This is a genomic window from Paenibacillus sp. JT31N17 (assembly GCF_056269255.1).
In genome coordinates this window covers 1-40,387 of sequence record NZ_JBWDNP010000028.1, presented here as the reverse complement: position 1 = coordinate 40,387, position 40,387 = coordinate 1, and the positions used below count along the sequence as shown (strand labels likewise).

Below are 40,387 nucleotides of genomic sequence, written 5' to 3'. Positions count from 1 at the left end.
ATAACGAAGAACGGATTCAATTAAAACTAAACAAACTGACGCCGGTTGAGTACCGACGCCAGCTCATAGCCTAGGGCTTTTTTCATTGTCTACAAATTTGGGGCTTGACCAATATCTTCAGGCAGGCTTTAATCTATCTCTTTTATCGGCTGATCTGATAGTCTCCCCGATCCAGCCATTCCTGCCGGATCGTTACTCCCCAGCCAGGGCCTTCCGGAACCTGCACTTGACCTCCGTCCACCTCCAGAGACGTCTCAAGCAGACCTTTCGTCCATTCATCCTGCTCGATTGTATATTCCATGAAGGCACCGGCATTCGGGATCGCAGCGGCCATATGCAGCGTGAATATCGTGACCATGGACAGGTTGGCGGCATGCGGCATGCAGACCATACCGGCCGACTCCGCCATCTTCGCCGCTTCAAGCGCACGGCTCAGGCCGCCGACATAACAGATATCAGGCTGGACGATATCAACCGCCCGCATCCCGATCATCCGCCGGAACTGGGCCAGGTCCGTATCCTGCTCGCCGCCGGTAACCGGTATATCAAGCGCATCCGCTACCTGCTTCGTCCATTCCAGCTCTGTATAGGGACAAGGCTCCTCAAAGTGGGACACTTCGTACTGCTCCAGCATACGGCCCGTCTCGATCGCTTTGCCCGGCGTCAAGCCGCTGTTCGCATCGACAAACAGCAGCGTGTCGTCGCCGACAGCCTCCCTTACCGCACGAACAACTTGCTCCGAACGGCCGGGATAGACGTCCACATCATTGCCGAAATTATTGGCGATGCGGATTTTGAAGGCGCGGATTCCGCTCGTTTCCTGCAGCCGCTTGATCCGTTCCGCTTCGTCCGCCGGCGATATATTGCGCTTCATGCTGGAGCCGTAAATAGCCAGTCTACGCGGCTGCCCGCCCAGAAGCTCGCATACGCTCTTCCCGGCACGCTTCCCCTTCAAATCCCATAATGCCGTATCCAATCCGCCCAACGCCCGGCAAATATATGAGCCGGGAAATTTATGCTCTTCCCGGATAATAAGCTCGGCTAACGCTCCCGGCTCATTCGAATCTGCGCCCAATGCGCGGGGCGCGACCTGCTGGTGAAGTACGAGCGCCGATATATTGGCATGATAGGGAGCAATCTGACCGTAGCCTTGCAGTCCGTCCTCCGAGGTGACGCGGACGATCGACAGCTGGCGGGTCGTAAAGGTCTCGATGCTTGTTATTTTCATTCTTGGCCTCCTGCAGAAGTCTGGTGTAAATCTGGCTGAGCATGCGGAAACGTCTTCCGCCTTCTCCACCTGTTAATCATCAGACTTCTAGTATTATTAACTGTAAGCCATTTTGCTCAGGATCGCGCTCTCGTCCAGCTCAATTCCGAGACCCGGCTGATCGGGCAGCGGCAGAAAACCGTCAACCGGTACGAGTTTATTGATATGAAAATGATTCTGCTGCCGCTGATACCGGATTAAATATTCCAGATAAGGACAGACGGAAGGCGGCAGCGACGCAATGACATGAAGGTTCGCCATTACCGTACAGCCGTGGGGAATGAACTTGACGTCAAAGGTTTCCGCAAGAATGGCGATTTTGCGCAGCTCCGTAATGCCTCCGGTCCAGTCGGGATCCGGCTGCGCGTAATCCAGCAGTCCCCGGTCCAGGAACGGCTTGAATTCCTTGCGCGTATACAGATGCTCGCCGGCCGCAAGCGGTATCCCTCCCCGGTCCTGAAGCACCCCGTAGCCGTCCAATTGATTGGGCTGCAGCGGCTCCTCCAGCCAGAGCGGCCGCAATTCGCGCAGCTGCTCCATCATATCGAGCGCATAGGGCACATCCCAGCCCATCCAGCAATCCAGCATGAAGTCGCTCCCGCCGCCAAGCGCATCCCGGATCTCCTGCGCCATCCGCAGGTTGATCGCCTTGCCCTCCCTGCCGCCCGAGGGACCGTGGCGGAAAAACCATTTTTGCGCGGTGAATCCCTCCCCGGCCAAAGCCTTCGCCTGCTTCCCGGCTGCTCCGGCCTCAATGGGAAAGCCGAGCGTACTGGCATATACGGGAATCTGTGTGCGTGTCGGCCCTCCAAGCAGCCGGTAAACCGGCGTGTTGTAATATTTGCCGCGCAAATCCCAGAGCGCGCAGTCAATCGCGCTGAGCGCCATCATGAAATAACCGGAACGTCCATGCCGGTCAACTCTCATTTGATCCCACAGCCGTTCGATATCAAGCGGATTCTGGCCGATCAGGAACGATTTGATCCTTTTAACGATAATATCCGCCTGCTCCTCGTACACAATCGGCCCGTATAGACCGTCAATTCCCTCGTCTGTATGAATGATCACATAATGGCGGACCACGGGAAGCCTGCCATCCGCGAGACTGACCGGCTGGCTGCGCTGCGCGTAGTCGGAATAACTGTCCAGCGGCGCTGCGGAGCGTTCGTCATGCGCCCACACGGGATCGATCGCTCCGGTCAATTTCCAGACTTCAACATCGGTAATCTTCATTCGTTTCCTCCTCTCTTAACCGGGCCGTGAATGACAGTTACAGGTTGAAAGAGACCTTGGTGACGAACGGCGAATAATACGGTTTGGCCGAAATGATTCCCTTCGTGTGCCTGCCCCATATTCGGATACGCTTCTCTTCACCCGGAAGCAGATCGAAGTAATTGTCCTCGAACAGCCAGCCGAACTCATCCCCCTCATCGCTGCCGCCAAGCTCAATGCTTCTGGCGAACCGGTCCGTAGTCAGCAACAAATCATTTCCGTTTATTTCCATGTTAAGCCTGGCTTCGGGAAATTTCAAATGTTTTTCAATATCCACAAAATCATTCGTCCTGGCTACGACTTTGCCTGTGCCGTCTACGAGACAGGCGTAGAGGATATACTCTCTCGAAAACTGGTTGAACTCATTCAGATTGGCAATGAGGGTCGATTCACCCGGAGCGACGAGAGCCTTCCTCGTCATCTCACCTGCAAAAGCGTTGGCGGAAGGGTTGAACAGCCTGATAAACAAGGTTCCCTCCACATCCTCAGGGCTGTCATTGACCACCCATAGATGAATGAAATTGTTCACGTCGAAGGAGAGCAGAACCGGTTCGTACGCTCTTTTGACAGCATAATAGGGAATATAGGGTTCAAAATAATAGTCGATCATCGAGCCGTAGATGACCGGCCAGGGATCATTCCATCTGCAGACGAAATGCCCTTTGGTAATCCGCTCGCCCCCCGGACTTGCGGACGGTTTTCCTCTGCGGTTGTTCTCAATAATTTTCCTCAAGTAGAGTCCATGGGCCGCTCCGAATTTATAGACCGCCGATTCGAGATCATCCGAATCGTAGAACTGTTCGATCGGCGGGATTTTTCTCCACCCGAATGTAGTCGTGCGCTCCGTCCACGTATCCGGCCAGGGGTATTGGTCCTTCCTGGTGATCATTCCCGAGTACCCTGCGGGCCACGCTCTTTCTTCTCCCATATACCGGACGAAGCTCTTCACCGCTGGCGGCGACGTCCGGATTTCCTCCGCGATGAAGACCGGATAATCGGCTCCCGGCACATACCAGGTATTGGTATAGCTGTGCGTGTCCCCCTCCAGAGGATCATTGGAATAGCTGCCTCCCGAAGGAGAATTTATATGATAATACCGGTCCGGATCGAGCGTTCCGCAGACGTTTCTGTAATCCTCGAGAAATATTTCGCCGCCAATATAAGACTCGCCGGGCAGCTCGAATTCCGCCCCCATAAAGCATTCGTTCCCGCCGCACCACAGCAGGATGGAAGGGTGATGCTTCAGCCGCTTGACCTGATATTCGGCTTCCTTCCTGCATAATTCGCGGTACTCCGGCGTATCGGGAAACATGCCGTAATCATGAAAAAATTCCTGCCAGACGAGGATGCCCCTCTTGTCCGCTTCCCGGTAGAATGCGTCGTCGTACCGGTCGCATCCGCCCCATACCCGCTGCGCGTTCATATTGCAATTCTCCAGCATATCCAGCAGCAAATTGGATTTCTCATTGTCCCAGCAATGCGTAATGCCCTGAATCGGAGCAGACAAGGCTCCCCATAATTTGACGGGCCGCCCGTTGATGACAAAGTCCAGCGGCTTCGCCATGACAACATCCCTGAACCCGATCTGTTTCACTTCACGGTCCTTGACCTCGCCGTTTACCAGCACCTCCACGGCAACCTCGTACAGCGGCTGCCCTCCGTAGCCGCGCGGCCACCATAACCGGGGGCTGTCGATGGTCAATTCGCAGGAATGCCCCCATCGGCCTTTATGATTGCGGTCTGCCCTGCCGCTGTACTGCGCAACAAGGCGCCGGTCCGGATCTCTGACTTCAACCTTCAGCCCGCATTCTCCCACGCTGCCCCAACCATCGGCTGTTACCTTGATCGTCCCTTGTCCGTAGCCGTCCAGCAGCCTGACCCGAAGATCCGTCCCGATAATTTCCGCCTCGTCTATCACTTCCAGCAGTACCTTATCGTAAATGCCCACGCGGGTAAGATAAGGCTTGGCGCCCAGATACATGGTGAAATCATGCTCGTTTTTCCGCAATAACCGGCTCGGTCTGATTTTGCCGATCCATTCCCCCGGCAGCTCCAGATGCTTGATATATTCATGCACGGAGTGAAAATGGATCATCAGGGTGTTATTCGGCTCCAGCCGGCCGGTCACATCCACCCTGAGCGGCAGATACATATCGTTATGGCTGGCCAGATGCTTTCCGTTCAAGTAAATATCCGCCAGCGTATCCAGACCTTTGAAATGCAGAAAGGCTTTCCCCCCGGATGCAGCAGGCTCTCCGCAGGCGAATTCACATTGATAAATCCAGTCCTGCTCGGCCACCCACAGGCACGCTTCGGTTTTCCCCCACAGCGCAGGGTCCTCGATAATGCCTTCCCGCAGCAATATCTCATGTACCTGCGCCGGCACAGACGTCTTGATCCAGTTCTCCGCCGTCTCCCATTTCTTGTCATCGGCGTTTATTTTATCGAACGGCTCGAAGCTCTTGAGCTCCCAGTCCCCGTTCAGCTCCACAATCTGTTTCATCATCGCACTCCTTATCTATCCCTTGATGCTCCCGCCTACGAGTCCCCGGATAAGATGCTTGGACCCGAAGCCGAATATGACGAGAATCGGCAGCGTCGCAATGGCAAGAGCCAGAATTCTGGCGGAATAATCCGTCCGGTATTCGCTCCCCAATGTGGATATGGCAAGCGGTATCGTATATAACGATTCCTTGTTAATGAGAACCAGCGGCGTCAGATAATTGTTCCAGGACCATAAGAAGAATAGCAGGAAAAGCGTAATCATGGCCGGCCGGATGACGGGCAGCACAATCCTGGCGAAAATACCGAGGTCGCTGCAGCCGTCCAGCCTTCCGCTCTCAATAATTTCATTGGGAACGGAGCTTGCGATATACTGCGTCATCCAGAAAACGCCGAAAGCGTTGGCCAGGCCGCCGATAATGAGCGGATACAGCGTATTGGCAAGTCCGAGCGTCCGCATCTCCACCACGAAACCGATCAAACCAAGCTGCGAAGGGATCATCAGCGTGCCCAGAATAAAATAATAAAGCGACTTCTTCGCCTTGAAATTGTATTTGGCAAAAGCAAAGCCCGTCAGGGCGCTGATCAGCACGGCTCCGACCGTGTTCAGCACCGAGACATAGACGCTGTTCAGATAAAATTTAAAAAAATTCTGTTCCATAATCGATTTGAAATTCTCGATGAAATAATTGCCCGGCAGCAGCTTTAGACCCGTGTACAGATCCTCGCTGACATAGGTGCCCATTACAATCATCATGTAGAAAGGGATCAGAGCAAGCAGGGACAAGACCGCCACAAAGAAATACACCGGCCATTTTGCGATTGATATACTCAAGTGTCAGGTCTCCTCCCCGCGGTTCATAATCTTCAAGGTCAAAAAGGAAAAAATCGAAATGATGATAAACAGGCTGTAGGCAATCGCCGAGCCGTAGCCGAATTGAAAATCCTTGAACGCCACTTCGTAATAGCGCATCACGACGGTCATTGCGGCATGATCGGGACCGCCGATCGGCTGTGAGGCCGACTGGAACAGAAGCTGGGGCTCATCGAACAGCTTGAACCCGTTAATAATGCTCGTAATGACTACGAACAGCATGATCGGCTTCAGCATCGGAAGCGTAATATAGTAGAAGGAGTTGATCCATTTCGCGCCGTCGATTTTGGCCGATTCATAGAGCTCCTCGGGAATCGTCGACAAGCCCGAGAGAAACAGCACCATTTTATAGCCGTATCCGACCCAGCCTACAATTATCATGACCACTATTCTCGCAGGCGTGGAGGTACCGAGCCAGTTGACGGAGTCCACTCCGATTTTCTCCAGAAGAATGTTCACCGTGCCGGTCTTCCAGTCGAACATGATCTGGAAGATAATCCCGATCGCGACGGGCGTCGTAATATACGGGAAAAAATTGATTAACTGGAACGTCGTCCGGGATCTGCTGAAGAAATCCTTGAGGAATACCGCAAGCGCCAGCCCCAGCACAATCTCCACCGGAATGGTGACCACGACGATCAGCAGCGTGTTGAAAATGGATTTGTAGAACAGCGGATCGTCCGTAAAGATACGGATATAATTCTTCAGCCCGACAAACGTCTTGGCGGAAATCCCGTCCCAGCTTGTAAAGCTGAGAACAAGCGAGTACACAATCGGGAAGAGACTAAACAGCGCATACAGCAGAAAATACGGAGTAATGAGAAAATAGGGAACCAGCTTTCTTCCATTCCATTGCAAATCCTTCACCCTCTACCGAATGGAGTTAAAACATTTGACTGCGTATGAAGGGGGCTGGGCGTTAACCCGAACCCCGCTTCTTCAACGGAACTATGCCTTGATATCCGGCTGCTTGGTCATGATGTCGTCCTGCATTTTCTGGACCAGCTCGTCGACGGACACACTGCCGCCCTCTGACGCGTTGATCGTCTGCATCGCAACATTCATCGCATCATCGATATCCTGATCATATTTGCTCGGCAGACGCACCGATTTGATTTTGGGGAAAATATCCGTATCGAACACGGCCATGACATCCTGCCCCGCAAAATGCTCATCCTTATGGGAATAGAAATTCGGAATATCATAGACAGGCTTGTAAGGGGAGAAATTCCCTTTCTGGTCACGCATAATTTCCGAGCCCTTCTCGGTCATGAAGAAGAACTTGATCAGTTCCGCTGCACCCACCTTGTTCTTGGCCTTCGCCGGAACCCCCTGAACCGTTCCGCCGAAAGGGAAAGGGCCGCCCGGCGGGATCATGAAGCCCCAGCGGCCAATCCCGTCCTTGTCATTGGCCTTGATCGTGAAGTCGACGGACCAGTTGGCGCACGGGTAGAAGATATGAATCTCGTCCGTGTATGACGTGCCTTCGGCCGGCGATGAAACATCCAGCGTATCGACGATTCCCGCCTGCTTCATTTCCACAAGCTTCTGCAGAATCGGCTTGACGCCCTGATCGAAATTAAGCGTATCGCCCTGGATGAACGGCGTGCTCGATTGGCCCTTCAGGAACGCATAGGCATCGCCCAGACTGGCAAACATGAATACGCTTCCATTTGATTTCTGTTTAACTTCCTTCCCCTTTTCGATAAATACATCCCAGTCGGTAAAAATTTTCTCCAGCTCCGCAGGATCATCGGTGCCGAAGTATTCCTTGGCCAAAGCCCGCTTGTACGCCATGCCGGCTACGGAAGGAGCCTCTGGCCCGACATATACACCGGAATCTGTCGTTTCCAGGGGAATCAGGTAGTCCAGCAGCTGGGAGGTGTCGAGACTGTAAGGCTCCTTGGAAAGATCCTCCCAAATGTCCAGCGACAGCAGCTTGCCGCGGAACGTCTGTTCAAGCCAGGCGATATCGGGCAGATCGGCTCCCGAGGCAAGCGCAGTTTGCAGCTTTTGCGCCATATCCTTGGCCAGAACCGAGGTCAGCACGATATTGTACTGCGGATTCAGCTTGGTAAATTCCTCATACAGTTTCTTGCGGCTGTCCGAGACATCCCATGTCCAGATGTTGATGTCTGTCTTTTTTTCCGCCGTCTTCCCGCCTGTGTCTGAGCTCTGCTGTGATTCTTCATTATTCGCGGCCGTCTGGTTGTTACCGCCGCCGCTGCTGCATGACACAAGCAGCGTACCTATAAGGATGCTGACAAGAAATAACGGTATACCCCTCCAAATGCGTGATTTCATTCAACTGCCTCCTCCTGTTTATCTTTTTCCTTCAACTTGAATTTATCATCTGCGGGAATCGCAAAATATAGCTCAAAATTATGATCTGTTATACATTTTTAGGGTCGTGCGTCAGGAAAATAAGCGGCAGCGAAAACCAGATCAGCGTACCTTCGTTTTCCGTGCTTTCAATATTCAGAATACTGGTTTGGCCGAACAGCAGCTTCAGACGGTTGTTTACATTAAGCAGCCCGATGTGATCCAGATCCTCCTCCAGCGAAGGAGAGGCCATCTGCCCCCGGAGCTTGTCCAGAATGCCTGGGCTGATTCCGACTCCGTTGTCCTCTACGCTGACCTTCAGCACATTGGAGTCGGATGAAACGCGGATCCGTATCCAGCCCTTCCTCAAGGCAGGCAGAATCCCGTGAAAGATACTGTTCTCGACAAGCGGATACAGGATCATTTTCGGAATTTTATATGCCTTGCACGACTCGTCAACCTGCCAGATGACTTCCACCGCATCGTTGTACCTGTATTTGAGGATCATATTGTAGTCGTCGATATAGTTCATCTCGTCCCCGATGCTGGAGAGCATCTTGGGGTGATTCCTGATCGTTGTCTGCAGGAAGGAGATGAACGCCTTCGTCAGCGTGACAATATCCGGGGCGTTCGCCTTGCGCGCCAGGTAAATAATGGCGTTCAGGGTGTTGGAGATAAAATGCGGATTGATCTGCAGCATGAACATTTTGAGCTCCAGTTCTCTTTCCTTTTTCTCCATGAGGACAGACTCGTCCAATAATTTCTTGATATCCTTGACCATGCGGTTGAACACTCTGGCCGCTTCCTCGATCTCGTCTCCGCTTGTCACCACGATATTGGTGTGGAATTCGCCCTTCGCCACCTGCCTCATGCCTCGAACCAGCTTGAGCAGGGGCTTTGCCACATTGGCGGCTACCGGATAAATGATGATCCACATGAACAGCAGGCAGATCAAAAAAATATACACAATCGCGTAATTGAAATATTTCATATTCGCGTTTATTTTGCTTTTGGATATCGTTCCGGTAATCGTCCAGTTGCTGGATGGAATCGAATCAAAGATATAATACTGGCCTGCCCTGAACAAGACGTTCTGCGTCTGTGACGGCCCTTTCAGCAATTCATCGGGAATGGCGGCGGAAGATGGGTCGGGGGAGTAAATCGTATGCTCCGACTTGTCGAAAGCGATAATCTTGATCCCGAGAGAGGGGTCAACGAGCATCGGCTTTACCAGGGCGGCATAGTTCAGGTTGATCAGCAGCTTGCCCAAATAAACGCTCTGGGAGGGGTTTTGTTTATCATAGATATTGGTCACATACGTCACCACATTCAAACGGGATGTATTCGACGGTGCGACCACGATATGGGGACTGGAGACCCCGTTATATGTATGGCTGTTTCTGAAATCGTCGTACCAGCCCCCGCTCAGGTCGCTGTAGTAAATGCCGCTCAGCTCGAGCGCCTTGCCATGCGTATCGACGATGCTCATATCCACGATAATATTGTCCCGAAGGAAATTGTACTCCTTGAGCAGCGTATTGATTTTCCAGACCGTCGAGAAATAGTCGTAACCGTCCGTTACCATCGTTTTCTTCAATAAAGCCTGCAGCTGGTCGTTGACGATAATGCCCTTGGCGTAGGTCACCGTATCCTCCAGCGTGTACGAGACCTGCTGCGTTATTTTCCCGACGATGGTCTGGTTGTCTCTGATCGTCTGTCTGCTGAGAATGGGATTGACGTATATGTACATGGAAACGCCCATTAGTCCGACGGAAAGCAATATAGCGAGAAAAGTCAGCGTGACGATTTTTGTCTTGATTCTCATATGCTGCACCGACTTGTCATAAGATTCCTCTCCCTGCCTAACGTTAACGGCTGCCGGGATTTCTTCCCGTTATCCGTTTATAGGTTTTGCAAAAATACTGCACCGTTTGATAGCCGACCATGGAGCCCACCTCATAGATTTTATAATTCCCTGTCTCCAGAAGCTCCTGGGCGCGTTCGATCCGGTACCTGGCGAGATAGACGACGAATGAAATGCCTACCTCCTTCTTGAACAGCTGACTGGTATAAATCAGACTTAGCCCCAGCCTGTCGGCAATCTCATTCAACGAAATATCCTTCTGATAATTGGCATGAATATACTGAAGCACATCCCTGATCTTCCTGCTGTGCTTCGATTTGGACTCCTCCGAGATCTGCCCGACAATACGCTCAAACCATTCGGATATTTGAAATACATTGTCTAGATTCTGAATTTCCGCAAGCTTTTCAATAGGGTCGATAATGGGAGCCCCCTGCTGCGGCGATTTCTGGTGATTGATGATCCGAACCAGCTCAAACATGCATTTGCGCAGCAAGCCCGTATCCTGCAGCAGCACCAGCTGGCGTGTAAACAGATCTCTGATCTTCCCGCTCACGTCAGCATACCGACTCAAGCTGAGGTCATCCTGAATATCCTTCAGCTCCTGCTCTATCGCGGGATATGGAATATCCTGATTCGGCGCCTTCCCGGCACCGGTCAGGATGCAGCTGCTTTTATTGAAAATTTTGAGTGCGTAGATTTCCCTTGTTTTCTTCAAGGATTCCTTCATGACGCGAGGATTCTCGAAAATCGGCCCGATGGCGATGGACACGGTATGGCTGCTGGCCCGGGCAATTTGATGCTGAAGATGCCGGGCGAACGCCCAGTTGAACTCGTACATTTTACTCTCGCTGAACGGCTGGGGAATCCGGACAAAAACCGCATATTCGCGGTTGGACAAATCGGCCGCCTCGGCTTCGAATCCTTTAAACAGCCGGGTATACAGAAGATCGATAAACTCGCCCTGCTCTATCCCTTCATCCACAGGCTGCAGCGGTTCCCGCTCCAGCGGCTTGCGGTCAAGCCCCACGATGAATATTCCCGTCCTGCCCTGCCAGGGGAATGGACTCGCGAGACCTGCCGTCTCCGCTTCACCCGTTTGCGATGCCGCGCGCTTGAGGAACATCCGCAGATGCTCTTTTCTGGCCAGGTAGCCCGCGCTCTCTTCCTGTTCGATCTGCTGCTTCGCTTTATTGAGCTCTTCCACTAATATTTCGCTGTCCAGCTCATGCTTCAGCACATAGGAATGAATGCCCAGCTTGATCGCTTCACGCGCAAAATCGAAATCTCCGAAGGCGGTCAGCAGGATAATTTTCTTGTTTTTCTGCCTGCCGAGAATGCCCGCCGTCATTTCCAGGCCGCCGAGCACGGGCATCTTGATATCCGAGATGATGATGTCAGGATTCTGCTCCTCGAATAGCCGCAAGCCCTCGCGGCCGTTCCTCGCTTCGGCGATGAGCGCGAAGCCGTGATATTCCCAATCGATCAGATGCTTGATTTCATCTCTGACGATATCCTCATCCTCTACGATCATGACCTTCAGCATGCTCTATCGCCTCTTTTCCGCTTGCAAATGCGATATCCGCCGCAATTTGCGGCCGGAACAAATCCCACCTGAACGGCGTTTCCCCCAGGTGCATCAGAGGCTGCTCGCGGTAATGGGCATTCGTCACCGCAATCAGCGCCTCCCAGTGGCTGGCGGCATGCGGCGGACTCAGCCATTCCACAGCGTTCTGCCGCTCCGCTTCTTCGCCGGTTCTCTCAAACAGTGCAGCATGCACCCCCGCCCGCAGCTTGGCGGCAAAATAAAGACCGAGATACGCCCACGCCTCAATATCCGCCTTCTCGCAGTCAAGTGCCGGATGCTCCGTGCGGATCGTTCCGAGCAAAGCCAAGCCGCGGCTGGCGTCCGCTTCCAGCGTATCCGCGAGCTGGAGGGGCGTTGTGCGCCCTTCCATGGAGCCGCCGCCCAGCAGCCGGTCCGCATAATCCCTCAGCGACAAATATTCGGGATCGAACGGCGTGCTTTCCAGCAAATCCCGCAATGAAATGAAGGCATCGCCCGGTGAGTCGCATTTGGTATTGTCGCTTGCGATGAAGCCTTCCGCATATAAGGTAAAGTCCCATGTGAACGAAAAGTACGAGGCCAGCGCCATTGGCATTTTGCAGACGGCGGAATAGGCGCTCAATAACGGACTCCCTGCGGATTTGCCGAAGCGCCGGCCGATTGCCTCCTCGAAGACGGAGTCAGGCGTCCCGGAATCGTACAGCAGCCGGCCCCACAGCATGTAATACAGCCACATTTTCTCGAAAGCATAGGTCCAGTCCATATGCGGATGTCCTGCGTCATGAGAGTAATCGTCGGCAGGGATAAAGCACTCGGAGCCGATATAATATCCGCCGACATAATCATGAGCATTGGCCGAGATATGCGTCCGGATGAAATCCGGCTGCGCCCAGCGGAGCGTGAAGAAATCCTCATTGCGCACCATCCAGGTGATTTTGTAATTGGCCGGCGGCCGATCCCAATACCCCTCCATTCCTGCCGAACCGCCATGCGTGAGCAGAAGTCTTGGGGAGGAATAGGCATGGGACCAGTTGAACTTCACTTCGACCCAGACCGGCTCGGGCAGAAGCCCGTTGTTCTCAATGGAGTCTCTCGTAATTTGCGGATCGACGGAAAACGGCGCCCGGTGAATGAATTTGACAGGCCGGCTTGCCCGCTTCATTCCTTCATAATAGACATCCTCGATCCATGTCTGCCTGTCCTGCGGAGTCATATCATGCATTCTTTCGCCCAGTGATGTGCCAAGGCCGGTCAAATCGGGGTATTCGTCGATCAGCTGCGTCACGCACTCCCGGGTATACTGCCTGATCTGCTCCGTGGAGTAGGAATCGCCGTAATAATGATCCAGATCGCTGACAGCATTTCCGTCATAGTTCGCCTTGAAAGCCTCCGATACAAAAATATTCCAGTTCACCATATAAGTCTCGATTCCCCGGTCCTTCGCCATCTGGAACAGCGAGGTCCAATACTGCCTCCACTCCGATAATTCCTGCTCTGTGAAGGGGCAGGCTTCCGGAAAATTCACCGGCCTGATCATATAGGGAAAGGGATGAAGATTCCAGAGTGTCAGCGTATTATAGCGGTTCCTGGCCATCATATCGAGAAACTGAACCCAGAAGTCCAGATCGCGGACGGCGTCGTGCTGAAGGTCGAAGCATTCATTCGTCCTGTAGCTGGACCAGGGCAAATTAAACTTCAGCGCGCGGAAGGGAAATTTGGCGTTCATCACGCACTCCGGGACATCCAGCAGCTTACCCTTCGACTGCAGCCGCTCGGCAAGCTCGAATATGCCGTACATCCCTCCCGTTTCCTCGGCAGCCAGCACGTATACCGTCTGCCTGCCCTTATAAATGCCTTGGCGGATTTCAAAGCCCTCGCTTCGAACGCCGGCATCCATGTTCAGCCCGTACGAGGCTGCTTCCTCTACGCTTGCCGTTATCATAATAGTTGTGGACGCCGGACTGTCCGGCGCTCCGCAGCTCCAGGGTTCCCCGATCTCTTCGAGCGCTTCGGTCAAGTGATCAAGCGCCAGCTTCAATCTGGGAGAATCATCCCGAACCGTTATCGCCACTGTCATGGAGCAGCCCTTCTTTCCAGAGAATTCAGACCGTTGTTTCAAAAATTCCGCAGCTAAAATCGGTGACATATTCCTCGCCCGGCTGCAGCTCCCGGAAAGTGCCGTGAGCGAGGGAATCGTCCAACGAGGCAAAGGCGTCATTGGACGGCTCTATGGCAACGGTATAGATGTCATCGCTGATGCTGCTCCAATAGCGGATGTACGGAAAAGCGTCCAGCTTCCAGCGGAGCGAAACGCCGACTCCCTTCTTCCGGTTGACCAGCCGCGCCCAGGGCTCGCTGATATTTTTCAGCACGAGAAATAATTGTTCATGCGCCTCCCGTGGGAGCACTTCCCGAATATTTCTGGCTGCGCCGCTTGGCAGCGTGATCCGGTCTATCGGCTCCTCATAACTGCTCAGACCGCTGCCGGGAGCAGCCGCATACTGACGGGGATGGAATGCGATGCAATCCGGCACCTCAACGGTCACGTGCTCGTCCAGAAACTGTCCCCCGAACGCAGGATGCTGCGTCCAGGTAAACACGATAGCGGAGTCTCCCGCATTCCGGATCCGCTCCCCGATATACAAGACGGGATCGTCCTTCCGGATCATGAATGTCTTCTCGACATGCATGGGGATTTCCGGCAGCTGGACATAGCAGCGGACAGCCGCCTTATCGGCCGTATTCTCGATTATTTCATACTCCCATGGAAGCGTCGCGGCGATTCCGCCCGTATCCTGCGTAATCTCGATGCTGCCGTATCTGGCTCTATGGGGCAGGCAGTCCTGCCAGCCTCCCGCATAGAGCTCCGAATACATCCCAAGCCGCTGTTCGGCTAGATTCCTGCCGCGGAAGCCTTCGAGACCCGCGCCGGTCTTCAGAAGGACGTCCATATCCAGGGGTTTATAGATGAATTCGTACAGATCGGCGCCCTTTCCGGTCAAAATGCTGATTTTGAGCAGGCTGTTCTCCAAAACCAGCATTTTTAAATTGGAAACAGCAGTTTCATCCATTGTACACGGCGAGTTATTCGGCATGGCGATCCCCACCCTCTTTATTGAAAAATATTCAACTCGCGCGGCGCCGGGAAAATCTCATCCAGCCGCCTTAGAGTCGGCTCATCCAGCTCGATCTCGACAGCCCTCAGCGAATCCTCGAGCTCCGCTACCGTACAGGGGCCGATGATCGGCGCGGAGATTGCCGGATTCGACAACAACCAGGCCAAGGCGACGTGAGCCTCCTTCTCCCCGAGCTCACGGCAGAGGGCGGAGTACTGCTCAAGCTGTGGACGATGCGACTCAAGCAGCTTGCGCGCATGACCGCTAAGCGTCTGCGGGATGGGGCGCGTGATGTCGAGAGCCAGGAGCCCTCTGGCCAAGGGGCTGAAGATCGTAACGCCAATTCCCAGATCTCTTGCTGTGGGGAGCGTATCCAATTCGGCATAACGGTTGACCAGACTATAGCCATGCTGCTCGGAGATCAAGCCCATGAAATGTCTCTCTTTGGCGCTTGATTGCGCTTTCAATAAATCCCGGCCTGCGAAATTCGAGGAGCCGATATAATCCACCTTGCCCTGCCGCACCAATCCCTCGAAGGCCTCCCACAGCTCCTCCCACAGTACGTTGCGGTCGACGTGGTGCATCTGGTAAAGCTCGATATGGTCAGTCTGCAATCGTTTCAGCGAAGCTTCGAAATGGCGGCGGATTTTATATAAGGACAGTCCCTGCGGCTGATTCGGACCGTCGATGATGTCATCGTCAAACATGCGTCCGACCTTCGTGCCGAGCACAACCCGCTCGCGGCGGCTGCCGCCCTTGGCGAACCAGCGGCCAATGATTTCCTCCGTGATGCCGCGCTGTCCGAGATCGCCGTATACATTCGCTGTATCAAAAAAATTAATTCCCGCATCCAGAGCGGCATCCATGATGTTATGCGCTTCCTGCTCCGTCACGCTGCCGTAATCCCCCGGCTTCTTCTTCTCGCTGCCGAAAGCCGCCGTACCCAGGCATAACCGGCTTACTCTCATCCCGGATCGTCCCAAATAACCAAACTTCATCCTGTATCCCTCCCCGTTTATAAAAGAAGAAACGGCTATCGCCGTCCATTGGCGGAGCAGTTCGTTTCTTCACTCAAAGCTTATGGACATTTATAGGCGTAAAACTTATAAATGGCATAAGGTTGTGGCAAGCACCCGTTCTACACAGCTCCGCAAACATCAAGCCTCACACTGTATAAAGAAGTGGTGGCGGTAATATACAATATATCGTTCCGCGAAGAGCCGGCCCCGCTGCCGAAGCATAAATTGGCTGCGACCTCGGGCAGCTCGATTCTGCCCAAATGCTCCCCTGACGGGGCGTATATCCAGATGCCGCCCGGACCGGTGACATACACATTGCCCCGTTCATCGGTTTTCATTCCATCCGCGGCCCCCGGCCCCATTGCCGTATCCATCTCTGCGAAGATCCGCCCGTCAGGGTTTACGGTTCCGTCCGGGGCAGTATCATACACCTTAATATGCTGTTTGTTGGTATCGTTAATATAGAGCAGAGATTCATCGGGCGAAAAGGCCAGGCCGTTAGGCCGCTCAAAGTCGCCGACCAGCAAATCGACAGCGCCTGTTGCCGGGTGGTACCTGAACACGCCGTTGTAATCCAGATCTCTGGAATCTCCCAGCATCGCGCTGTAGGGATCGGAGAAGTAAATCGTCCCGTCCTTTTTAACGATGACATCGTTCGTATTATTCAACCGCTTTCCCTGATAATGCGTTGCCAGAGCGGCTGCGGTTCCATCCGCTTCAATGCGGGAAATCCGCCGTGCCAGCGATTCGCACTGAATCAATCGGCCCTCCGCGTCCAATGCAAGACCGATCGCCCTGCCGCTCTGCTCGATGTAGAGCCGTGGACCGTCCGCCTCGCTCCAGGTATGAATATGATGGTTGGGAAAGTCTGTGAAATAAAGCTGGTTGGTCCGTGAGCACCAGACGGGTCCTTCCGCGAACGAATATCCGGAAGCAAGCTTATGCATTTCCCGCCCTACGGGAATGAGTTCATCGAGAAGCGTGTTATAACGGATTATTTTCATTCAACCATTCTCCTTTCCTAAGGCGTACTTGGGCTTTACCGTAATGCGATCTTATCACCAGCCATACCCAAGATCAATAAACGTTTAATACCCTCTGCCCCGTTCGATGACATTAAGCAGCGGCTCGCCCTGCAAATATCTTTGAATATTTGCTGTGAACAATTCGGTTCTTCTCTCCGCTTTTTTTGGACTTACGCCTGCCGCGTGAGCCGTCAGAATGACGTTCGGCATATCCCACAAGGGGCTGCTTGCCTGGGGCGGTTCCACCGCCGTAACATCCAGTCCCGCTCCATGAAGATGCCCGCTCTGCAGCGCCTCGATCAGCGCCTCCTCGTCGACGGTGCGCCCGCGTCCAATATTAATGAAAACAGCTCCGCGCTTCATCCTCCCGATTCGTTCAGCGCTGATTATACCCTCGGTCTCGGCCGTCAGCGGAAGGGTGGAGACGATAAAATCCGATTTGGCCAGGGCGCTGTCCAGATCGGCGGTCACAACCAGCTCATCGACAAAAGACGGACGCTCCGACAGGCTCCGTTTGACCCCGATGACGCGGGCTCCCAGCCCTTTCGCTTTCCGGGCCAACTCCGTTCCAATATCCCCCATGCCGATGATCGTCACGAGCGAATTCTGAATTTCCAGACAACGCGGATTATGCTTCCAGATCCGTTCCGATTGCTGGCGGAAATGAACGTGAAGCTGTCTCGTTAACGCCAGCAACAGCGCCAGTGCATGCTCGGCGCCGGGGACGCTGAATACTCCGCTGGAGGAGGTTACGACCACATGCTCCTGCAGCGCAGGCCTCTTCACGTAGCTGTCCGCTCCGGCGCTTGGCAGCTGCAGCCATTTTAGCGCTCTCATTGTTTGAAGCATCCCGTCGGATGGGAATCCAATCAGGATTTCGGCATTCTCGAGGCCACCGAGCTCCCATTCATCCCGCTTTCTATCCATAAACGTCACCTGGGGAAACTGCCGCTTCATCCTTTGCAGCTGCCCATCGTCCAGAATAAAATCGCCGGAATAGCTTATTGCCGCTATCATATCAATCTCCTTCCCGGACATTCTTCGGTTAATCGTGCTCTTTATATTGTATCACCGGCTATTTTTGATAATTTGTAACGAATTTAATATACGTTACACTTTTTTATGATCGGGCCGGCATAAGAATAACCTTTACTTTACACGCAAAGAAGCTCCGGATATATCTCCGGAGCCTCGTACCGTGTTATAGGTTAGGCGTCAGTATCAGCAGCCTGGAATGACATAATAGGGCTGGTTGGAAAGCTCCTCATTCAAACCCGGGTAAATCCAGGCATCGCCCTTGCTGTCCTTCATTTCAAAAAAATAAATGAAATCAAAAGATGAGTCCGTATATTCCGCAGGCACGCAAGCGGAGAACAGGTCTCCTTTCCGGGACATCTCCACGGTCACATAGCGTTCCCCTTGATTGGCATGACGGTAGTGCAGATCGATTCCAAACCCGTCCTCTGCATCCGGCACCGCGATGCTCAAATCCAATGCTTCCCCTTTATTCAGACGGACTGGAGATTCATGCCTGTATTCCTCACACTTATTCGGGCTGCGGGCTTGAAGAAACGGAGCAGCGGCTGCCAGTATGTCCGTTATCCCGGGTTTTGCTGCTGCTTCGCCGGCCTTCTGCTCCATAGCCATGATATCGTCTTCTATGGCTTGCAGACGGTCGCTCCAATGTCCCCTGACATGAGGGGTATAACCAAATGTAATATCCGGCTTATATATGTCCTTCGAGACCATAACCAGATGCTTCCATGAATCTCTTGCTGTCCGGTAATGTGCCAACGCCAGTTCCAATTGTGCAAAATTCTGACTGCGCTCGAACAATGCGTAAGCTAATGAAGCACGGAACTTATTGGCAAAGAAGCGTCCCAGATCGATCAGAATGGTTACGTCGATAGTGAACCGGCGGAAGGAAGGCGTATTCTGGTCACCTGCATCGCGAAAGGCTTGAGACAAATTCATTTCTGCCGTATCGGCAAACTGCTCCAGACGGCCGGCGGTTTCCAGAGGGGAATATTTCCCTGTGCGGAACCCTTGAACAATGTCGTCGGCAAAATCGTCAACCCGATAAAACAAAGCCGTATCCAGTGGACTTGATGTGCCGAATGTTCCGGGCTTGGGTGTGTCGAATTCATAATAGGAGGCCTCCCCCCTATTCATAATGGGCTGGTTGGAGTACATCTCGGGCCAATATATAACATTCGCAGCAGAAGGAAGATGGGCAGCGGTTACAAGCGGGAGTATTCTGCTGGCATGGGCGAGCGCCTGCTCGCAGTGATAAGCCGCAGCACCGAACTCGCTATTCAGGTAACGCCGCCAGGAGGCCGGATCCGCATCCGGATTATACAGCAGCCGCCCCCACAGCCGGTAATAATACTTATATTTAACCCAATCCCGATTAGGCAGCTGCAGCGCTGTATCCAGGTAAGGCTCGCGGCCCCCGGGCGATCCTGAGCCTTTGCGGCCTTTGAATGTTAAAGGCTCACATAATTCCACCCCTTGAGTGCCGCTGAAGCCTGCAAAGCGCCCGTACCCTGAAGCGATAGCCGGATCGCCCCAAAGCAGCAGCTTCTGCGTTCCCGGCCAAACTCTGAACAAGATGCCAAACGCGCGATCATGCCGCAAGTAATCGGCGTAGCCATACCGTGTAAATCTGCGGGATAAAGCCGTAATTTCCTGCATTTTCATTGCAGGACTGTCAGGCGGAGAAAATTCATTTTCCCGAATGGCGGCCTGATGATAAGAAGGCCCCATATGCTCAGCCCAATATTTGGGGGACAAGTAAACAGGCTGCTGCGTGCTTAAGGCAACCTTCAACAATTCATCGTTTATTCCCTTGGCATGCATATCAATTTCTACTCTACGTCCGGCATCCTTCGTACCTTCCATAACGACACGCCAGAATTCATAGGCAGGCTCGGGAATGCCACCCTCATAATGGACGCGAAATGTAAGACCGTCAATGGTTGGAAAATCCCTCAGCAGCAGCCGGATGGCATCACGGCAATATTCGGCGTGGTTCTGCGGGGTTATTCCTTCAATCGTGTAGTTCATATTCGGACTTTCGGTGAACCTATAGGAATGATTCCATAATCCCAATTGAAAATGAAGACCTCTTCGTTGGCATTCTTCTCCGATATAGCGGAGCATGTCCCAATTGCGCTGCCTTTCGTCGGCAGGAAGCTCTGCGACCTGCACTTCATATCCGGGTACCTCGAATAGAAAGGGATAGCTGAAGCAGAAGTAATTGTCATGGACATCGGGATCATGACCGTAATCGTAGCCCATGCCGAGTGCAAGACTGAATCTGTTGAACCGCTGCGTCATCAATTCAGTCAAATATTCATCCCAGAATGATTTGTCGTAAAACCATGGCTTATCTTCGGGCTCGCAGGCAAATAAACGGGTTACGCTCCGGATAAGATTGGCGGGCTTCTCGGCAAACGATGCTGTAGCAAGCAGTTCTTCCCTAACGTCGGCAGCCAACTGGATGCGGTCTGCAAGCTCAAGCACGGCATAGACGATGCCGCGAGTGTCCGTGGCTGATAGTACAATCAGCCCCGGGAGCGCTGCAACGGCAAAAGCTTCCGCTTCGGCAGGCAAAGGAAGATTGGCCCGATCAAAAGCCGAATGTACAAGCGGCGAATCCGTTCCGGCAATAACGATCTGCAGCGCGGTACCGGACCCGTTCAGATATTTCCCGGTATGGCTTACGGGTACATGGCGTTGTTTCAGCGCATCCGACAATAGTCCCTCTGCCCAGATTACCTGGGCTTGCGAGGCGAGCGGATTCTGATCATCGCGGAAGATGATCACTTCTGACAGCAGCTTTGGCGTTTCATTTGACAAAGAGAAACACTCCTCGGGTATCAATTTGAAAACTTGTTCGATGACAGGGGCAGCGAAATCATCTTGATGCAAACCGGCATCGGAATCTCGATGCTATGTCCTGTCGGATGCAGTCTGCCGGTCTGATTGTCGATGCCGAATACGACGATATTGTCAGTAGCCTGATGCGCAACGAGCATATATTTGCCCGTGGGATCGATAATGAAGCTTCTGGGCTCCTTTCCCTGCGTCGGCTCGTGTCCTACGTATTCAAGACCGCCCGTAGCAGGGTTGACAGCATAAATCACGATGCTGTCATGCCCCCGATTCGAACCATAAACAAACGTCCCCGCAGCGTTTACCTGTACATCCGCACAATTGCTGCGGCCCGTAAAATCCGCCGGTAGAGCCGAAACCGATTCTTTATACATGAGTATGCCTTCATCCGGGTTATAGTCATAGCTCGCAATGGTGTTGCTCAGCTCATTAATCACATAAGCCCAACGTTTATGGGGATGAAAAGCGAAATGCCTGGGGCCGGCTCCGGGCTCCATCTGCACCGGCGGAATGGAACCGGAATTTAACCTCCCGTTCACCGGCTCGAAACGGTAGACGATTAATTGATCAGCCCCATACTCGGCAGCAACGGCATAACGGCTGGAGTTATCCAGGGTTATAGAGTGGACATGCGGTCCTTGCTGCCGAACCGGATGTACACTCGCCCCCTCATGTTGAATAAAATCCGATAGTTCTCCCAGACTTCCGTCTTCACGTATAGGCAGAACGCTTACGCTGCCGCTGCCGAAATTGGCGGTCAACAAGAATTGGTTATCCTGCTCCACAACCAGATGAATGGGCTTGGAGCCGCCCGAGGACTGCTGATTTAAATATCGGGGAAGCCCGGTGCCAGAGTCGATTTCAAATGCGCTCACCATTCCCTCCCCTTCAATGGTGTTCACCGCGTAAAGATAACGCTGCTGCGAATCAATCGCCAGATAGGTAGGGTTCACAACACCCGGAACCTTGCCGGAATAAGCCAGCTCTCCGGTAGCCGCATCCAGACGGAGGACATAAATCCCCTCGCTTTCACCCTCCGTGTACGTTCCTATATAAGCCAATATCGCTGAATTTGAATTCATAACCGTTTCTCCAATCTTTCTTTACGGATTCCAAACTCCCAATCCTTCTTCAACCGACTCCGCTACCCCATCCGCAAGCTGGGCGGTTAACCCCCCATCTACTACCAAGGCATGGCCGGTAACGAAAGAGGATTCATCCGATGCCAGAAAAAGGGCAGCCATTGCCGCTTCGCGCATCGTTCCAGGCCTTCCCAATGGATAGGTCGCTTTCTGGCGGCGAACCTCCTCCGGATACTTTTCCAGAAAATCCACTTTGCCTTCCGTCACGATTCTCCCTGGGCAAAGGGAATTGACCCGGACTCCATATTTTCCATAATCCAGCGCCATCTGACGGCTCAAATTAATGATGGCCGCTTTGGCGGCAGCATAGGACGAATGCCTTCTTCCACCCAAGAGTCCATGGACCGACGCAGTATTGATAATCGAGCCCTTCCCTGCTTTCATCATTCCTGGAAGCGCATACTTACTTCCCAGAAAGGCTGCCTTGACCGTTGAGGCGAATACTTCGTCCCACTCCGCCTCCTCCTGTTCAACGACAGAAGCCGCTCGGCCTTTATAGGCATTATTCATCAGAATATCCAGCCTCCCGCATGATTCATTGGCATGTTGGATAAGTTTCCTCAAATCATCCGGTTTAAACACGTCAGCGGAGCAGTAGCTGGCCCTGCCTCCAGCGGCAACAATGTTATCGGCGACCTGCTGGCCCAGGCCTTGCCGTCCGCCATCGTCGTTGACAATCACGTAAGCGCCCTCTTCCGCAAACAACTCCGCGCATGCTCTTCCAATCCCGGAAGATGAACCTGTAATAACGGCCACCTTGTCTTTCAGTCTTGTTCCCACATTCTTCTCCTCCTTGCTTTTTTTTAATTTTTCAGCTTCTCCTGATATAACTCGTTCAACTCTTTCAGGTGCTGCTGATAGCCCGGATCATCCTTGAAGCTCTTGACAAACTGCTCCCAATCGCTCATGGTGCTCTTTCCTATGATGACATTTGTCTCCATATCATTAATTTTCTTATTCCAATCCGCGCTTTTTTCCAAAGCGGTTGGTGTTACAAGGCCAAGTCCGGGATTCGGCGTCGACAGGGTGGTGATCTTATCGACAAGCTCATGATTGTATGCTTTGGTTTCCGGCGTCATGCCCGGCAAGTCCGCTTTCACATATTTGTCGTAGTAGCTGGAAACCCATTGTGCGGATGTATCAAAGGCATAGCCTTTCTTCTTGCCTGCTTCCGTCTGGGTGATGTCGCCCGTTTCGCTCTCGGTATAATCCGTACCTTTTATTCCGTACGCAACTAGATTATATACCTCTCTGGTCGCCGTATAGTCGTAAATTTCAAGAATTTTTTTCAATTTTTCCTCGCTTACTTTTTTATTCACCATAAAAATTCCAAATGAGCCCGGCGCTGCCTCCATGTATACATTTCCGTCCGGTGCAGCGGGAAATAAGTAAGGCTTGATCATGCCTTTCGGATTAACCTTGGTTAAGTCATCGGTATACAAGTGGCCGTCATACACATTGGTAAAGCCCATTCCCGCTTTCCCCTGGGTCATGAAATCTCTGGTCTGACTGGTCTGCAACAGCGGCAAGTCCGGGACCATGATGCCGGCTGTATTCACCTTGTTCCAGAATGCCAATGCATCCTTCATTTTTGGATTAAAGAAACTCGGCAGCAATTGACCGTCCTGGTCCACATACGTTTGCAGGCCATTCCCGAACATTGATATATAATAGCTGGATAACGAGGGCGTCCCTTGACCTACGAAACCGTACGTATCATCCTTGCCGTTGCCGTCCGGGTCGTCTTTGGTGAATGCCTCCATCACGTTATAGAATTCATCCATGGTCGTTGGAGCCTTCAGTCCTAATTTGTCCAGCCAGTCCTGCCGGATCAGCAGGGATTGGTGACCATCAATCGGCCGGACGCGGGGAATCCCCATTGTTTTCCCTTTGAAGGCGACATTCTTGTAAATTTGCTCAGGATAGCTGGCCAAATTAGGGTAGTTTTGAATATACGGTGTCAAATCCCAGAAAGCTCCCTGGTTCGTTGCATTGGCGAACGCTTGCGTATTGATATCCCATACTAAAGTCACGTCGGGAAGGTCGCCGGCAGCGAGCATCACATTTAATTTGTCCGTATAGTTGTTCGCAGGAACATAGGTAACGTTAATTTTGACATTGAATTTCTCATTCAGTTGTTTGAGACTATCCAGATCATTGCCTGGCACCGAATTGTAAGTCGTGGTCAGTATATTAATTTCTGTAGGTTTGGAAGCTTTACCCCCGGCAGCAGCAGTTGAAGATGCTTGCTGAGTTGTTGACGGGGTCTGTGCTGAACTGCAGCCCGCCACCAGTATTACGGCAGCCAAAGCGCCAAAGCTTATACCTTTCAACCATCTTCTCATATTCAATCCTCCTTCAATTTTAGAACGCCTTCATTTATTTTTAAGCTGCTTGAACGCATTCCTTCTAACTCCATCACCCCCTTAGCAGGAATGCCTCATCAGCCTTTCACCGAACCAACCATCATCCCTTTGACAAAATACTTCTGCAGGAACGGGTAAACCATAATAATAGGCAGCGAGGTCAGGACGACAGCTGACATTTTTATGGTTTCGGGCGGCAGCATTTGATCGCTCTGCAGCATTTGCGCTACTGAGGGATCCCCTACCTGGGTGGACGATTGAATGAGCAGTAATTGCAGGACTACCTGCATGGGGCGGAATGTATTCGAATTGATATAAAGTACAGCATTGAAATAGGTGTTCCAATAAGCAACTGCGAAGAATAAACCGAAAGCAGCGATGGCCGATAATGAAACAGGCAGAACAATTCGGAAAAACACGCCAATGTCTGTGCAGCCGTCTATTTTTGCCGACTCCTCCAGCTCATCGGGAATTTCCTGATAGAAGCTTTTCATCAAAATGACATACCAGGCGCTGGTGATTACAGGGAGAATAAGCGACCATACCGTATTGATCAATCCGAGCTCCTTCACAAGCAGATAATTGGGAATCATACCCGGATTAAACATCATCGTGAATAGAATACCCATCATGAGAATGCGTTTGGGCCTGAACTTCCTGCGGGACAAGGCATAAGCGAGCCCGCTTGTCAGGATAAGGCTGCAGGCCGTGCCGACAATCGCCAGGAAAGCACTCACGCCCATGGAGTGAAGAAAGGTTGAGGTTGATAAAATAAACTGGTAAGAAGCCAGGCTCCACTGCTTCGGAATAAGCACAATCGGGCTTGTGGCATATTCGATCGGGTCCGTAAAGGAGACGAGAATTACATAGAGAAAAGGCAGTAACGTCGTCAGGGAGAACAAAATGAGAACGATATAATTGAAGGCGTCAAACACCCGGGATGCGGGCCGGTGCTTCATCAGTAAACTCCCTCCTCTCCGAGCTTCTTGGCTAACCGATTGGCAGAAATAACGAGAATTAGGCCCACCACCGATTTGAATATACCGACAGTCGTTGCGAAGCTGAAACGCCCGTTTTGAATTCCCATCCGATAGGCATAGGTATCAAATACATCAGCCACCTCCGTCACGGCAGAGCTGGACATCAAATAAATTTGTTCAAATCCGATATCCAGAACTTGACCTAATCGAAGAATCAAAAGAATGATAATCGTTCCTTTAATGCCGGGAAGCGTCACAAATAAAACCTGTTTCCAGCGGTTCGCACCGTCCATCCGCGCCGCTTCATATAATTCCGGATTAATGCCGGCCAAGGCAGCCAGAAAAATAATTGTGCCCCATCCGGCATCCTTCCAAATCGATTGCATTGTCAGCATAAACCAGAAGTTATTGGAGTTGGTGAGGAAGTCTATGCTGCTGCCTCCTGAATCCGCGATCAGTTTATTGACAATTCCGCTGCCGCTCAAGGTCAGGAAGCAAATCCCCACGATAACGACCCAGGACAGGAAATGCGGGAAGTAAACCGCGGTTTGAATCCATCTTTTAAAGGTTACGTTTTTTAATTCATTCAATAAAAGCGCCAGAATGATCGGTGTGGGAAAGAAGAAAACAATGTTTAAAAAACTGATTGCCAATGTATTTCGGAACAGCAGCCAGAAGTCCGGATTCAAGAAAAAGCTCTCAAAGTTTTTGAACCCGACCCATTCGCTTTTTAGAAGACCCAGATAAGGAGAGTATTCTGTGAAGGCTAACGTTAACCCCCACATGGGCACATATTTAAAGATAAGGAAAAATAACAGGCCAGGCAGTGCGAGCATGTACAAATATTTTTCTTGTTTGAACGATTTTCTCCAGCCCTTCAGCCAAAGCAGCAGTCGATGGGGAGAAGCGGTCTGGTAAGGCAGTTCGATTTGCTTCCCTGGAGAGAATACGGTTTTTCGCTGATTCGGCAATGCGCTCATCCTTTCCTTATTCGATTGTGGATTGCTAACTCGTATTGTAAGTAAGCCCTATCCGTTTAACAATGAGCCAATTGTGAATGCTCTTTATGTGCCGCTTTTATTCGAATTCACAAAAGGAGCACTCATACAAAAACGGCTGCCCTCCGTCTTAACAGACTTGTGGATAGCCGTTATTTCGATCATGTTATTCTTGTTCGCGAAACTGCCCCGGAGTGCTTCCTACATTTTTTTTAAAAACACGAATAAAGTTTTGCGTATGCAAATAACCAACCTTTTCGGAAATATCACTAACGGGGATCGTGGTTTCCCGCAGCATTTGCTTTGCCCGTTCAATACGGATTTGCGTTAAATAATCGGTGAACGAGATTTGCTTGAACCGTTTAAACAGCTTGCTGAGATGTGTCCGGCTAATTCCGGCATCGCGCGCACATTGATCCTGGGAAATCTCCAGATGATAATTTTCTTGTATAAAGGCGACTACATTCTCAATAATCTGCTCGTGCTCCATATAGGTTTTATTTTGCACAAACCGGACAATCGGAGTAATTAATTCCTGAAGAAACCAACGGTTTAGATCATCCATATTTTGCATTTTGCGCAAATGTTCATAAGGCTCCTCGTCCTTAAAAATGGCGTCCATATCCATGCCCAGCAGATAAACGGTACGCATTGTAGTACCCAGAAGCTGCGTATACGACATATGGATCACTTTAGGCGCATGGGTGGCACTCACCACATACAAGGAGAACTCGTGAAGCATGCGCTGCGACTCCGCCAGGTCCCCTTGCCTCAATGATTCCTCATAGTGCTGCTCCAGCTCAATTGGATAACGATAGCTCCCGCTTGTCTTCAAGAAGGCATTATCCTGGTCAATGACCTGTTCTCCCCCTACGACCAACCGGGAGGATAATGCGGAAGCGGCTTGCCGGTACACCTGCGCCAGATCGCGAATTTCATGGGTTGCGGTCCCAACTCCAACCGTTATCGGCAGCCGCAAATAGTTCGCCAGAACAACCCTGACCTCTTCCAAAAAAGCTTTAACCGAAGCATTCCATGCTGCCACCGCTTCCATGTTGATTTTCGTGTCCGTTCGATTCCAAAGGAGAACGGCCACCTGGTCATTCAACAGATTAACGGTAATGCCAAGGAAGGAACGCTCATAATTGCTGATCATATCGCTTACTATATTCTTCATTGCAAATGCAATAAGATCACGATCACGATCCGAGAACCTTCCTTCGAGTGTCGAGCTCCTATCGTAAGTCAGAATAAAAACGGAGAAAATGGCCCGCTGCGGAAGACCGTAACGGTGGAATAAGTTCTCGAGTTCGCTCTGCGAATAGTGGATAAGATGACCATGAAGCGCCTGCATAACAAAAGATTCCTGAATAATGGGTAACTGGCGTGAGAGTTGATGCTGCAGCTCTCTGGTTTTATCCTTTAACTCCAGCCAATGTTGCTCCAGATAACCGATTTCATCTCCATCTGTATCACTTTCAGTGGAATCACGCCTCATACGGGACAAAAGATTGGCAACCGGCCGGTAGACCCATCGGGTCCCGAGAAAAGTAAAGACAAAAGCAAGCAGCAGAACGGCAGCCAGAACAGCCGCCGTAATGATTCCGATCCCTGCCGATTTCGCATTCAATTGCCTTGCCGGAATCAGATCAATGTACTGCCATCCGGTATAAGGCGATGTAAGAGTCGTCACTAAATAGTCCTGGTTATTCCATGTATAGTGAAGCTTGTGGTTGGATCCGGTTTTTTCTCGAATCGTATCAATTAATTCTGATGGCAATACGGATTCGGAAGAATTAACAACCGTTTTATCCTCGTTATCTACAACGGCGATCATCTGTCCGGGATAAACAACGGAGCGCTGGATAGCATCCTGGAACAGCTTCTTATCAATCCTGACAAGCATCAGTCCAAACGGATTGCTATCCTGCAAAGGCAGCTTGCAGACAAATGTAATTCCGTTTGCCGTATCATTGGGGCGGATATGGAATATCTCGTTTACCCATTGGAATGATTTCGGAAATCCGATTGCCTCGTTCAGCTTGTTAATATCGTAAATTGGCGTCACTTTGAATAGACCGGAGGATGAAGAAAGCAGATAGTTGTCTTTGACATACATCGAGATATCCAGTATCAGCTTGTGATTGGTTTGAAAGGACAAGAAAAACTGGGAAACCTGCATATTATATTCAAGTTCATTATTCTTGACCTTCTGCAAGGCCCCATCCCAAAAAAGGGGAAGAAACAGCATTTGCAGCGTACTGTCTTGAATATTTTGCAGTTCATTTTCAATGGTTGCGGAAGAATTCTCTAAAAGCTGGATATTTGCCCGGTTCACTTCATTTTGCAGCGCCGCGGCGGAGAATGAATAACTGCTCACGCCTACAATCAGAGTAGGCAGAACGGCGGCAGCCAGCATCAACAAAATCATTCTTCGCAATAAAGTCGATTTCATGCTAACAAACGGTTTCTCTTTCCAGTTCCATCTCATTGTCCCCCTCCTAATATGAGATTAGCGACATTGCGATTATGAGCGATAGCCGGACCCAGCCCCTGAAATATAGAAGGCCGTACCCCAAGTAGAAGTCGGTTCCTTTGGGTACAGCCCGGCACATCTCTTATTTGCAGTCATTCAACAAAATTGTAAACGCTCTCATTCAGCTCATCTCAGATTCACCCCCGGCTATGCCGGGAATCACTTTTCCCGCCCATATTTATCCATCCTTCCGGCCGCTCTTGACCGAACTTTCTCCATTTTATCAAAAACAAAAACGATAGCCTATAGACAGTTCTTGCGTTCTGTCTGCCGGGAATATAGGTTCTGACGGACATATGCTCACGCTGCTTACAAGCATTTGTAACGCAGCAAGGCTGCCAATGGATCGGCAGCCTTGTGAACGGTTCTATCCTATTTTCCTTTGTAATCGATCAGGTTGTCATAACGCCCTTTGGAATCGCATTTGGACTAGGTTCCTGCCCCGGCAGATCTCACGCTCCGTGCCGTCGAATTCAAAGCTTTGACGCTCGTAGAAGCCGATTGCGGCCTGGTTCTCCCGGAGCACCCACAAAATCACTTTTATGTAACCCAGCTCCTTCAATCGCTCCAGTGCCCAATCAAGCAGACGGGTCCCATGCCCTGAGCCTTGATATTCCTTCAACAGGTAAATTGCCGAAATTTCAGCGGTGCTTTCGAAGCCTTCCATGGAGGAGTTGATTATCAGACAGCCTACTGCTGTTTCATTGACCAGCATGATTGCAGTCCGCTCCAAGCCTTGAGACAGGGTTTGTTCAAAGTGCCTGGCCCGTTCCTCAGCCGTAACCTTGACCAAATAATCAGCCGGCATGATCTCTTTATAAGCATCCCGATAGGATGCGGCGTGCACCCGTCCCAAATCCCCGGCATCCCCCATCCGTGCCCATCTTATTTCATGCATGTGGAAGTCTCCCCGAAACGCGGCATGCTGCCGGATTGATATAATGGCGTTCTTGTTTCCAAGGTTTAGTGAATAACAGGACCTGCAAACGCTCGTTACTTCGATCTTGGTATTATAAATGCCCGGTCATTCTTCTCAAACCCGATACGCGGGTAATAATCCATCGCGGCCGGCGCGGAGATTAATAATAAGGAGACCTCATCCCCCAGATACGCACGCAGCTGCCTGACAAGCTCTGAACCTACCCCGCTCTTCTGATACTCCTGACTTACTGCCAGATCGGACAAATAACAGCAATAGGAGAAATCGGTAATCGCTCTGGCCAATCCGATGAGCTTGTCCCCGTCCCAGGCCGATACGTTAATGTCGGCGTTGTCAATCATCCGCTGGATACGGTCAAGATCATCCGCCGGACGTTTGATTCCTGAGCTTTTGAATACAGCGGAAACATCCCCTGAGAGAAGCGGAGCATTAATCTTGTACGCTATCGCCATTTGCACACCTCTTAACTAGTTAATTTCCAGCTAGTATATCATATATTCAGCCCGGCAAAATAACCCGTCTGATGATCTCATATCACGATTCCGCTCACGGTGCCGTCTTCTCCTCGTCCTCTTTGTTCTCCTTCACAAAGGCATCAACAAACGCCTGTCCCTGCTTCTGCATGCTTTGAATCGCGGCGTCCAGGCTTTGCTTGCCCTGCAGCACCCTCTGCAGTTCCGTCTGAACCATGGCATATTCCTTCTGATAGAAATCTCTTCGGTCAGTGAAGTCAATCGCATTAAGGGTCGACTTCTGATCGAAGGCAACAGCCGCAAGCGGATTGGTGTTGAATTGAAGTCCCGAGCGGCGGATGGACAATCCGCCATCCATTTTGGAAATCACCTTGGCGGCACGCTCGCCGCCAATGAACTGGATCATTTTCCAGGCCTCCTCCTTGAAGGGGGAGCTTGCGGATATGCTGAAAACCCCATCCATCCGCATGTAGCCGCCCGACTCCCGGGCAGCGCTGTTCACCGGGGGCAGAACCGCGCTCCAGGCAAACTTGGCTTGATCAAACCTGGTCCTGTTGCCATACATGTCGATGGTCATCGCAGCTTTGCCTTTGGCGAAGAGATCCTGCTTCTCTATCGCCCCCTCGTCGATCCAGCTGCTGCCATCCTCTACGCGAACCTCCACGCCTTTAATGGCGATGGATCCGTCGCGAACCGACTCCACAGCTGTCTGCAGCAGATCATGCCAGGCGGGCGTATCCAACAAATGTACGCCTCTCTGCCAATCTACAAGCTGCAGGCCTTCGGTTCCATTCAGCGTCTCGAATATAAGGGCATTCAAGTCCTGCATCCATGGATCATGATAGCCGACAATGCCGCCTCCCGCTTGCTTGAAGCGGTAAGACAGCTGAAGCAGCTCCTTCCAGGTCATCCCGCTCGTCGGGGGATCAATACCGTACTGCTTGAACAAATCGGCGTTATAATACAGCAGCGAAGAGTCGTATGAGGGAGCCAGACCATATATTTTGTTCTCTTCATTATCCTTCAGCATGGCTATAACTCCCGGCTGATAATCCGTCTCAGGCATGTCCGAGCGGCTCATCCAGCCGGTCAAATCCTCCAATAGGCCTTGATCTGCGAGCGGGCTGTAATAAGCCGACGGAGAAATAACAATGTCCGGCTTCTCCTTCTCAATCAACTGTTTATAAGCCTCTATGGGGTCTTTCTCCTCATAAATATCTCCTGTGGCAACCAATTCAACCGGAAGGTCAGGGTAAACCAGATCAAAATAATCCTGATAATAGAATTCAAATGTCGTTTCGTCTCCCACGGCCACCTTCAGCACACCTGCAGGCTTCTCCGCAGCTGAACTGTCCGAACAGCCCGACAGCAGCAGGAGAGAGGCAAGTCCTGCAAAGACGAGCAGCCGGCTGCCCGTCATATTCATCAGGGATCGCTTATTCCGACGGACTGCGAATATGGCAATCAAGCTGCTGCTAATCATGGAGAAGTCCCCTTTCGGAGATCGGGATTCGCGCTCTGCAGCTTCTCTTCCATGCTTGCCAGCGCTTGGTCTGGCTGCAGCTTGCCGTCCAGCACCGTCTTCATCGTCTCAGAGCCAATCTGATAGATTTGCCCTTGCGCCTTTGCCTGCTCCTCATTGCCGGAGCGTTTGATGGAAGCCGTAATTTGCTCCGGATCCAGACCAGGCGGGTAAAAGGCTTTCCACTGTTCGGCAGGCAGGGAGGCTAACAGCCTGGAATCCATATAAACAGGCAAAGAACCCGTCTGACTGAGCAGTTTTTTGGCGTAATCCGGCCCTCCTGCGAATTTCACCAGCTCCCATGCCGCTTTCTCCTGGGTCGTCTGCGCATTGACCGCATAGATCGTATCCAGATAAAAACCAGCCGATGCGTCAACCGCAGCCGGGGCAACCGCCATCCACTCGACATCCGATGGCTTTAACTTATACTGGGCCAGCTGATTCCCGTAAGAATAGGTATTAATGGACATCGCCGCCCTGCCATTGGCAAAAGCATCAAGCTTTCTCAATTGCTCCATCGATAATCCACCCGGGTGTTCCGCCCAATCTATCACATTGTCTATGATCCAGCCAGTCTTCAGCCCCTCCGTCACTTTGCTCCAAAGGCTGTTCCATGCCGGAGTATCCAGCGTCATTTGGCTGCCGTCAGGACTTAGCGAACGCAGTCCCGAGATGCTTCCCAGCTGGCTGAACAAGCCAAATCCGTTTCTGCCTGTTGAGGTGGATAGTCCGGCTGCTCCGGTGCCGTTGAATTTCATGGCAATCTGCAGCAGCTCATCGGTCGTGACTCCGTCTTTTGGCAGCTCAATTTTGTATTTCTCAAATAATTTCTTGTTGACATATACGGCTTCCGTGCTGAAGATTGGCGCAAACCCGTACAGTTCCCCTCCGCCAAGCTGACGGATGGTCTTGACTACCGGATCGTACATGGAATCCAGCTTTACACCATCCCTGTCCGCCAGAATATCGAGAGATTTCAATTTCCCCTGTCCCGCAAGGTCCTGGAACTGAGTCGGCGTCAACCGGAGCACATCGGGCCTCTCCTGATCGACCCACTCCGCAAGATTCTTCAGTGAAGCGTCCGAAGGCAATGTCAAACGGAATTCCACCGATGGATGACGCAGAACAAACGGCCGTCCGATATCATTCATGAAATTGCTGTATTTGGAGTCCTGGACTTTAAGGATAAGATCCCCTTCATCCTCCAGGGAGTCGTTCAAAAGCGCAGACATGCCGTCTTCGGCATGGCCTGGCTGTAGAATTTGCATCAAATCGTCGCGGAACCACCAGCCGCAGCCAAGCAGCACAACCACGCTCATCAGGGCCGCTGCAGCCCGAAACGGCGATTTTCGTTTCTTCTCTCTCATGCGGATGCGTTCCCTCACTTTGCGTTCAAGATCCGAGGTGAACCCATTTCGGATTGGAGGCTTCTCCGCCAACCGGCGCTCCCATTGATTTACCGGATCCTTCATGTCCACTTTTCCTCCCCGGTCAGCATGGCATCCTCGGACAGCTTGCGGTTAACCGCCGCCCTTGCCCGGTGAAGTCTTGATTTCACGGTGCCCGTCGATACTCCAAGCATGTCCGCCATTTCATTCATCGACAGTCCGTAATGACTGCTCAGCAGCATCACCTCACGCAGCTTGGCAGGCAGCTTCAATACGACACCCCAGACCTGCTCGGTCATAAGCTTGTCGATTGTCTCCTGCTCCGCTGAAGCATGAGTCTGCTGCTGCGCATGACGGCTGGGCATGAGCGTCACACGGCGAATCCAGGCCGACCGCAGCACGTCGCGCGCCGTATTGCGGGTAATGGCCAGCAGCCATGTTTTCACCGACGATTGACCCCGGAAATTATACAGATGCTCGAACACCTTGATGAATACATCCTGGGTAATATCGTCGGCCAGCTCTCTTCGATGCGTCATGAAGAAGGCGAAATTCCAGACGTCTTTGCCGTAAGCCTGCATCAGTTCATCGAGCACGGCATGACGGTCCAAGCCGCCCTTAACATGTTTCAAGTAATCGAACTGCAACTGTGTTCACCTCGCAAAAGTAGACGAATCGAAAAGGAGAATGGTTCCCTATCTATTTCCACGATTATACAATGAAAGAAATATCGGCGGAGATAAAAACAGAAAGAACCGGCAATCGGGACCGATTGCCGGCATGGTATTGCTCCTTGAAAAGTCATTCCACCTGAAAAACTACCTCTATACCTGTCGGTTTGTTCTTAAAAGGGGCACTATATTCACTGAACTTAAATTCAATTCCTGAAATATCATCCGGTAAAGGCGGAGTTATTACGTAGCTATAGGAAGAATGCCCTGATGAATGTCCACCATTAGTCATTCGACTGTCGTATTCTTCTCCTAAATAGAGCTCAAAATAACTGTGTTTATATTGGTTTTCCGGAAGGTCAATTATAATGTCCTGATCTATACTAAACGTTATTACACTTGCATTGTTATACTGCCGTATGGAAGTTAACGAATAAAAAAGCTCTCCCTGTTCAATCGATTTCAGGATCGGGATATGCTTTCGGAATCCAGATGGATCTACTATAGGTTTAAAATATTCTTCATTTCTCAAAACGCTAAATACCGCTTTCAAGAAATCTTCGTAAAGTTCAAAAGAATTTGCCCATCCAGAGATATGCTCAAATGGCGGAAAACCGGGATTATGGTCCGAAATTTCCTTCCGCTGCTTTAGCAGTACGCAAATTTGCTCATCGATATTAACAATTCGTTCATCATAATATTCAGTTGGACGTTCAAATGGCATCCGTTTCATCATGGTCCTCCTTTTGGACATCCTTTTACCCGCTATACCCGTTTAAATATAATCATATAAAGGAATCTCATACAGATGGCGGCTTGTGATAGCCCTGCGGATCGTAGGGCATAAGCTGATCCATCCATTTCTTCTCCAACTTCTTCAGTTCATCCCTGTAAGCCATGACGACATTCCGCTGTACGCCCCCGCCGGGAACCTTGATATCCTTATAATCGTTTCTGACCTCATCGCCCAGCTTGAGCGGCTCCAGCACCTCGAACTCAAACTGTTTTTCGCCGTCTTGCTTCCAGTCCGCCTGCAGCAGGGAATTGATATGGGAGCCCATATTCAGCATAAAGCGTTCACGATGCCAGGCCGAATCGAGCGTCGATGTCGAGGCGATATAGCGTTTTCCACTGCCGAGATTCCTGATTTGAAAAACACCCATCGTTCTCTTCTTCATGGCAAATTCATTTTGCAATTCTTTTCTTCGATCCATGTCTGAAATCCTCCTGAATGATTCCTATATTAAACCGTCAGCCAATATGCGCTGCCATCGCTCTCACGGCTCAGAAAACGATAATCGATGAGCTGCCTGCGGAGCGTGGCGTAGTCTTTGCTTAGAAAGCGCCGTAAAATGTCATTAACCGCCGCTTCCGAATACTTGCTGCCTTTCTGGAAGCTTGTGGAAATATGGCGCAGCAGTGCGGCTCTTTGCTTCTCTTTGCGCGGCATCCCCGTGAGCGGCCCATTCAGTCCATCCGGCAAGTACTTGGCCAAAAGCTTCGTATATTCCTCCTGGGTCAAGGCATACCGCTCATCGACCTGCGGCGCAGCGCGGTGAACCGGCATGAACTTCGTTCCGCTCGGGAGCGCAGCTTCCATCAGCTCCATCGTGGCCAGAAACAATTTGGCCTGCCTGGCCTTCTCCTTAAGGGCGAATCGATGATTCCGGATCGTCGAAGCGCTGCCTGCTCCTGTCAGCTTGACCGTCTGCGCATCCGTCTGACCTGAAGCGAAAGCGCCGATCAGCTGCTTTTGCAAATCGGTCAGGCCCGTAGCTTTCTTGTCCAGTCCGAGCAAATATTCCAGCATGGAACCATGCGCCTGCCCGATGTGGTAAAGAACATACTTGCGCGCTTCCATGAAGCGGTTCCCGGCAGGATATACATCGCCGTCTTCGAACGCTTCGCCGCAGATCAAGCAATAAAAGCTTGCCGCAGCCGGGTCGAAGACATAACCGTTCTTCAAATCCTGCAGTGATGCGCTGTAAAAATACTCCGACACATTCATATTAAACATCTCCACATGTTGTTTGTCTTATTTATAGATATACTATCATTATGTTTGGTTTATATCAATATGCAAACAGATATGCCTCTCCCTCACGCGTCTTGGGATCCAGGCGGCTGGGCCTCCCGAATGAAGCGGTGCAGGGGAAAGAGAATTGTTTGTATCCCCATCACACTTTATAATGGAAGCGTGGAAGTGAATATCGAGCAAGAGGAGGAATTTATCGGATGAGTCAATCATTGTACATATTTGCAGGTTCCTATGCGGAACCGGAGAGCAGCGGGGTCTATGTTTACCGCTTTGCGGAAAATACGGGATCTCTGACGCTTGCCTATGAATACCAGGGACTTAAGAATCCGACTTTTCTGAATGTCGATGCTGCCAAACACAGATTGTACGCAATCTCGGAGGGTACCGATGCCGCGGGCAAAAAAATCGGGGAAGCGGCCGCTTTTGCCATCGATGCCGCGACCGGAGCTTTGAACTTATTGAACAAAGCGGCTACCGTTGAAGCGCCAACCTGCCATATCCAGAGAGATCCCAGCGGTAAATACCTGATCGTGGCGAGCTATCATGGAGGCATGATTGGTTTGGTCGAATTAACAGCTGAAGGTCACGTCGGAAAGCTTGCCGATGTCAAGCAGTATGAAGGCCATGGGCTGCATCCGGAACGTCAGAATCAGCCCCATCCCCACTCCGCCATCTTCAGCCCGGACGGCAGGTTCCTGTTTGTGCAGGATCTGGGTCTTGACCGCATCAGCAGCTATTCCCTTGAGGAAGACGCAGGCCGGCTGGCGCTCCATGAGGAGACTGGCCTCCATCCAGGCGCGGGTCCGAGGCATTTTGCTTTCCGCCCTGACGGAAAATATGCCTATGTCATCAATGAGGTGGATTCAACGATAACTGGCTTTGCTTATGATGCGGAAAAGGGGCGGTTAACCTCCATTGAAACGGTCCCCACTTTGCCGGCTGGCTTTCAAGGAGAAAATACATGCGCCGAAATCGCCGTTTCGGAGGATGGACGGTTTCTTTACGGCTCCAACCGCGGGCATGACAGCATCGTTGTTTATGCCATTGATGAAGCAACTGGCAGGCTGACGCTTGTGGAGCATGCCGATGTGCGGGGCGCCCACCCGCGGCATTTTGCCCTGACTCCTGGAGGGCGCTATCTCATTGCCGCCAACCGGGACACGAACAATATCGTAACCTTCCAGGTCGACCGCCAATCCGGCAAATTGCATTACACAGGCAACAGCATCGAGGTGTCCAAGCCGGTGTGCGTCCAGCCTTTTTATTTGTAGAACAGTACAGCTGATGGCTGCAAAAAATAACCTTGCCAAGCGTCCAAAACGACGCAGCAAGGTTATTTCTTTGTTTCGACGTGAAATTGAATTTGCATGCCGATGAGGACAATCACTCCAATACTGGCGCACGCAGCGGCAGATCAAAGCTGCACATCCCGATATCCCGGTGCGCGTTGCCGATATTAACTGCATTCACAGGCTCCTTGCAGGCGTCAAAGCCAACCCACAGCTTACTGCCCACGACCAAGCATGCCGGAAGTCCAACCGCCTGTTTGACCCAGGGTATATTGGACGCATCCAGCACGATGGCTTTATCCTCCGGATCCCACTCCGTTACGCTGCGGCTCCAATAGACCCATACCGCCTCGGTAAATTCATTGCCGGCTTCATCGCGTCCCACATGATTGACAAACATGAACCAGAGGCTGCATGCGGGCTCATAATACAAACTCGCATTCTCCAGCTGCTCCCCGGGAGGCAGCAAGGGCTCAGGAGACAGCTCCCATGGCCCGCCCGGCGACTCCGATACTGCCAGCCCGATTGTCCGGTAATAGTCAGGTCCTGTCGTGCTGGCGCTGTAAAAAGCAAAATATCTGCCGTCCAGTTGAAGGACATATGGCGCACAGATACAGCCTTCGTTCCAGCTGCCCTTCTCTCCGAGGGCAAACAAACTGGTCGACACCTTGGTCCAGGGCCCATCCGGATGATCCGCTGTGGCCAGACCTGTACGATAAGGAAGGGCCGGTATGTAAAAAGGAGCGCCGGAAGTATTTTCAACCGATACATAATAGAGATGCCATTTGCCTTCAAAGAAGAACGTCGGTCCATAACATGCTCCTCCATGGTCCAGTTCTCCGGCCAGTCCGGCCTGCAGCTGCTCGCCGCGATTGTCCCAATGGATCAAATCCCTGGAAACAGCCTGACAGCAGCTCCAGCCGTTCGCACCATTCCCGTCATAATGCAGATAGAAGAGACCCTCATGCTGAAAGAGAAAAGCCTCGCGCGCACCGTTCATATCCATTTGGTCCCCATGTTCAAGCACAGGTACGGGATGGATGTAGTCGGGCTCATACCTCCTCGCAGGAATCTGTTTCGCACGGACACTCTTTTTCAATTCCACTCCTCCTCTCTGTGGAAAATGGCCATTAAAGAAAAAAAGTGACGATGATCCATTCTTTAAGCAATCTTAAAGACTCGATCATCGTCACTTTTCGCATATGCATATTTCCGTTTGTCCGGTTTAACCTTCGTCACCGGCATGACTCCGTTCCAATTCCCCCGCAGCAATCTCGGATCCATCTCACCCTGCCGCAGCCGCTTCTCCCTTTTCTTTCGCGCAGCGCTTTTAGCCATAATTTTTCCCAACTCCTGTTATTTGATTGTATGTTGCTATGAGTAGTATACGATTATTCCTCGCTTTTGTTCAAGCGGATATGCCATGAAGAGATTATTTTCATAACAGGGTCTTTGGAGGATTTCTATTTACGCAAACTGATTGATAAACAATTGACGCATCATCTTCACGCAGCTTTCCTTCCGATAGTCGTTGCAGATATATGACAGATCATCTACTATGTAATTAGATGATCTGTCATCCATATAGCGGAATGAGTGAGAGGAATGAATACTGTTAACCTTCATGTTTGGCATACCGGCGAGGTCCTCATCGATCAGGCGCTGCTTTTAAAGAAAAAACTTGGCATCCCGCGCTTCCTTCGCCGGCTGGCTGCGCCCGCGCTCCAGGAAGATGTGGGTCCCGGTTTCCGCCTATCTGATCGAGCGTCTGAAAGGCCGGATACTGGGGGACACCGGCTGCATGAGGATAGTTGAATCAAAAGAAGCATTTTGGGCATCTTGCCCACAGTATTTATCAAGGCAGACTACCTGAAGCTCATTCCAAGCGCGAAAGGCTCGCAAGTTTGCGGCTCGGAGAAAAGGATCTGGAGTATGTGATTCTATGGCTCATCATCATTCCGATCATGTGAGCGGACTGAAGCAGCCTTAGCGGTACCAGGCGCATTTTGACCAGCGAAATTGAGCTGCGTGCAGCCGTAAAGGATGCGGGATATATCCGCTCCATGTGGAAAGGCGTTAATCTTCCAGACATTTGCGTCGGAGGATATTCCTTATGGCTCTTTCAAGCTTGGACTTGATCTATTCCATGACGGTTCCTTATACTTAGTCCATACACCCGGGCATTCCAAAGGCCATATTTCCGTTCTTGTCCGTACCGGGGAAGGCTGGGTTCTCTTGACAAGCGATGCCGGCTATGCCGAGAATCCTGGAAGCGGCACATCCTGTCAGGCCTGACAACGAGCAAAAATGAAGCGGCACAATCCAACCATGCCTGGCAACGAGCAAGAATGAAGCGGCACAATCCCTGCGCCGGGTAGCCGAATTCGCGCAAAGAGCGGACTGCTGCGCGGTTCTCGCCAATCATGATGGGAATGTCATACCCCGTATTATCGGTTAGAATAGGCTATCTGCACGGCCTACCTTAGCTGCACTCCCCCGTTAGGGGGCGTAAGCTTCAGCCTACAAATTCAGGAGGAGTCTATGTCCAATCTTTATTATGAAGCGGAACGGTTTCGCTACTTGATTCTTGCCGCACAGCGTCAAGGCGTCCGCATGCTGAATGATCAGCTCAAAACGCATGATCTGACGGCTTCACAGGCGGAGGTCATACGTGTTCTCGAAGAGCGGCAGCCCATCTCGCTCAAGGAGCTGGGAAGCTTGTTAGTTTGTGAAACGGGCAGCCCCTCGAGATTAATCGACCGGATGGTCACAGACGGACTGATCGACAAAATGAGCGATCCCAATGATTCGAGATACGTATTATTGAGACTGACAGCCAAAGGCACGACCCTTGCCGGGTCTGTCCGGCATATTGAAATCGGAATGTATGAGCAGTTCCGGCAGCTTTATACGGAAGAGGAGTTGATCGCGACCGGGGATGCCATGGAGAAGCTCATACGCCATATGCCGATTGAGCAGGCACTGGTCAAGCGCGGCCTTATTTCGGAATAACTATCCGCGAAGCCGCGCCTTGCTTTGGGCATGTTTCGTGTTGGAACCGACAGCTAATACACTTCCAGTAAGGAAAAACCTTATTGCAGCTTCTTGCCGCACCACTTGTGCGAATGCAGCGAGGAAATGGCGGCTTACAGCCTCTCGTGATGGTGTTTCAACGGCTGATACAGCTTCCAGTAAGGAATAACCTCACTGCAGCTTCTTGCCGCACCACTTGTGCGAATGCAGCGAGGAAATGGCGGCTTACAGCCTCTCGTGATGGTGTTTCAACGGCTGATACAGCTTCCAGTAAGGAATAACCTCA

At 51.5% G+C, this 40,387-nt stretch carries 32 protein-coding genes; 2 read left to right on the top strand and 30 right to left on the bottom strand.

Annotation, left to right across the window (positions count from 1 at the left end; translation table 11 throughout):
- Window positions 1-142 precede the first annotated feature (142 nt).
- The 28 genes from AC0YOB_RS37630 to AC0YOB_RS37495 all read right to left on the bottom strand — a co-directional run bounded on the left by AC0YOB_RS37630 (window position 143) and on the right by AC0YOB_RS37495 (window position 35,749).
- Window positions 143-1,228, bottom strand: a complete 1,086-nt coding sequence (locus AC0YOB_RS37630) for a mandelate racemase/muconate lactonizing enzyme family protein (protein WP_475797112.1) — start codon at window positions 1,226-1,228, stop codon at window positions 143-145.
- Between the two features lie 96 nt (window positions 1,229-1,324).
- Window positions 1,325-2,500 (bottom strand): enolase C-terminal domain-like protein, encoded by a 1,176-nt coding sequence (locus AC0YOB_RS37625; RefSeq protein WP_475797111.1) that lies wholly within the window; start codon window positions 2,498-2,500, stop codon window positions 1,325-1,327.
- Between the two features lie 37 nt (window positions 2,501-2,537).
- On the bottom strand, window positions 2,538-5,042 hold the full coding sequence (locus AC0YOB_RS37620; protein WP_475797110.1) for a beta-mannosidase: 2,505 nt from the start codon (window positions 5,040-5,042) through the stop codon (window positions 2,538-2,540).
- A gap of 15 nt (window positions 5,043-5,057) precedes the next feature.
- Window positions 5,058-5,876: a carbohydrate ABC transporter permease gene (locus AC0YOB_RS37615; RefSeq protein ID WP_379114322.1), complete on the bottom strand. Its 819-nt coding sequence runs from the start codon at window positions 5,874-5,876 to the stop codon at window positions 5,058-5,060.
- Window positions 5,877-5,879: 3 nt separating this feature from the next.
- Window positions 5,880-6,773, bottom strand: coding sequence for a carbohydrate ABC transporter permease (locus AC0YOB_RS37610; protein WP_210046828.1), 894 nt, complete (start codon window positions 6,771-6,773; stop codon window positions 5,880-5,882).
- Between the two features lie 90 nt (window positions 6,774-6,863).
- Window positions 6,864-8,219, bottom strand: coding sequence for an ABC transporter substrate-binding protein (locus tag AC0YOB_RS37605; protein ID WP_210046827.1), 1,356 nt, complete (start codon window positions 8,217-8,219; stop codon window positions 6,864-6,866).
- Window positions 8,220-8,307: 88 nt separating this feature from the next.
- The gene (locus AC0YOB_RS37600; protein WP_475797109.1) at window positions 8,308-10,062 is read right to left on the bottom strand and encodes a cache domain-containing sensor histidine kinase; all 1,755 of its coding nucleotides are present in this window, start codon (window positions 10,060-10,062) and stop codon (window positions 8,308-8,310) included.
- Between the two features lie 43 nt (window positions 10,063-10,105).
- Window positions 10,106-11,647, bottom strand: coding sequence for a response regulator (locus AC0YOB_RS37595; protein ID WP_475797108.1), 1,542 nt, complete (start codon window positions 11,645-11,647; stop codon window positions 10,106-10,108).
- On the bottom strand, window positions 11,619-13,745 hold the full coding sequence (locus AC0YOB_RS37590) for an alpha-glucuronidase family glycosyl hydrolase (RefSeq protein WP_475797107.1): 2,127 nt from the start codon (window positions 13,743-13,745) through the stop codon (window positions 11,619-11,621). Before AC0YOB_RS37590 ends, AC0YOB_RS37595 begins: the two co-directional genes overlap by 29 nt.
- Before the next feature lie 25 nt (window positions 13,746-13,770).
- Complete coding sequence (locus AC0YOB_RS37585; RefSeq protein ID WP_475797106.1) at window positions 13,771-14,763, bottom strand: DUF4432 family protein; 993 nt, start codon at window positions 14,761-14,763, stop codon at window positions 13,771-13,773.
- 17 nt (window positions 14,764-14,780) lie between these two features.
- Window positions 14,781-15,782 carry an aldo/keto reductase gene (locus AC0YOB_RS37580; protein WP_475797105.1) on the bottom strand — a complete coding sequence of 334 codons (1,002 nt, stop codon included), beginning with the start codon at window positions 15,780-15,782 and terminating at the stop codon, window positions 14,781-14,783.
- Between the two features lie 140 nt (window positions 15,783-15,922).
- On the bottom strand, window positions 15,923-16,807 hold the full coding sequence (locus tag AC0YOB_RS37575) for an SMP-30/gluconolactonase/LRE family protein (protein WP_475797104.1): 885 nt from the start codon (window positions 16,805-16,807) through the stop codon (window positions 15,923-15,925).
- A gap of 84 nt (window positions 16,808-16,891) precedes the next feature.
- Window positions 16,892-17,845, bottom strand: coding sequence for a D-2-hydroxyacid dehydrogenase (locus tag AC0YOB_RS37570; RefSeq protein ID WP_475797103.1), 954 nt, complete (start codon window positions 17,843-17,845; stop codon window positions 16,892-16,894).
- A 204-nt stretch (window positions 17,846-18,049) separates the two neighbouring features.
- Window positions 18,050-20,689: a hypothetical protein gene (locus AC0YOB_RS37565; RefSeq protein WP_475797102.1), complete on the bottom strand. Its 2,640-nt coding sequence runs from the start codon at window positions 20,687-20,689 to the stop codon at window positions 18,050-18,052.
- A gap of 20 nt (window positions 20,690-20,709) precedes the next feature.
- Window positions 20,710-21,807: a lactonase family protein gene (locus AC0YOB_RS37560; RefSeq protein ID WP_475797101.1), complete on the bottom strand. Its 1,098-nt coding sequence runs from the start codon at window positions 21,805-21,807 to the stop codon at window positions 20,710-20,712.
- Between the two features lie 21 nt (window positions 21,808-21,828).
- Complete coding sequence (locus AC0YOB_RS37555) at window positions 21,829-22,647, bottom strand: SDR family NAD(P)-dependent oxidoreductase (protein ID WP_475797100.1); 819 nt, start codon at window positions 22,645-22,647, stop codon at window positions 21,829-21,831.
- Between the two features lie 23 nt (window positions 22,648-22,670).
- Complete coding sequence (locus AC0YOB_RS37550) at window positions 22,671-24,212, bottom strand: extracellular solute-binding protein (protein WP_475797099.1); 1,542 nt, start codon at window positions 24,210-24,212, stop codon at window positions 22,671-22,673.
- Window positions 24,213-24,310: 98 nt separating this feature from the next.
- Window positions 24,311-25,192: a carbohydrate ABC transporter permease gene (locus AC0YOB_RS37545; RefSeq protein WP_475797098.1), complete on the bottom strand. Its 882-nt coding sequence runs from the start codon at window positions 25,190-25,192 to the stop codon at window positions 24,311-24,313.
- A complete protein-coding gene (locus tag AC0YOB_RS37540) occupies window positions 25,192-26,193 on the bottom strand; it encodes an ABC transporter permease (protein WP_475771796.1) in 1,002 nt (333 codons plus the stop codon). The genes AC0YOB_RS37545 and AC0YOB_RS37540 overlap by 1 nt, the downstream gene beginning before the upstream one ends.
- A gap of 184 nt (window positions 26,194-26,377) precedes the next feature.
- Window positions 26,378-28,702 (bottom strand): helix-turn-helix domain-containing protein, encoded by a 2,325-nt coding sequence (locus AC0YOB_RS37535; RefSeq protein WP_475797097.1) that lies wholly within the window; start codon window positions 28,700-28,702, stop codon window positions 26,378-26,380.
- Between the two features lie 445 nt (window positions 28,703-29,147).
- A complete protein-coding gene (locus AC0YOB_RS37530; RefSeq protein WP_475797096.1) occupies window positions 29,148-29,645 on the bottom strand; it encodes an N-acetyltransferase family protein in 498 nt (165 codons plus the stop codon).
- A gap of 95 nt (window positions 29,646-29,740) precedes the next feature.
- Entirely contained in the window at window positions 29,741-30,139 is a 399-nt protein-coding gene (locus tag AC0YOB_RS37525) for a GNAT family N-acetyltransferase (protein WP_475797095.1), read from the bottom strand.
- 94 nt (window positions 30,140-30,233) lie between these two features.
- On the bottom strand, window positions 30,234-31,643 hold the full coding sequence (locus tag AC0YOB_RS37520; RefSeq protein WP_475797094.1) for an extracellular solute-binding protein: 1,410 nt from the start codon (window positions 31,641-31,643) through the stop codon (window positions 30,234-30,236).
- The gene (locus AC0YOB_RS37515) at window positions 31,640-33,154 is read right to left on the bottom strand and encodes an extracellular solute-binding protein (protein ID WP_475797093.1); all 1,515 of its coding nucleotides are present in this window, start codon (window positions 33,152-33,154) and stop codon (window positions 31,640-31,642) included. The genes AC0YOB_RS37520 and AC0YOB_RS37515 overlap by 4 nt, the downstream gene beginning before the upstream one ends.
- Window positions 33,151-33,717: an RNA polymerase sigma factor gene (locus AC0YOB_RS37510; protein WP_475797092.1), complete on the bottom strand. Its 567-nt coding sequence runs from the start codon at window positions 33,715-33,717 to the stop codon at window positions 33,151-33,153. The genes AC0YOB_RS37515 and AC0YOB_RS37510 overlap by 4 nt, the downstream gene beginning before the upstream one ends.
- 154 nt (window positions 33,718-33,871) lie before the next feature.
- On the bottom strand, window positions 33,872-34,474 hold the full coding sequence (locus AC0YOB_RS37505) for a hypothetical protein (protein ID WP_475797091.1): 603 nt from the start codon (window positions 34,472-34,474) through the stop codon (window positions 33,872-33,874).
- 67 nt (window positions 34,475-34,541) lie between these two features.
- On the bottom strand, window positions 34,542-34,955 hold the full coding sequence (locus AC0YOB_RS37500) for a GIY-YIG nuclease family protein (RefSeq protein ID WP_475797090.1): 414 nt from the start codon (window positions 34,953-34,955) through the stop codon (window positions 34,542-34,544).
- Window positions 34,956-34,984: 29 nt separating this feature from the next.
- Window positions 34,985-35,749, bottom strand: coding sequence for a DUF2087 domain-containing protein (locus tag AC0YOB_RS37495; protein WP_475797089.1), 765 nt, complete (start codon window positions 35,747-35,749; stop codon window positions 34,985-34,987).
- A 227-nt stretch (window positions 35,750-35,976) separates the two neighbouring features.
- On the opposite strand from AC0YOB_RS37495, the gene AC0YOB_RS37490 reads away from it, so the two are divergent.
- Entirely contained in the window at window positions 35,977-37,050 is a 1,074-nt protein-coding gene (locus tag AC0YOB_RS37490; RefSeq protein ID WP_475797088.1) for a lactonase family protein, read from the top strand.
- 112 nt (window positions 37,051-37,162) lie between these two features.
- Here the strand turns inward: AC0YOB_RS37490 and AC0YOB_RS37485 are convergent, their stop codons facing one another.
- Window positions 37,163-38,167: a glycoside hydrolase family protein gene (locus AC0YOB_RS37485; RefSeq protein WP_475797087.1), complete on the bottom strand. Its 1,005-nt coding sequence runs from the start codon at window positions 38,165-38,167 to the stop codon at window positions 37,163-37,165.
- Window positions 38,168-38,229: 62 nt separating this feature from the next.
- Window positions 38,230-38,406 (bottom strand): hypothetical protein, encoded by a 177-nt coding sequence (locus AC0YOB_RS37480; RefSeq protein ID WP_210046803.1) that lies wholly within the window; start codon window positions 38,404-38,406, stop codon window positions 38,230-38,232.
- Between the two features lie 1,203 nt (window positions 38,407-39,609).
- On the opposite strand from AC0YOB_RS37480, the gene AC0YOB_RS37475 reads away from it, so the two are divergent.
- Window positions 39,610-40,080 (top strand): MarR family winged helix-turn-helix transcriptional regulator, encoded by a 471-nt coding sequence (locus tag AC0YOB_RS37475; protein WP_475797086.1) that lies wholly within the window; start codon window positions 39,610-39,612, stop codon window positions 40,078-40,080.
- Window positions 40,081-40,387: the final 307 nt, after the last annotated feature.

What these genes read in the sequence shown, in the direction of transcription:
- AC0YOB_RS37500 (WP_475797090.1), bottom strand. Translation starts at nt 34,955, where the DNA reads ATGGATCGAAGAAAAGAATTGCAAAATGAATTTGCCATGAAGAAGAGA.
- AC0YOB_RS37525 (WP_475797095.1), bottom strand. Translation starts at nt 30,139, where the DNA reads ATGGCGATAGCGTACAAGATTAATGCTCCGCTTCTCTCAGGGGATGTT.
- AC0YOB_RS37570 (WP_475797103.1), bottom strand. Translation starts at nt 17,845, where the DNA reads ATGATAGCGGCAATAAGCTATTCCGGCGATTTTATTCTGGACGATGGG.
- AC0YOB_RS37550 (WP_475797099.1), bottom strand. Translation starts at nt 24,212, where the DNA reads ATGAGAAGATGGTTGAAAGGTATAAGCTTTGGCGCTTTGGCTGCCGTA.
- AC0YOB_RS37625 (WP_475797111.1), bottom strand. Translation starts at nt 2,500, where the DNA reads ATGAAGATTACCGATGTTGAAGTCTGGAAATTGACCGGAGCGATCGAT.
- AC0YOB_RS37515 (WP_475797093.1), bottom strand. Translation starts at nt 33,154, where the DNA reads ATGAAGGATCCGGTAAATCAATGGGAGCGCCGGTTGGCGGAGAAGCCT.
- AC0YOB_RS37575 (WP_475797104.1), bottom strand. Translation starts at nt 16,807, where the DNA reads ATGAAAATAATCCGTTATAACACGCTTCTCGATGAACTCATTCCCGTA.
- AC0YOB_RS37560 (WP_475797101.1), bottom strand. Translation starts at nt 21,807, where the DNA reads ATGAATTCAAATTCAGCGATATTGGCTTATATAGGAACGTACACGGAG.
- AC0YOB_RS37520 (WP_475797094.1), bottom strand. Translation starts at nt 31,643, where the DNA reads ATGATTAGCAGCAGCTTGATTGCCATATTCGCAGTCCGTCGGAATAAG.
- AC0YOB_RS37495 (WP_475797089.1), bottom strand. Translation starts at nt 35,749, where the DNA reads ATGAATGTGTCGGAGTATTTTTACAGCGCATCACTGCAGGATTTGAAG.
- AC0YOB_RS37490 (WP_475797088.1), top strand. Translation starts at nt 35,977, where the DNA reads ATGAGTCAATCATTGTACATATTTGCAGGTTCCTATGCGGAACCGGAG.
- AC0YOB_RS37590 (WP_475797107.1), bottom strand. Translation starts at nt 13,745, where the DNA reads ATGACAGTGGCGATAACGGTTCGGGATGATTCTCCCAGATTGAAGCTG.
- AC0YOB_RS37630 (WP_475797112.1), bottom strand. Translation starts at nt 1,228, where the DNA reads ATGAAAATAACAAGCATCGAGACCTTTACGACCCGCCAGCTGTCGATC.
- AC0YOB_RS37480 (WP_210046803.1), bottom strand. Translation starts at nt 38,406, where the DNA reads ATGGCTAAAAGCGCTGCGCGAAAGAAAAGGGAGAAGCGGCTGCGGCAG.
- AC0YOB_RS37530 (WP_475797096.1), bottom strand. Translation starts at nt 29,645, where the DNA reads ATGCATGAAATAAGATGGGCACGGATGGGGGATGCCGGGGATTTGGGA.
- AC0YOB_RS37545 (WP_475797098.1), bottom strand. Translation starts at nt 25,192, where the DNA reads ATGAAGCACCGGCCCGCATCCCGGGTGTTTGACGCCTTCAATTATATC.
- AC0YOB_RS37595 (WP_475797108.1), bottom strand. Translation starts at nt 11,647, where the DNA reads ATGCTGAAGGTCATGATCGTAGAGGATGAGGATATCGTCAGAGATGAA.
- AC0YOB_RS37600 (WP_475797109.1), bottom strand. Translation starts at nt 10,062, where the DNA reads ATGAGAATCAAGACAAAAATCGTCACGCTGACTTTTCTCGCTATATTG.
- AC0YOB_RS37475 (WP_475797086.1), top strand. Translation starts at nt 39,610, where the DNA reads ATGTCCAATCTTTATTATGAAGCGGAACGGTTTCGCTACTTGATTCTT.
- AC0YOB_RS37620 (WP_475797110.1), bottom strand. Translation starts at nt 5,042, where the DNA reads ATGAAACAGATTGTGGAGCTGAACGGGGACTGGGAGCTCAAGAGCTTC.
- AC0YOB_RS37535 (WP_475797097.1), bottom strand. Translation starts at nt 28,702, where the DNA reads ATGAGATGGAACTGGAAAGAGAAACCGTTTGTTAGCATGAAATCGACT.
- AC0YOB_RS37605 (WP_210046827.1), bottom strand. Translation starts at nt 8,219, where the DNA reads ATGAAATCACGCATTTGGAGGGGTATACCGTTATTTCTTGTCAGCATC.
- AC0YOB_RS37585 (WP_475797106.1), bottom strand. Translation starts at nt 14,763, where the DNA reads ATGCCGAATAACTCGCCGTGTACAATGGATGAAACTGCTGTTTCCAAT.
- AC0YOB_RS37580 (WP_475797105.1), bottom strand. Translation starts at nt 15,782, where the DNA reads ATGAAGTTTGGTTATTTGGGACGATCCGGGATGAGAGTAAGCCGGTTA.
- AC0YOB_RS37540 (WP_475771796.1), bottom strand. Translation starts at nt 26,193, where the DNA reads ATGAGCGCATTGCCGAATCAGCGAAAAACCGTATTCTCTCCAGGGAAG.
- AC0YOB_RS37505 (WP_475797091.1), bottom strand. Translation starts at nt 34,474, where the DNA reads ATGAAACGGATGCCATTTGAACGTCCAACTGAATATTATGATGAACGA.